Raw genomic sequence first — 53,042 nt, 5'->3', positions numbered from 1 at the left:
CGAGACAGTTCAAGCTTGATGGGAAACGGGATAGGGCCTATCCACGTGCGTTAAAAATGAGTAAAAACAAGTATCCCATTAAGTCTAAGAAAAATGCCGTTCACACTAAGTGAACGGCATTACGCCTAAGCGGGTTTTTTTGCCGATAAACAATTAGAGCGTAATGTTATTAATGCGAGCTTTTTCTTTAATATAAGAAATATAGCTCTTAGCACTACGTTCTGTCTTTTTATCTTTAGCGGCTAACAACGCATTTTGATACGCAGGCTTGTATTGCTTCAAGTTTAAATAAGCCAACGCCAATTCAAACTGTGCTTCACCTGGGTTTTTAATGCCAGTATCAAGTGCCTTTTTGAACGCTGCAATTGCAGGCTTATACTCTTGTTCAAGTGACAATAATCGTCCTTGACGCAAGTATAATTCACCATCATTACCCGCCTCTGCAGCTAAGCCATAATACTTAGCAGCATCCGACGACTCTTTGGCATTTTGATAAAAAGTCGCAAGTAACTTATATGACTTTTCATTCTTAGGGATCATGCCATTATCGAGGTTTTTCTGATAAATCTGAGCCGCACGATACGGAGACTCCTTTTGATTTAACAGTTGCGCCAAACGAGTAATGTTTGCTTCGGTTTCCAAAAAGCCATTTTTATAGGCCAAATCATAGGTTGCCAAGGCTTTATCATAACTTTCAGTCACTACGTAAAATTGAGCCAACTGGACCCATAGGCGTTTTTCAGTTTGCCAAATAGGGATCATTGTCTCCAGTACAGATACAGCATTTTTGTACTGTTTTTTGTTGTAGTAAGCGGTAAGTTTCATTTGATAAAGGGTTTGATCGGGCTTATCGGCCAATTCAATACCCTTGTTCGCCACTTCAAGTACCTTATCCCATTGTTCAAGCTCAGTGTAAGCCACACCAATACGCTTATAAACCGTGGCATCATTGGTCTTACAAGTAAAATCAATCCACTTATAATAATAAGGAATGGCCTCTTTAAACTGTTTCTCTTGTAACAAGATATCAGCATAAAGACGTAAGGTACCCGCATGATCCGTACCGCTTAGCACATCGGCATCTACCGCTTGCTTTAAGTATTTTCTCGACGCTGACATGTCGCCTTTTTCAGCGTAGAAATTACCCAGCATACGAGCAACATAAGCTTTATCAAAAGTATCACTAGGATTCACTTCTAACAAAATACCAATCGCTTCATCAAGGCTACCGTTGGTGTAAGCTTCGTAAGAACGTTGTACCTTCTTACCACTACGCTCACCGACCGCTTGCGATTTGCGATTGTCAATCGGACAGTCACCTTTAGCTAATGCCAAAGGAGACAAGACTAAACTGCCACCACACAGAGAAAATAATAATGCGGTTGCATAGCTACTAACTTTACGCATGCTTATCTCCCTTGCTTATCGAGTGTAAAGTCCAGTTGAACTGTCATGCCAGGTTGCTTCATTGGCTTACCATCAACAATTTTTGGCTTGTACTTCCACTTTGACAATGCGCGCTTGGCTTCACGATCAAAGAGTCGTTTTGGCTCGGCATTGATCACTTCAATGTCTTCAACGCCACCAAGCTCGTTAATAGTAAAGCTCAGTTGAACAAAACCTTCTTTACCATCACGCAGTGCTTGCACCGGCCATTGAGGGTCGATACGAACCACCGGGGTTGCATCGCCATCACGAGTCATCATATCGCCTAATTTAAAGCCAGTACTTAAACCGCCGGCCGCAACACCACCCATATTGAACGACATATTGCTATCAATGTCTGAAGACGTATCAGGCGGAGTCGGATCCAACTGAGGTGGCTTCTCTGGTGGTGGTGGTGGCTTAGGAACTACCCTTGGCTTCTTCTGTGCTGTCGCATCCTGTTTATCCATCGTAATTTCAATAACAGGTGCATCTTCACTGGTTTCGGCGCGCTTAGCGCCGCCACCAATCAAAAACGCCATAAATACGAACAGAGCAAAAGTAATAGCAGCACCAACGATGATTGATACTATTGCTCTTAGCATATTATTCGTTCCCCGCTGATACTGATATTTTAGAAATACCGGCTGACTTCACTTGATCGAGCACCTTAACCACTAAGCCATGCTGTGCTTCTTTATCTGCTTGAATTAACACTGCAGCTTCAGGAGCTTCTGCCAACATGCGCTCAACGTTTGCGGTTACACGCTCAATGTCAACCTGACGGTTTTCCATCATAATCACGCCAGTCTTACTCACACCAATAAAGATGTTCGCAGAAGGCTTTTTAGTCGCCTGGGACGCTTCAGGCTTGTTATAGTCAAGACCGGAAGGTTTGATAAACGACGTCGTCACAATAAAGAAGATCAGCATGATAAACACGATGTCGAGCATCGGTGTCATATCAATTTGCGCTTCCTCATCCATACCGGAATGCTTTTTACGTGCCATGTTTAATCTCTCTTCTAGTGGTGTGACAGGCTGTCTTTCAGCTTTTCAAGACTGATTTTCATCTTGGCATCTAACCGAGCACTAAAGAATACGCCTGAAAGTGCTGCTACCATTCCCGCCATTGTCGGCATGGTCGCCATTGAAATACCAGCTGCCATCATACGAGCATTACTCGTCCCATGAACTGCCATTACATCGAATACTGAAATCATCCCCGTTACTGTGCCTAACAGACCAATCATTGGACACACTGCAACTAAGGTTTTAATAATCAGCATACGTGCAGTTAAATCTTGCTTAGCTTGGGATACCCAAGCTTCACGGATGCGGTGTGCATACCAGGACGTGGTGTCCGTCCGTTGTTCCCATGCAGCGATAATGGCTTTATGTTGTTTTGGTGACACCCAATTGAGGTACCAATAACGTTCAAGCATTAACACCCACATTAAAAATAACACTACCGCAACCAGCCAGAGGACATCGCCTCCGGAGGCCATGAAGCCCCTGACGGAATCCCAAATATCCATCAGGTATAGCATCATTAGTCAGCCCTCTTCTCAGCGTGCGCGGCGATAATACCAGCGCTCTGCTCTTCAAGAATTTGTACAATTGACTTGCTACGTGCAACCACAATCGCATGCAGTAACATCAGTGGCAGTGCCGCAATCAAGCCTTGTACTGTGGTGACCAGTGCCATCGAAATACCACCCGCCATCAGCTTAGGATCACCAGTACCGAACAGCTGAATGCTTTGGAAGGTTGCAATCATACCGGTTACTGTACCGAGCAGACCCATCATAGGCGCGATAGCAGCGAGTACCTTGATGATAGAAATACGCGCTTCTAACGCTGGTGTTTCTTTCAAGATAGCTTCGTCAAGTTTCAACTCAAGAGTTTCAACATCGACATTCTTGTTCTCTTGATAGACTTTCAAGATACGACCCAGCGGGTTATTACCTGGATTATCCAAGTTCTTACGCTGACTCTTAACCTTAGCACCCACAATATACAGAGTGATCAGTCGCTCAAGGGCAATCAATGCACCTAAGGCCAACAAAGCAATAATGATGTAACCAATTGGGCCACCAGCTTCAATACGGTCTTCAATGGTGGCTTTTTGGGTAAAGATACTTAACAGTACACCTTTGACAGGGTCAATATAGAGGGTTTCAGTCCCGGCATTGGCAGATTGGAACGGTGCCACGGTGCTGACCACATAACCGTCTGGTTGTTGTGATAACTCCTGGATGATGTCAAGTTCGTTGTTGAATACGACGTATTCACCATCGGCTAACAGGTTGAATGGTCCCACACGGGTAATGGTCGTATCGCGAACGTTACCTTCGATATCGGTAACTTTACCTTGGAAGTTAACGACTTTGCCGCTTTCAACCATTTCAAATAACTGCTCTTCCCAAAAACGTTGTAACTCTTCAATTTTTGGTAATTGCTTACGGGCACCAAGGTCGGCAATAAACACTTCACGACCAGGGTATTGCGCACTGATATTTGAACCGATCAGCTTACCAGCAAAATCACCGGCCTCGCCTTTAACCACACCAAACATCTCACCCAAGTCACCTTGAGCTGTTTTTAAATCTTCTTCTAACTGAGCAATTTTACGCTCATTATCAAGGAAAGCTTGGTTAAGATCTTTACCACGTTGACGCTCAGCAGCTAACGCATCTTTCTCACGCTTGAGCATGGCCGCTTTGTCGCCAGTTTCGGCTCTGAACTCAGCCTCACGCTTGCTGTTTGTTTTAGAGGCATTTGCGCGGTCAACCTGAACTTGTTTAAGCAATTGCTCAATGTTCTTCGGCTGATCAGCAGCAACTGCCATACCAGATAAAGCAAAAGTTGCTGCAACCACAGCTGAAATCATTAACTTTTTCATTATTGTGCAGCCTCCGCAGCTGGAACTGGTAATGCGAACATATCAGGTGCGCCTTGCTTACGAGCAATGCGAATACCTTTCGTCAGTTCACGCATATAGCTATCATCCAGCACATCCCATGACTGAGTTTCCGGGTTGTAGATCCAGCCTGAACGCTGATCTAGACTTTGGGCGTATAAGGCAACGCGCCCCAAGTTAAAGAAATCAACCAAAATCTCTTTGCCATCGATATTAATTTGACCGGTTTTCACAGCCACAAAGTTACCGTATTCACGTTCGATGCTGTAAGCATCCAAAATCAAACGGTACTTTTCTGCCAGTGACACTTCGGCCGTATTCAGTAAATTTCTCAAGTTCTGAACACGCTCAGCACGAACTTCAGTATTGAAAGGTAAATCTAATTGAACAAACTGTTCTAAAGAGTCAACCATGCTGAACATTAATGGCACCACGCCTTGGCGTAGTTTATCAATACCATTGATGTCGTTTTGAATGGCTCCCATGGTGTTTTCTTGATCTGCAACTAAGGTTGCAACGTAATCATTGTAGGCTTTCAGTGATTCACGCTCATCGGCAACAGTGCTGTATTCAAACAACATGTCTTGCGCTTGATCATAGTATTTATCAATTTTTTTCTGTGACGCAGCGGCTTCAGCGTGGACTTTGCTATCTGCTTTTTGCACGTCGGTAAGTGGATCTGCAACCACTAGGTTGCTGCTGGCTAACGCCAGAGCGCCAACAAGTGCAGTAGCGATTTTTGTTCTATTGCTTACCTTGGACATAGTTCCCAACCAATTTGAAGTGAATAAAAAGTTAACTTGCAGGTAATGAATGGGTTCGCAACACCTTGGGGGTGGAACTTACATACTTTACCGCTAAGTATGTCTTTCTCTTGTGATTGTTAGTCTTTTCTTTACTTCTCTACACCAAAGAATGGTATAGACCCGCTCGCATCATTTCACAAAATGTTGACCTATGTCAACAATCGGACACCAGCTAAAATAACAAAAATATACGTTTCATTAGGCTTAACTATATAAAATCAAATTTATGTAAATTTTGGTGCAAACGTGAGTACGCAAGCTATGTGTCCCATGCTAGTTTTGTGTTAAGTATATTGATTGGGTATGACAAGTATCTTATTGATATAAAACGATTACATATGGTAATCATTTAACCATGCCGAGCATGTTTGGCCAAGCGCTGTTCTAGAGATTGGCTGTGCAAGAAAAGCATTTATCACCCGAGTCATCTTACAAGAGCCATCCACCCCAAGTGCCGACTCATGCTTAGCCGAGACAGACTGATACGGGTTTTGGCGGCTATATTCAAACTTAGTCTACTTGCGAGTAGAAATCTTGGGTTATCTTATTGCTCGCATCAAGGAGTGGGCGTCATGGGCAGAAGCCAAGGTTTATCTACTTATGCACAGGCTAAAGTAACCACGGCGTGTTCATAAGCTTGGGGTTGATACAAAGCGCAATTATGACCTTTTTAGATCATTAGGCTTAATCAAACTGCCTCGCACTTCGATGACAGCTGCCCCAAAGGCATGCGCGTGCTTTTTACTCGAAATTTTATAGAATTAGCAGCCATTTCGATATGTTAACTTAGGCGGAGCACGCGGGAATATTGCGATAGACTGCGGACGGCGGGGTAGACTTGCCAGCATAAAAAAACCGAGTGCAAATGCACTCGGTTTTTACTTTATCATCAAATGTTGAGCCTGTTTAATCCGGTCCCCCATTAAAACAGGACCAACATTGACGACATGATGTTATGCCTAGTTAATGATATTAGAACTTAACAGTCACTGTCGCGTGTAAGTAACGACCTAAAGTATCGTAGTAACCTGCTACAGCATTCGCATTGCTTGATAATGTGTTACCTACCATTGGCGGCTCTTTATCAAACAGGTTGTTAACACCGGCTCTGATCTCTACGTTTTCAGTGACAAAGAAGTTACCCACTAAATCAAAATAATTTTGAGAAGAAATACCATTTTCAACCAAGGTATCTACACGAGTTGCAGATGTGTAATCTACAGCACCGTAGTAGCGCCAGCGCACTGTTGCTTGCCACCATGTATCCATATTATAACTGGCAGAAAGGATGTGACGCCACTTCGGTTGTGCGAAACAATCGACACTAACATTACCAGAACATTCGTACGTCAATTCATCCAAACCAGTCACTGGCTCATATTCTTTCTTGATGTTATAGCTACCCGCAAGGGTAGTATTTAAGCTACCACCAAATAAATCAAAGTCAGCGGCGGCATTTAAATCCACACCTTGCCAATGGCGTCCACCTAAGTTATCGGTAAGGTTAGTTACGAAGCCACTTTCACCAATCCATAAGCTACCAGAATTACTACGAGAAACTGAATCACAGAATTGATTTTGATATACACACGAATTGAGTATGAGTTGAGCGCCAGCAGTTGAAATAACGTCTTCAACCTGAATGTCCCAATAATCAACAGTAAAGTTAAAGTTATCAAACGGCTGAGCAACCAGTCCTAAGGTGAATGTATCGGCTGATTCTGGCTGAAGCTCAGTATTACCACCACCAAATTGGTTGTACTGACCAGCAGGAGATGCTGATATATTACCGTATTGAGCTGCAGTTACCCCGGTGCGAGCACATTCAGCAGCAGATGCCGTTGGAGTTGCACCACTACACGGGTCCGAACCACTGAACAAGCCAATGCTTTGGGCGGCAAATAATTCACCGACATTGGGTGCTCTTGTAGCGCGATTATAGCTTGCTCGTAACTTCCAATCTTCGACTGGAGAATAATCTAAAGCGACTTTATAAGTAGTATCACCGCCAGTGGTATTATAATCAGAGTATCTGCCACCTAAATCTAAAATCAATGCATCGACGCCAGGAGCATCATTTACAAGTGGTACGCTCAATTCAGCAAACACTTCATTGACATTATAGCCACCAATCAAGCTTTCAGTGGGGCCCCCCTGACCTAGCAAAAGACCTTTTGCAAATACTTCATCTGCAATTCTTTCAAACGCAACTTCACGGCGCTCAGCACCTAATACAGCGGCAATTGAAGAGGACGCTGATGGCAGTGCGTAATCAAAATCACCAGAGACAAAACCCTGATAAATTGTTTGAGTCGTCACACCGTTAAGGATTGCTGTTCCAGTAAGATTTTTTGCAGCTTCAGCAGTTACACCTTGGTATGTAAACACTTCATAAGGAATACAGTCTCCAGTACATGCATCCGCGCCAATGGCACCAATTGCCTGACCAATACGAGGGCCAAAGAAATCATTGATATAACCGGCACTTGAGCTTGTTTGGCCAAATTGATAACTAGTTTCATAACTCCAGCTATCATTGATGTCACCTCGAATACCAGTCACAATACGAAACGAATTGTGTTCTAGCAATGAAGCACGTGGCCCACCTTCTACATTTCGCTTACCAATGTATGCAACGAACTCATCATTAGCACCTAAGCCAAATTCATTTTGGAGCTGTTGCTTCTGCGCGGCACTTAATAATGGGTTATTAAAATCCAAACGATACTCTTCATTGAAGAAAGTACCCGATTCAGCAATTTGAGCATCAGTATTATCATTCATGTAGGAGATTTCCATGAATGGTCTTGCATGCTCATTGATTTCATAATCAATAAATGCACCAAGCGTGTAACGCTCATCTGGTCTCATGAAATGATTGATCGGAGCATAGTTATATAAATTGGTTCCATCGTAAGGGCTAAACGTACCGTCAGACGTTAAACTCCAAAACGCTTCCTGCGTATAATCTACTTCACCATTTACTACAGGGTAAAAGAAAAAGTTTGGCACTACAGCGTTTGCTGAACCACCACAACTAGTACCGGCATCATTCAGCGCGCAAGAAGAATAATCTCGCTCACCTTGAAGTAAGGCGTCAGATTTTTTCCATGTTGCATATGCCGTTGCATGACCTTTACCATTAGCGAATGCACCACCTAACGCAAGGCTTATGCTTGTGCTTTTTCCGTCTAGGCCAGAGTTACCGGAAGGATAGTCAAAGCCTTTTTCATCCATTAACCCTTGAATATATTTGTTGTCATTATCGTGCTGAAATCCTGAACCACCAACTTTAAGCTCAAAACCTTCAAACTTATCATCCATGACAAAGTTAACAACACCAGCAACAGCATCCGCACCATAAGTAGATGAACCACCACCGGTTAACACCTCAACTCGCTTAATTAAAGCAGTTGGTATTTGGTTAACATCAGGCGCTTGGGAGTACACCCCACCAGGCTGTAAACGACGACCATTCATGAGCACTAAAGTTCGGTTAGAACCTAAACCACGTAAATCCAATGTTGCCACACCAGATGCACCATTAGATTGCAGCTGCGTTGATGCAGCTTCTAATTGAGGCAGCTGATTTAACACCTCCTCAATGTTTGTGTAACCAATCGATTGAATTTCTTCTGCAGTTGTTATTTGAACTGGGCTTGAAGTCTCCATGTCGGTTCGTTTAATTCGCGAACCGGTTACTTGAATTTTTTCAATATTATTGTCTACAGCCTCTTCAGCTGCTAATGCAACTGGTATTGTGAAAGAGGCAGCCGCAGAACCAATCAATGCTAAACGCACTGAATTAGCAAGTAAGCTATTTGGACGCATCGTTCATATCTCCCTGGTTTTATCTTGTTTTATCTTGTTATAAATCAACCCCGATTTAGGCTGATGATAAGCAAACAGCGTTCAATGAGAACGCATTGGTAACATCAAAACACATAAAACACCATTTCGCAACATGGCAGCAACAACTGTTTCAGTGCAACTCGTTTATTTCTTGAGGGTTTGTTGCATAAAAATACAAATATATTGCACAAAACATTGTGCTTCGGCATGTAAAACACAGCGCAAAAAAAACATAACACCATGATCCACAAGTCTAATGTTATTTTGTGTTGTTTTTTATAGCGAATGATTTGTGAATACGCTGATTAAGCCTCTGAGGATGACGTCAGCAGTCATAAGGAATTTTGATGTGACAATACGCTGACCGCTCATTTGGTCGTTAGTACAATAATGACGCGAAAAAAAGGCCTCGAATGAGGCCTTTGGATGTTGACTTACTAACTATTTTTAGAAGCTTACGTCATACTGCAGGTAAACAAAACGACCGATGTTGTCGTATGAACCTTGGTCATAGAATGGCCAGCTGTACGGATCGCTAAATGATGGCTGACGGTCTAACAGGTTACGAATACCCATGGTCACTTTATTGTGATTATCGATATTGTAGACACTCGTCAGGTCAAACTGCACATAACTGCCAACATGCTGAGCACGACCTGGTTCGGTTAAGTCACCGTTTGCATCAACATCAGAACCGACATCATACCAGCCCACTAATTGACAAGAATTGTTACCGGTATTGCGCTTTTGATACTGATCATAGCCTTGTAACCAACGCGCATTCAGGGTCGTAGCCACATCACCCACTGTGTAAGTAACGTTACCATTTAAGCGCCACTTCTCCATCGCATCATCTTCGGCCCAATCACACAAAGGCTGAACTGCTGAAGACTGGGTCTTATACGATAAATACTGCTCAGCACGTAATACCGCGCTTAAACCGCCGAACGAGAAATCGCCAGAATATTGCAGGTCATACGTCAGACCTTTAGCACTTTGCTCAGTGAGGTTTTGTAAGTTAGTTCTGACATAACCAGTACGAGCAGAATCATCTAAACGGCCTTGAGCGTTACGCACCACTAACTCAGTCAGTTCACCTACCGCTTCGGCATCCAGAATTTCTTGAATACTTAAGCTACCTACGATGTTATCAACCGTTAACGACCAATAATCGATAGAGAATGATAAGTCATCGGTGATTTGATACACAGCACCTAAGTTATAAGACTCTGAGGTTTCAGATTCTAGGTTGACGTTACCCCCTGATTTAGAATTGAGCTCTAAACGCTTACAATCTGCACTGGCAGGATTATTGCCGGCAGCGTTACACAGCTTAGTATCGATGGCAAATTGAACGCCTGATGACTCATTTAAATATAAGCTATCTAAACTTGGGGCTTTAAAGCCGGTGCCATAGCTGGCGCGCAGCAGTAACTCATCGATTGGCGTGTAAGCCACTTTGGCTGAGTAGGTTGTTTTACTGTCATCATTCACTTCCCAGTCTGCCATATCGTGACGAGCGGCTAAGTTAACCTCTAGGTTATCGAGGACTGGCAAAGAGACTTCAACAAAACCCGCATAGTTAGTCGCACTGCCACCACCATTTGAGCCAGCGCCACCAATCACTTGACCGGCAACAGAGGCTGGATCCGAGCGATCTGAGTACTCTTCTTTACGATAATCAAGACCGGTTGCCAAGCCAATATCACCACCCCATAATTCGATAGGAGCCATGCCTGACAGCACTAAGGACGAAAACGTCATCTTGTATTCACCGGTACGGTGAATAGACGCTTGTAAGTCTTTACATGTCTGCGATAATTCTGGCGATGAACAGTCATTAATCACAAATGGATTTAAGTCGCCATTGGCAAAAGCATCTTCAACACCTTCAATTAAGAGTTGACCTGCAGCGCCGATCTGACGGTTAGTCAGACGAGAGAAGCCAAGGTCATAATCTAAGTTCCAGTTATCGTCGATGTTGTAATTTAATCCAACCACTGACTCAAATGTCTCATTGGTATTATCTTTTTGACGATTTGGGAAGTCTAAATAACGGCGACCGACATACACATAAGCATCACCGGCTTTAAGCTCATCAATGACTTGCTGACCTGTGACTTGATCATCTTTATAGCGATCGTTCAATAAGAAATCATACAAGTAGGGGCTGTTAGTGACTTCAACGGCACCCGGTGATGGTGCGTTTGAAGTACGGGTATAAGCCCGAGAATAACGGAACTGACCGTCCATGGTTAAATCATCGCTAAACTCATGGTTAATAGCGGTAAAGATAGACTGACGATCTGATGCCGGTTGGATTTGGTATAACGGCGCAAAATCATAGGCGCAGCGACCGTTACTTAAAATATCATCGGCCGGACAATCTGACCATGGCGCAGTCCCTTGAGTAGAAGAAACTGTGCCTTTCTGACCACCAATCAGAGTGAAACCTGGGATACCCCAAGTCGACTGACCATTACCGCCTTCATGACCTTCGATATTAGCCGTGCTACCAAATTTACGGTCAACCGCTTCAATTGGCTTGCGCTCAAAATATTCAGCGGCAAATAAGATATTGGTTGTGTCATTCGAAGCGCCAGCCACCAGCGAGAAGTTGGCTTCATCGGCATCCATATGCTCAATGGCAGCCCCGTAACGCGCCGAGAAATCCAAACCGTCAAAATCGGTCTTGGTAATAATGTTAATTACACCGGCAACCGCATCAGAACCATAAATGGCTGAAGCACCATCAGGTAACACTTCAATGCGAGCAACCGCGGCGATGGGGAGTTGGTTAACGTCGGTGAAAATACCACCGGCCGAGTTCTTTGGTAAACGGCGGCCGTTTAACAAAATCAAAGTGTAATCAGGCGAAAAACCACGCAAGCCAACCGACGAAGCACCCGCGGCCTGACTCAAGGTTGATGATTCATTAAAACCGCCAGAAGCTGCGGTAGTACGCAAGAATTCCGATACGGTAGAGAAACCCGTTTTATCGATATCTTCAGCACTGAAAATAGTCACAGGCGTTGCCGTTTCCATATCGGTACGTTGGATACGTGAACCGGTGACTTCAATACGTTCAACTTTATCGGCGCCAGCTTCTGCTGCCAAGGTGGGGGTACTGAATGCGGCTGTCGCGACGCCGCTTATTAAAGCGAAACGAATCGCCTTATTAATTTTATTTTTATCCATTATAAACAACTCCCTGGATTTCTAATTATGTTTAGTACAAGCAAAGGTCACTAAATAAATATGAAACTTATTAATGCGTCATACTTAACATAATAAAACCACAGGAAATAACAAATGTCAATAAAAATAAACAAACAATCACAAATAAAAGATAACAACTTAACATAGGTGCAACATGTTAAATTTATTAACATTTATTGACGACAACCTTACTAGACGAAAATACTAAAACGATCAAACGTTGCAGCAGAAAAAATCGCAATTACTGAAACTTTAATTAGTAAATAAACTATATTTTACTAAACGAAAAATGGCTGAATAAAATAAATCATTCAGCCATTTTTTAATTAACAACTATTCAACAAATGTATCGTTAGAAGCTATACATTACACCAAAAGCAACAGCATTACCTTCGCCAGCGTCAGCTAATTTAGCTAAGTCACCTGATACGGTAAAGTCACTGAAATCTACCCGGCCTTCGGCATATAAAGTCACTTGCTTAGTCCATAAATAATGAACACCAGCAGTCACAAACTGACGGTCGAACTCATCATTGCTGCCATAGGTATCAGCATATGAGTCACTGGCCTTCAAGCGGTTGTAGCTTAAGAAAGGACGCAGATTATTATCAAACTTATAGCTAACTAAGGTTTCAATACCCACTGATTCAGGCAGTAAACGACCGGCATTATCGGTGTCATGGTTTTGGTTTTTGTTAACGTTTGCCGCCACATATAAACCATCATTCCAATCACCATAGCTCATGCCTACGCCATAGATATAGTCAGTTTCGCTAAAGCTTACGCCTTTAGAAGTGATTGCATCGAACTCACCCATGTTACCGCCAACCATCAGGTTAAGCTTATCGCTCATGGCGTAAGTAGCAGAGAAACCATAGGTATTCTTGTACTCAACGGTTGTCATTGGGTTGGCAGCAATCGCCGAACCATTGGCAAAGTTCTGTGGTGGGAATGGGTTAACATTCAGAATTTCGTCAACTTGAAAATCATCTTGCTGCAATTGCAGCTGCACGCCAAAGCTGAAATCACCGAAAGCATTGCGATATTGAATGGCTTTATCAGCACGACCGGTACCGTTGAAAGAACCATCAGCCTTGTTGTAAGTGTAAGTACCTGAAGCATTACCATCGAAGGCAAATGGCTGGTTAGTGGCACCCACTACGTCGTACCATACACTCCACTGCTTACCAAAGCTAACCTGACCAAATTTGTCATGGCTCAGGCCAACATAACCTAAACGGTTGTTCAGGAAGTTGCTGGTAGAGTTAGAGAATTCATTGTTATCGTTAACATTAACTGTGGTGTTACCGAAAGGGTTGACGCCCCACTCAAATTTACTGAATGCACTCCAACCATTGGTCAGCTGGTGCTCAGAAGTGAAATAGATACGTGACCAACCATTGGCCATATCAGTTTCGCCATCGGCGCTAACAACGCGAGCATCAACAATGCCGCCCATGCTTACAGAATTGGTGTCGTCTTTATATAGTTCTACTGCATTGACTGCTGGCGCTGCAATGATAGCGGCCAAAGCGCTTGCTACGAGTGTCTTTTTCATTTGAGTGAACCTAACCTTAGTGGTTTTAATTGTCATCCCCAATCCGTTGCTTTACTACCTTCCTAGTGGCAACGAGATTAGCAAAACATTAGCGTTCACTCAAAGACGAACTATCCAGAAATATGCGCCAGTTATCATTTTTATGCTGCGATTACGCGCAGTTAACGAGCAATAAACCAAACGTTAACCAAACTAACAACATATAGATCATTAGTTGCAACTAAATTAACCTTAGTTGATCTGAACTAATTTCATCGAATGTTAATTTCATTACGGTAAGAACGGGATCAGAAATTGGCTTCAACTGTTTGTCGATATAGTACTGATAATCGAGTTGAGCCTGCTGATAGTCCACAGGTTCTGCGCCGGCAATTGTCATCACATAACGGATTTGACTGCCGACGCGGCTATAACTCGGATCGCCACTGCGGCTAACTGCCAGCGCAGCAGCTTTGACATGAGGACTGGCCGTGGCGGAATATTGCGCCAACGGCCGGCGCAAACGTTTGGTCAAAATCAATTTGTGGTCAAGCTGACCGGCGTTAAGAGCGCAAATCACCTGTTTAAGGTAATCCTCAACATCTAGCCCTTGAAATAAGCGGAGATACAATTGATATTGCACATCTTTAGCCAAAGGTGTCCAATCACTCCGTACCTGCTCCATGCCTTTAAAGGTTAAACGCCATTGCCCTTGATGCTGGCTGGCGCCAACGTAGCGTTTTTTACTGCCAACGTCGGAATCTCTTAAGGTCGGCATAAAGAACGACTGATAATGAGCATCAAATTCAAGTTCAAGAAAACTTTCCAGTTGAAACTCTTGCCAGATCTTGTCTTGCCACGCCTGATTTATCTCATTAATAAGCTGCATCGCGGTGGCTTTTATATCCCGTGAGCCTGCCAAATGAACAAAGGTAGAGTCGGTATCACCATAGATCACCTTAAAACCGCGTTGCTCAATCCATTGCCGCGTGGTTTGCATGATGTCGTGCCCACGTAATGTAATTGAGCTGGCAAGTTTGGGATCATGAAATACACAGCCCTGACTACCCAGTACCCCATACAGTGAGTTCATGATAATTTTAATCGCTTGCGACAAGGCTTGATTATGACTTTGCTTAGCCATTTCTCGGGCTTCACTTAACTGAGTCACTAACGCCGGTAATATCGGTTTTTCTCGGCTAAACCAAGCCCCAATAAAACCTGGGACTAAACTAGCGGCTGATTGATTGTGTGCGTATTGTCTAGTGCCTTCTACCAAGCCTTTGGGATCAATCAGAAAAGTTCTAATAATCGATGGATAAAGACTCTTAAAATCCAAGACGACGATATCTTGATAAATACCGGGGATTGACTCCATCACATAGCCGCCAGGACTCTCGGCAGGACTAACTTCATTGCCTATCGGCGCCACATAACCATGGCGATGTAAATGCGGCAAATACAAATGCATGAATGCAGCCACCGACGCTCCCACTCGCCCTAGTGCTAGGCCTGTCATGGCAGCACGCTCAACCGCAAATTCAAGCAGCTGCTTATGCTCAAAGATTTGCCACACCAATTGACAGTCTTGCAGATTGTATTGTGCCAATGCTGCCTTATCTTCACGAAATAACCGATTAATCTCACTGACTTTATTCTGATCAGACGCGATAAGCTTGCCATTACCAAACAATTGTTGCGACACGAACTCAAGGGAATAACGCTCAAACTGATAAAAAGCGGCTTTTAACCATTCGATACCATCGAGAACCACCCGGCCGGGTAATGATAGGGTATCACTGCGATGCACCTCGTTAACTTTCCAACTCAATGCTTGGCCAGCACGGCCAATTGTTAAAGTGAGCTGATGGAATTGTGCCCGTCGATACAGCAACGACAAATCAAAATTCACTACCGACCAACCGATGATAATATCAGGGTCAAACTCGGCGAACCAAGCACATAACGCCTTGAGCAAACTGACTTCATCGCTGACATATTGCAGCTGAAATTCTGCATGCCCCGCTGGCACGGCTAAGGTTAGCGATGGTTGCGGCTGTGAACAGGCATTATCAATCATCAACACTCGTTTATCAGAGTCACTATATAAACCGATGGAGTGCAGCGCGCCATCGGGGCCACATTCGATGTCCAAGGATACAAGGGATAAAGGCAAGGTCAGCTTACATGCTCGCGCATTAACAATTTCAAACACAGCAACGCCCTGCTCTTGCGCCAGCCAGCGCCCGCGGCATTGCATATCTAAATGAATAAACCGCTCCATCAAAAAGCGTTGCTCAGGTCGAAACTGGGTTTCATAGACAGCCACCCCGACATCCATAGCTTGTTTATACAGTTGCCCCATAGCCGCCATGGAAGGCAGTTCCAATAAGGTTAACGGCTGCGCGGCAAAATTCGTCAGGGACAAAGGCCTGCTGGCGCGGAGATCGTGACGAAGTTGCCTGACTCTTGCTTCATCTTGTTGCAAACAAAAACAGGTAGGCCATTGCGCAAAAGCGCGGGCTATCACTACCCCATTGGCAGTCGCAAGATAATATTCGGCGCAGCCCTCGCCGTTAAGCACGCGCCAATGCCGGCTAAGAATTCGACCACTCATGGTAATCATATTTGACTGACTCACTACACCATCCCACTACCACTGGATAACTATCAGCCCGAAGGCATAATAACGATGACACACCTTAGCCTAACTAAAGGTTAGTTTCACCCTCCGCTGAATACTGATATTATGTACAGCCATTTTGCTAACGATTGCGGCCATGCTTCCCGATACCGTCAAAACCCAAATTCGTACCATTTATAAAGCTGTCGCGACGGCCATGCCGAATTTTTGCCCCCGCCGCGAGCAAAATTATATGGTGGCTGAAATTGCCAAAACCTTAGTGGGTGAATACGATAAAAACCGGCCTATTATCGTGGTTGAAGCCGGCACTGGGATCGGTAAGTCTTTATCGTATATTTTAGGCACCATACCTCTGGCACTCGCCACCAAGAAAAAAGTCTGCATTGCCACCGCCACGGTCGCGCTGCAAGAGCAGTTAATGAATAAAGACTTGCCTTTTTTCAAGGAGGTATCCCAACTCGACTTTCGTTACGGCTTAGCCAAAGGTCGTCAGCGTTATGTTTGCTTAGCAAAATTAGAGTTACTGTGTGGTGACGCTAATGTCGATCAAATGGCTTTATGGCAAACCAAGCCAGATAATAGCCAAGTGGAGTTATTGCAATCCTTGCTTAAGGATTACCATGACAAGCGCTGGAATGGCGAACTCGATACCTTGCCTCACCCTTTGCCGGATCATTTGTGGCAACAAATCGCCTGTGATAAACACTCATGCCAACGTGGTCACCCCAGTCACCGCCAATGCCCGTTTCATTTGGCGCGTGAAGATATGGATGAATGGGATGTCATTATCGTTAACCACAACTTATTGTTTGCCGATCTTGAGCTCGGGGGCGGGATCATTTTACCGGATCCGAGTGAACTCTATTATGTGATAGACGAAGCACACCATTTACCAGGTGTCGCTCGGGACTTTTCCAGCGCGCAAGCGACCCTCAGAGGCAGTGTCGATTGGTTAGAAAAGGCCCTAAAGACCAGTAAAAAATTGCAAGACTTGATTAAATCAACCCAAGTCATCGCCCCCGTACAACAATTCCAAGACGATGCAGGTGAATTAGCGCGGCTGCTAACTCTATTAGCAGGCAGTTTAGATGCCAATCCGACGATGTTCACCAACATCGACAATCGGTGGCGTTTCGAGCACGGAAAACTACCGCAACAGCTCACTACCATCGCCCATGATTTGGCCAAAGCCAGTGCCACGACCTTAAAACAATTTACGCGGCTACAAAGCTTACTCAATGAAGCCATTAAAGATGGTGACGTAGCGAAAGCTCAAGCTGATAGCTTACAAACCGATGTCGGCTTTACGTTGCAACGCTTAGAAAACATCAGCAAATTGTGGAAAATGATGGCCAAAGAAGACAATCCTAAAGGCGCGCCCATGGCGCGTTGGATTGAAGTCATCAGCAACCGCCAAAATGATTTTTTAGTCTGTGCTTCACCTATCGAGGTTGGATACATGCTCGATAGCATGTTGTGGGAAAAAGCCGCGGGGGTGGTACTGTGCTCCGCCACCTTACGGGCATTAAATAAGTTTGATCATTTTGCCCATCAAGTCGGCTTAAGTCTGACTGATGGCAGCCGCTATTTGGCATTAGATTCTCCATTTGATTTTAAAAACAATGCCACCTTATTTTTACCCAAAATGCGCACTGAACCGACGGAAGACAGCTACACCGAGGAATTGGCTAAACTCATACTTGGATTAGTGGAAGACGAAACCGCAACCTTAGTGTTATTTACGTCTTATTGGCAAATGGAGAAAGTCACTGAACTGGTTAAATCAAAACTCGGCCAGTACTTATTGATCCAAGGTAGCGATTCCCGTCAGGCGTTGTTAGACAAACATAAGCAACAATGCGATGCCGGCAAAGTGTCTATCTTGTTTGGGACTGGCAGTTTTTCAGAGGGTCTGGATTTACCAGGGGATTATCTGACTAACTTAATTATCACCAAATTACCGTTTTCGGTACCCACCTCGCCGGTTGAGCAAGCCCATGCCGAGTACATAAAGCTGCGCGGGGGAAATCCATTTATGCAATTGACTATTCCTGATGCCTCACGCAAGCTCATTCAAAGTTGCGGACGCTTACTTCGTAAAGAACAAGACTATGGCCGCATCACGATACTCGATCGCCGCTTAGTGACTAAGCGTTATGGCCAGTCTTTACTTGACTCCCTTCCCCCTTACCGTCGTGTGATTGAATAGGCGTACCTATGGCAAATGATCCACTGACTCAACTTCGGTTGCAATTACAACAACTCGAGCAAGAAGTACTGCAACACGATAGATTATTGTCGGCAACTGCGTGTCGATTAATTCAGGACAGCGAACGCTTTAATAACGAACTTTTTGTTCAACATGGCGCGGCGTTAGCGCCTTGCATACAACAAATACGCACAGCCATTGAACAGCTTGATAAACAATTGAAAATGAAATTAAGTGCACAATTGATTGCGTTAAGCTGCCAACGCATTCAAGATAAATTTGTGGCGGTTAAAAAAGCATTAACATCGACTAAAATCAATCTCAAGGCAGCACAACAAACCCAGCGGACTCGCAAAACCTTGTGGGCTAAACGCCAGCAAAATCAGCACCAACAAACCGGCTTTGAGTGGATTGCATCGTCTATCATGCAAAACAGTCATCAGTTATATCAAGAATTGAATAAACATTTGAATTGGGCTGAAAAATTCACACAAAAAATTGCTGAGTTAGATATGCGCCTTGCAAACTGTCACAGTAATGACAAAATCAAGCTACAAAATGAAATCCTGTCTATGCACAAGCGGTTAGGTAAATGCCGACAAGCCATTACTTATATCGAAGATAGGATCCAGGCGCTTGAGCGACCAAATTTTAGAAATAGATAAGGAGTTTCAATGAAATATTTAATGCCAACTACGGCCTTAGCCAGCTTATTTTTTGCTGCTAATGCAATGGCCTCTAGCCTTGAGATCCCACTGAACTTTGAATATCTCGCCCTTGATGGTAAAGAAATTTCCACCAATTCATTCAAGCATCAAGCGCAGCTTGAGCTGGATGCTGGCACCCGTAAAATTGCCATTCGTTTTCATGACATGGTGCAAGATCAGTTCAGTGACAGTCAAAGCTTCGTGAAGTCGTCACCATTTATCATTACCTTAGATGTCCTGCAAGATACCAATTACCAACTTGCCCCCGCGACAGCATTGGCACAAAAAGATCCGCAACAATACGCACAGTCACCCGCAATCACCATCACCAGTAACAATCATTCAGCGGTAGATTACCAATATGTCTTGACCTCGTTTGAGGAGCCGAGCTTTTTTAATCGCTTATTTTCCGGTGGCCAAAGCAGCAATACCGCCAATGACATTGCCGCTGCCACCTCAATAACGACCTCGGCTGCCATAGAAGCGAGTGAGCCTCAAGTTTCGACCTATCAAACCACTGTGGCTGCACAAACCACAGCCGCTAGTGCCGCATCAAAGCCCGCGCCTGCTGAGAGTGCCCGCGCCGAGCAGATGTTACAGTATTGGTGGTTACAAGCCGACGAGCAGACTCGCAAAGAGTTTATGAGTTGGGCTATCAAGCAGTTGTGATCAGTCATGCCGTTATCGAGCGTTGCGCTTTCATCAGCGCTCGATGTTTTTACCATCTTAAGTCATAAATACCCTTGTTCAGCCGTATTCTGGGCCCAGCCACAGCAGCGATGGTTGATCAAACTAAAGGATACGTTTACTCGCACATAAAGTTATGACGCTTAATACAATAGCCGCGTTGCGTAAGCGGTTAATAAAACTGAGGTAGGTTGAAATACCAAGATAAATGAGGCTAGCAAGGGAGAGATTGGAGGTTCCCTAGAGCCACACCCCGGCACACGAGTCGCCTGCTGCGGTTGCTCCCTTCCGGGCCTGGCCGAGTTCACAGGTTATCATTGCGGGGGGACCCTAGGTCACCATTGATTTATCAGGATTTCTCGCTGACAACGCCGGCATTATGTCCTAGCACGCCCAGATATTCAAGCACTAAAAAGCCACTAAACACTTTAGTGGCTTCAACTGCGCAGGCTTTAATCAAATTTGGCACTAGCGACTACAAACTCAGCAGATTTCGATTGCTGTCGATAATTTTAGGGCCTATGCCTTTCACTTTAAGTAAATCATCAATCGATGTAAATTGGCCATGTTGTTTACGGTAGTCAACAATGGCTTGAGCTTTGGACGCACCAACACCTTTAAGCATGGCCAACTCTTTAGCGCTGGCACTGTTGATATTAATTCGCATCGATTGACCAGCCGTTTTATTGTCGGCTCTGAGCGCTTTGTTGTCAGCCTTGGCCTCGGCTTTATCAGACTTAAGCTTGGCTTTACTTTCAGCTTTCAGGGCTTTCATTTCTGCTTTGTTCGCTTGACTTTCAGCTTTGAGAGCTGCTTTAGCCTCCCCAGTTGTGGCTTTAGTCTTGGTGTTATCAGTATCAGCCGCCAAAACACTCGATGACTGCAATAACAGAACAAATAACAGGGTAAAAATAGAGAGAATATTTTTCATTTTTTACTCCAATAATGGCCTAAGATTGACCCTAAGGCTCCATGGTCAAGTTCAATCCTAGTCGAGATCAAACCAACTGCAAGCTTAGCCCCGCCAAGTCAGTGACACAGATCACGAAGGTGCAATCTACTTTTATTACCCAAATCACCTTTTGTGGCCATTAAAAACCGAATTAAGCCCAGGTATGTTGAAAAGTAACGAAATTAGACAGTCCCATAGCATTATTCTTGCCAACTAAGTCGCTGTTTTTGACAAAAAGCAACAAAAGAGCCGTCACCAAAAGAAGTTTGTGGATAAGCAACTATCCCATAAAGTAGCAAAAAATCTGCGACCTCAGGGAACATTATGTCAGCAAGCCATACCGCCAACCAACCGCCCAAGAATCTGCTGATACTCGGGCTCAATATTGTCTTACTATTTTTGCTAAAAGAGTTTCTGCCCTTTGATGATCAAGTCAATATCGGTGTAGCTATCTTAATCTTTGCTGCCATTTTATGGCTCACCGAAGCGATACATATAAGTGTCACTGCCATATTGATCCCCATTTTGGCCGTTGCCTTTGGGGTGTTTAATATAAAAACGGCAATGACCAATTTTGCAAACCCAATTATCTATCTATTTTTTGGTGGATTTGTCTTAGCAGCGGCATTGAATCATCAGGGCATAGACAGATTAATTGCCAATAAAGTATTAAGTGCCTCCAAAGGGCGATTAAGTCTGGCGTGTATTCTATTGTTTGCAGTCACCGCATTATTATCGATGTGGATCAGTAACACCGCCACCGCCGCCATGATGCTGCCCTTAGCCTTAGGGATCTTAAAGCAATTCGATTACAACGAGCATAAAAGCACCTACCTATTTTTACTGTTAGGCATCGCTTATTCCGCCAACATTGGCGGCATTGGTACCTTGGTTGGCAGTCCTCCTAATGCGATTGCCGCCGCGCAAGTCGGCTTAACGTTTGCTGATTGGCTTGAATTTGGCTTGATCACCGTCGCCTTGATGCTCCCCACCATGTTGATTGCGTTATACCTATTCTTTAAGCCTAATCTTAGTGTCAACTGTAAGATTGACGAGCAAAAACAACAGCTGTCCACCAGCGCTAAAGTCACCCTAGCTATTTTCCTCCTCACAGTGTTTGGCTGGATATTCAGTAAGCCGATTTCAACTGCGCTTGGCGGGATTGCTCAATTTGATACCGTGGTTGCCCTTGGCGCGGTAGTATTATTAGCCGGCCTTGGACTGGTTGAGTGGAAAAAAATTGAGCGCACCACAGATTGGGGGGTGTTGATCTTATTTGGCGGCGGCTTAACCTTAAGTGCCATCCTTAAAACCACAGGTACCAGCGTATTTTTAGCCCATTGGGTCACTGACATCTTTGGCAGTACCCATTTGGCACTCTTCACCTTTGCCGTCATTTTCTTTGTGGTGATGTTGACTGAATTTGCGAGTAACACCGCGAGCGCCGCATTGTTAGTGCCCGTATTTGCTGCGATTGCCGAAGCCTTAGGGGTGTCAGTGGTGATGATTTCGGTGTTAATCGGTATTGCCGCGTCTTGCGCCTTCATGCTGCCTGTAGCGACCCCGCCCAATGCCATTGTTTATGGTTCAGGTTTTATCAAGCAGTCCGAGATGGTCAAAGCCGGTATGGTGATCAATCTGTTAAGCATGGTGGTGCTATATATTGTGGCTCATACCTTTTGGAAGATATAAACCACCCAGTAACATCAGCTGATGTTCATACTTAACGGGATTCGCAGGTATCATGAGATACCTGCTAATCCTTGACTCAGATCCGCGATAATATCGTCCACGTGTTCCAGCCCCACCGAAATTCGCAACAAATTATCAGAGATACCCGCTTGCATGCGCGCTTCGGCGCTATAAGGCGAATGTGTCATGGAGGCCGGATGTTGGATTAATGATTCCGCATCGCCCAAACTCACGGCAATGGCAAATAATTGTAAACGGTTAGCAAACGCTTTGGCTTGTTCAAGATCGGCTGCTAATTCAAAGGCGATAACCCCACCAGCGGCGCGCATCTGCTGTCCAATCAACCGATAATTTTTATGCGTTTCAAGCCCAGGGTAATACACTCGACTAATCGCCGGATGTTGTTGCAGAAATTGTGCAACCCTAAGAGCATTGTCGCAATGACGCTGCATTCTCACATCTAAGGTTTTCAGCCCCCTGACAATTAACCAAGCATCATGGGGTGATAACACCGCACCAAAATCTTTGAGAATAGTGGCTTTTAAATGACCGATAACATCTTGACTACCGCACACTAAGCCAGCAATGACATCGCCATGGCCATTAAGGTACTTAGTGGCGCTATGGATCACAATGTCGGCCCCCAATAATAAAGGCTTTTGTAGCAATGGCGTCATAAAGGTATTATCGACTATCGACATTATCCCATGTTGACGACATAACTGCGCTACCCGACTAATATCATAGACCTCTAGGTGCGGATTCACGGGCGTTTCAAAGAACACCAACTTAGTTGTTGGTTTAATGGCCTCAGCCACGGCCTCGAGACTGGCAAAGTCGACCAGAGTAAACTCAATGCCTAATTTAGGCAGTTGTTCGGTGATCAACGAGAAACTACAGCCATAAATGGCATGACTGGCGATGATATGATCGCCCTGTTCAAGATTAGCCAGTAAGGCAGCACTTACCGCAGCCATACCCGAGGCAGTCGCAGCCGCGGCTTCGGCGCCTTCTAAGGCCGCGATTCTTTCTTCAAGCTCGCGGACTGATGGGTTACCTAAGCGAGTATAAATATCACCGACTTGCTCACCACTAAAGCAGCGGCCGCCATGCTCCACACTATCAAACACAAATGTCGCGCTTTGGACGAGTGGGCTGACCAATGGCCTAGCGCCATGACTTGGCTTAGCACCATGAATCACTAACGTGGATCCGTGCCAACTATCCTGTGTATTTTTCATAAAAAACGTCCCCGATGATCACTGCTGCCACTGTATCGACTAGCGCATCACACAGACAGCCTTGCTCACAAAATAACCCAGGGCGTAATGTAATAAATACGTTACACAACAGCCGTTAACCCCAGCTACGGTGTGGTTGAACGGCTTTTATGAGGCGTTGTCGAATCCGGTTGTTGAGTGCCAATTTCGGCGTTTTTGACTGGTTCCAGCACCGAACTGGCTGACATTTTAGCGCGGAATATCTGTTTCAACTCCACCAGTAAGTCTTTATGTATTCGTGACAACTTAGGCCGTTTATCCGCACTAAAGGCTAAGGGGCGACAAAGGGCCATGGCTTGATAGCCAAGACGCGCGGTCAGTAAGCCACCACCAACCCCTTGCGCTAGGCGCGCAGACAGTTTGCCGGTCATTTCCATTGACAACAATTGGCTACCTAAGTCAGTGACGACCTCTGTGGTACCCGCATAAATCACGTTGGTAACAATGGTCTTAAGTAAACGCACTCGACTCCAATACCCCAGTTCAATGCCATAACATTCTGCAATATCATTGAGTAATTTTTGATTGCGCCACAACACAATCGCCATATCCATCATGGCTAATGGGCTCGCCGCCAATAATGTGGCCGCTTCGAGGGCATAGCGACTCACAATACTTTGGGCTTTTTTATCTAACGTATAGAGGACTTCAGTCTCAAATAATTGAATTTGCTCAGCATCATTATGATCTTTAGTCACTTTGGCAAAATATTGACTTAAGGCCAATTGCTGCATTGCACTGATTTGCGGTGATAGATGTCCAGAATTCTGACCTAAGCCTTGGCTCAAATTAGCAATAAAGGGGGTGGCTTCGCCCGACTGCATACTCAACCTTAATCTATCGCCGGTCTGTTGCCAATCCTGAGTGTGGCGTAAGCGTCTAAGCTTAGTTAATTCCGACCAAAGCCCACGACAGGCCAGCAATAACACCGAACAAAGGGTAACGAGATAAAGGCTAAATATCCAGATAGACTGCTGATAACTGGCAAGCAATGTCAGCACGGCTTCCACCCCAACCACCAAGCTCAATAAGCCCATGACCCAAATCACTAATGCCGATCGTTTTTTGCCATCAGCCCTCGAATTAAACGCAGCCGCTAAGGTTTGCTGTTCAAGTTCAGTCGGTTCACTGTCACGGTCGATAAATGCCTGAGGATCAAATTGCGATCGCGCCTCAGGGGGACGGGGCTCATCATGGGCCAGTCCTTCATCAAGCGCTTGCGGATTAAATTCAGTTCTAGCCTTGATTACAGGCTCTGACGGCTGGGAGCTCATAACAACTTATCTCCTAGGATAAATTCCAATAAATGATCCATGCGGATCTGACCAAATAACTGATTGGTGGCGATGGGCGGAGCAAAGGATGGAAAATCAAATCCCTGCCCTTGCCAAAAGCTGGTATCGGGTAAGTGAGTAGGCACTTCGCCGGGGAAAATCGTCACCGGCCGACCACTATCAAGCACACGCCCTTGCACCACTTCACAGGGGCCGCTGGCGGTATTCACCGTGCCATGCCGGCTTGCTTTAATCGCACTAATGGCCATAGTTTCAACCACACAGCCATCGAAACGGGCATGTTGTTGGCCAGCTTTGAGCATGTTGCCCAGCAACTGCAACAAATTGGCTTGCTGATCCCGACTGATGTGATCCACCTTGCTGGCAGCAAACAATAATTTATCAATCTTGGGTGAAAATAATCGCTTCAATAAATTATTTTGGCCGAACTGAAAACTTTCGAGGATGTGCTCGAGCGCGGAGGTCATATCCATAAATTGATCTTTGCCGCGATTGAGTCCACCCAAGCAATCAACCAGCACCACTTGCCTGTCGAAATGGCAAAAGTGATCACGATAAAAGGGTTTGACAACCTGTTGCACATACTCTTGATATCTGTGTTGCAATACTTTGAAATAGCTATTTTTATCGGCTTTACTTGCCTCAATAATTTGTTGCTCTGATACAGTCATTAACGGGAAAAAACTTAAGATGGGCGCGCCATCAAGTTCACCGGGCAATAGCATGCGCCCTGGCTGAGCTTGATAAAAGCCATGTTGATGAACCAAATCTAATAGCAAGGCTTGGTAGCGTTTACTGATGTCAGCCAATACTTGCTCATCGGCCACATCAGTTAATCTCAACTGATTGACTGAATTGATAAAGTCATCATATTTATCGCTGGATTGATACTTAGTCGCGGCGGCGTTAACTTGAGTGGACCATTGGACAAAGTCCAGCTGTAACATGGGCAAATCGAGTAACCACTCCCCTGGGTAATCAATGATATCTAAATAAAGGGTCGCTGAATCAACCAACTTGGCTCTCAAGCCTTTTGTTGGCAAGTAGCGCAAGGCCAATCTCAATTCACTAATGTTGCGGGTCGACGATGGCCACTTGGGCGGTTCCGCCGTTAATTGGGCAATGCCCCCTTGGTAATCAAAACTGGCGATATTGAGATCTGGCTGCATCACCCGCTTGACCCCAATTAAGCGCTGCTCTCTGGCAACACTAAATAGCGGTAGTTTGTCGTAGCCTAAGGTTAATTGGTTGACTAAGGCAGTCACAAACGCGGTTTTGCCGGCACCGGATAAGCCAGTCACCGCTAGACGAATATGACGATCTCCTGCGCGCAAAGCCACTTGTTGAGCGTGATGCTGTAACCGTGACCACGACTGACGCACATTAACCATAAATTATCCTCAATAAAAAAGGTGGCAGTTGCCACCTAGTATAACTAACTCTCTTGACTGTATTGCCACCTCAAACACCTTTTGCTGTTACAGATCATTAATTTGGCGTTTTAAATCAAATTGTTCTGAGGTGACGTGCCGCTCCATCTGTTGTAAGCGTAAGTCGATGGCACGAAAGCGACCATTTAAATCCATCAAGGCTTGCTTGGCGGGTTCGCCGGCTTGCCATACCTTCTTTTTTAATCCCGCCTCTTTATGGTGCGCGTCCATGCTTAATGGCTTTGGTGATTCATCCAGAATGATCCATAAGGCGATGTATAAAATAAAGATAACCCCTGAACCACCCAGTAAAAATATCGATACGGCCACTACGCGCACTAACCAGGTTTCAAAATTAAAGTAATCGGCTATGCCTGCACATACGCCGGCGATTTTACCTTGAGCGCGATTGCGATATAAGGTGCCTCTACTCATGACGACTCCTCCATTCAGGGCTATCAGTATCGAGAATGGCTTCTAAGCTGGCAATTCGTTGGCTCATCTTATCGGCCTTAATAATCAACTCATTAAGCTGGGCAAATTCTTCCTCGGTTAAGCCCTGGTTAACCTGGCGCTTACTGCGGTAGTGGAGCACCAACCAGATGGGCGCCACGACCAGCAGAAAAATGATAATCGGAGCAATTAGTAGATCCAAATCCATAGGTTACTCCTTACTATTTTTTAGTTTTAGCCGACGTTTTGCTTTGCATCTTAGCTTTCATTGCGGCGAGTTCTGCCGATACTTCATCTTCTGCCTGTAACGCCGCAAACTCGTCGGCTAAGCTGCCTTTATTAGGGCCTTTGGCCAAATCATAGGCTTCGACTTGCGCTTCAATCCCTTCAACTCGGCGCTCGTATTGCTCAAACTTAAGCATGGCATTATCAATTTTGCTCGAATCAAGACGGCGCTTCACTTCAAGACGCGTTGAGGCCGTCTGATTACGCATGATAATGGTCTTCTGGCGCGCTTTAGCATCGGCCAGTTTTTCTTGTAATTGGCCAATCTCATCCTTTAAGCGACTGATTTGCTCATCAATGATTAGCATTTCATCGTTGAGAGACTTTAAGGTGTCATTGGCTTTTTGTTTTTCAACCAAAGCCGCTTTCGCTAAATCTTCGCGATCTTTCGATAACGCGAGTTCTGCTTTAGCGTGCCAATCTTCAACTTGCTCTTCGATGCGAACAATCCGACGTTGCACTTCTTTCTTTTCGGCCAACACCCGCGCCGAAGTGGAGCGAACTTCTACTAAGGTGTCTTCCATTTCTTGAATGATAAGACGAACCATTTTTTCTGGATCTTCTGCTTTATCCAACAAAGCACTCAGGTTTGAATTAATGATGTCTGCAAAGCGTGAAAATATTCCCATAATCTTATCCTCAAGGTTATCTGTTACGATTTATACCTATCATATTCCATGCCAACATTGGCATAACCCATAAAATCAGTAACTTAGATATATTATTAAGTTTATCTTTATTTTAACTTGATTGACACATATTATAAATTTCACCACTTGTTAGCGACATAGACCAATTATTACAGTGCCTAAACAATTCCAACAAGACAATCTCATCGGCCAATCCAATGCCCTCTTGGAAGTGCTCGAACATGTGTCGCAAATCGCGCCACTGTCAAAACCGGTATTGATTATCGGTGAACGCGGTACGGGCAAAGAACTGATTGCCGAGCGTATTCATTACCTTTCTAGCCGTTGGGATCAAAGCTTTATTAAGCTCAATTGTTCCTCATTAAGTGAAAGCTTATTAGAGAGTGAATTATTTGGTCACGAAACCGGGGCATTTACTGGGGCGAAAGGCCGCCATGAGGGCCGCTTTGAGCGCGCCGATGGTGGCACCTTATTTCTTGATGAGTTAGCCAATACCTCAGGCTTGATTCAAGAAAAGTTACTGCGGGTGATAGAATACGGCGAGTTCGAGCGTGTCGGCGGTAATCGCCCACTCAAAACTGATGTACGTCTAATCTGTGCCGCTAACGAGGATTTGCCAAGCTTAGCCGAGGCGGGGGAATTTCGAGCCGATTTACTCGATAGACTGGCGTTTGATGTCATTACCTTACCGCCACTTAGGTATCGCCAAGAAGATATTATGCCGTTGGCTGAATATTTTGCCATTGGCATGGCCCGCCAACTGCAACTTGAATACTTTGCCGGCTTTAGCACCCAAGCCAAGCAACTGTTATTGGATCATCCATGGCCTGGCAATATTCGAGAACTTAAAAACGTAGTGGAACGCGCGGTCTATCGTAATCAACATCGCGATAATGCCATTGACGATATCACCCTAGATCCATTTAGTTCCCCCTATCGACCTAAACAACGGGTGCGAACGCAAGATCGCCAGCAAAGTGCAACCACCAATGAACCAAGCCAGAGCGTTACGCCAAACGCCACAGCGCCAATTAGTAAGCCCACCACTAGTGACATCACATTCCCTCTCGATTTTAAAGAGCATTGCGAACAACAAGAAATCGCCTTACTCGAACAAGCGCTGAGGGCCGGTCAGTTTAATCAAAAGAAAACCGCTGAATTACTGTCATTAAGCTATCATCAGTTGAGAGGAATTCTCAAAAAATACAACTTATTGGATAAAGATTGAGCAAGGTTTGCTCCAAGCTAACAGGCACTGGTAAAATGCGCTTCTTGTTATCAACTATTATCGATCTTGATATGAAGCCGTCCTTACATGGCATGTTCTACTTATGGGTGTTATTAGCCAGTACCCTGCTAATCGCAGGCTGTGGTCCCCAAACACTACCGGCGGGATTGGTCTATTGCTCTGAAGGCAATCCAGAGACCTTTAACCCCCAGTTAGTGACGTCTGGCACCACCATAGATGCAACCTCTCAACAGCTATTCAGTCGTTTAGTTGATTACAGTCATGAACATGAAACCATTATTCCAGCCATCGCCAAACACTGGGACGTCAGTGATGATGGCTTAAGCTATCGGTTTATCTTACGCGATAATGTCCATTTTCATCACAATCGCCAATTTACGCCATCACGGACGTTAACCGCTGATGATGTGATGTTCTCGTTCGATCGAATTATCAATCCCAACAACCCTTATCATTTTGTCTCAAAAACCGGCTACCCATTTTTTGAAAGCATAGATTTTGCTCAACAAATTATGCAAATAGAAAAGATTAACGACCACGAATTGGTATTTCATCTCACTTCCCCGAATAGCTCATTTCTGTCGAACCTTGCTACCGATTTTGCGGTTATTCATTCTAGTGAATACGCCCAACAATTATTATTAGACGGTATGCCAGAGCGTTTAGATATTGAGGTCATTGGGACTGGGCCTTACCAATTTCAACAATACGTTAAAAATGAGTTCATTCGTTACCGACGGCATCAACAGTACTGGGGCGAGCAAGGGCAACTGCCAATGTTGGTGTTTGATATCACCCCCAAGAGTGCCACGCGTTTAGTGAAACTGATCACGGGTGACTGCAGTGTATCGGCACTGCCGAAAGCGGGTGAGCTTGATGTACTGGATCTCCACCCACAATTACGGCTTGAAAGTCACCCAGGATTAAACGTTTCTTTTTGGGCGTTTAATACCCAAAAAAGCCCATTTGATCAGCTGGCCGTTCGACAAGCCTTAAGCCTAGCGATTAATAAAGACAATATTCTTAATGCGGTGTATCGCGATAAAGGCGTGGTGGCTAATGGGTTACTCCCCCCTGCGTCTTGGGCATTTGAAGAAAACCAACCCCAGTCCAGCTATGATCCAGAGCGAGCCATCGCCCTGCTGAATGACGCCGGCATTGGCGACTTAACTCTGGATATCTGGACGACCCCAGTGGGCAGAAGTTATAACCCCAATCCCAATAAAACTGCCGAGTTGATTCAGGCCGATTTGGCCAATATCGGGGTAAAAGCTAATATCGTCAGTTATGGATGGAGCGTATTTACCAATAAGCTCAATCAAGCGGATTACGATACCGTTCTGATTGGCTGGAATGCCGATAACAGTGACCCTGATAACTTTTTCACGCCGCTGTTAAGCTGCAAGTCAGTGTTAGCAACGACTAACCGTTCCCGCTTCTGTTATGTGCCCTTTGAAGCATTATTAAATAAGGCGCGAGCCACCCCGTCACAACGTGAACGTGCACAGCTATATTCGCAAGCAGAGCAAATGCTGCGACAACAAGTCCCACTGATCAGTCTGGCCCACGCGCAGCGCATGATTTTAGTCAACGAAAAGGTTAAACACATGCCGTTGCCAGCCTTCGGCGGCATTGCGTTTGATAAAGTGCAACACGCAGTGGAGGTACAGCCATGAGTTATTACCTGCTGCGCCGCCTGAACTTGTTTTTAGCCACCAGTTTGATATTAATCTTGGTGTTATTTATTGCCACCCACTTATTTCCAGTCAATAGCAGTTTTGCTTTGAGCGGCATTGAAAATCCTAGCCAAGCGCAAACACAAAAAATCATCAGTGATTATCGTCTCGATGAAGGCAGTGTTAGTCAATTTATGGCCTACCTCGAACAACGCTTAAGTGGCAATCTTGGCATGTCTGTCACCTCGAAACAAAGTGTGGCCTCCGAGCTGATTAATGTGTTGCCCGCCTCATTTGAACTAATCATAGTGACGGCCATATTGGCCTTAAGCTTTGGGATCCCAATCGGAGTAATGGCCTCGTTAAGTCAGGATAAAATCACCCAAAATAGTATTATTGCCATGACATTGACCGGGTATTCCATCCCGGTCTTTTGGCTCGGGCTATCTTTATCACTGTGGTTTGGGGTTAAATTGGGGTGGCTGCCCATCTCGGGACAAATTAACCTCTTATACGAAATTGAACCTGTCACCGGATTCATGTTGATAGATACCCTGCTATCAGAACATAGCTACCGCTATAGCGCGTTTATCGATGCGTTACAGCATATGATTTTACCGGCGTTTACTTTGGCCGTATTCCCCTTCACAGTGGTCGTGCGCTTGACCCGCAGTGCCATGATGAATGTGATGCAACAAACCTATATTCGTGCGGCTGAAGCGCGCGGTTTACACACCAGTCAAATCGTCCTCAAACACGCCCTGCCCAATGCGTTAATCCCCGTATTAAAAAATCTTGGCATTATGCTTGGTCCGTTTGCGAGTTATGCCATCGTGGTTGAGGTGATTTTTGCTTGGCCCGGTGTCGGTGCTTGGTTAGTTCAGGGCATTTATCAGCGGGATTATACCGTCATCCAAGGGGGGATCTTAGCCGTGGCGTTGCTGATTATCTTCTTCAGCATTGTTATCGATATCATCCATACGGCGGCCAATCCCAAGACCAGGAAAGAAATCTATGCCTCCCATTAGTATTTACCAAGAAGAGCGCATCCCATCGCCACGTAAGCGAGTATGGTTAGCATTTACGGCCAATCCGTTTTCGGTGATTGGGTTATGGGCAGTGGCGATTTTGCTGCTGATTGCCGCGTTTGGGCCCTTAATCGCCCCCTACGAGCCCCAGTTACAAAATACCCAATCTATTTTATTGCCCCCCTCTTGGGACCCTGCCGGGACGGTGGAGCACTTTTTAGGGACAGATGCGCTCGGACGTGACATTTTTAGCCGAATTTTATATGGGGCGCAGCTGACCTTAGGTTTATCACTGTTAGTGGTGTTCACCGCGCTGGTGTTTGGTTTTATCATAGGTTCGTTATCGGGCATGATGAGTGGCATTAAGTCCTCAATTTTGTCGCATTTATTAGATGCGCTGCTGTCTATCCCCTCGCTGTTAATGGCGATTTTATTAGTGGCAGTGACCGGACCTGGCTTGCAGAATGTCTTTTGGGCAGTGGGGCTTGCGCTCACGCCGCAATTTGTACGCACCATTCATCAAGCGGTCCATGAAGAATCCCAAAAAGAGTATGTCACCGCCGCCAAACTTGATGGTGCCAATTCACTGCAAATCTACTGGTATGTAATTATGCCCAATATTTGGGACACCCTAATCATACAAACAACCTTGGCAATCTCTGCCGCGATTTTAGATATCGCGGCGCTTGGCTTTATGGGGTTAGGCGCGCAATCGCCCAGTCCGGAATGGGGAGCTATGGTTTCTCAAGGGGTGGATTATTTGCTGGTCGCCCCTTGGAATGTCACCATTCCAGGTCTGGCCTTGCTATTTACCGTGTTATCGATAAATTTAGTCGGTGATGGTTTACGTTCAGCCATGTCACCGGGAAGTAAATAATATGCCATTGCTCGATATCCGTAATTTAACCATCGAATTGGATACGCCTTACGGGCGAGTCAAAGCACTTGAAAAAGTCAGCCTTACGCTAAATGCTGGTGAGGTTCATGGATTGCTTGGCGAGTCCGGCTCTGGTCGCACGCTCCTGGCCCGTGCCATCATGGGGATCCCAGAAGCGAACTGGAGTGTGACCGTCGATCGCATGATGTGGGACGGTAAAAATTTATTGGAGATGACCGCCAAACAACGGCGCCAAATCATGGGGTCTGAGATCGCCATGATTTTCCAAGATCCATCGGCCAGCCTCGATCCTGCCATTACCATTGGTTCGCAACTGTTAGAGGCCATGCCGAGCAATAAACAACTGCCCTTTTGGCGCAGACGCGGCAGTCGTAAGTTAGAAATGCAAAAGTGGTTACATAAGGTCGGGGTAAAAGATCCCGAGCGCTTAATTCATAGTTATGCTTGGGAACTCTCAGAGGGCGAATGTCAAAAAGTGATGATTGCCATGGCGCTGGCCAATAAACCAAAGCTATTGATCGCAGATGAGCCCACCAACTTAATGGAAGTGAGCACTCAAGCACAAATTTATCGCTTACTCTCCAAGCTCAATCAAATTCAAAATGTCTCTATTTTGCTTATCAGTCATGAAATAGAAACCCTGTCACAGTGGTGTGGCCGCTTAACCGTATTCTATTCCGGCCAAGTGATGGAGTCTGGCACCACTGACGAGTTGCTCAGTAAACCGTTACATCCCTACACCAAAGCGATGCTAGAATGTTTACCCGATTACGATAATCCCCAAAGCCATAAAACCATTATGCCGACGCTAGCGGGCTCAGCGCCGCCATTGCAGCACCTTCCCATCGGTTGCCGCTTAGGCCCTCGCTGCCCGCAAGCGCAGAAACAGTGCGTTAATCAACCCAATTTGCACCATTTACGCGACAGGTACTATGCCTGTCATTTTCCTTATAATATCGAGCCTGAAAATGACGACAGCGCTGCTTAAAGTCAACCAGTTAAATAAACGCTACTTCAATGGCTATCGAGGCTTGCGTAAACAATACTCGCAAGCCTTGTCGGACGTGAGCTTTGAATTAAATGCCGGCGAAACCTTAGCCATCGTTGGTGAGGCTGGTTCAGGAAAAAGCACCCTCGCTCGTATTTTGGTGGGGGCCGAACCTCGCTCTCAAGGGGAAATATTGTTTGAAGGCGTACCGCTCGATAGTCATGATGTCGCCAAGCGCTGCAAATTGATTCGTATGATTTTTCAAGATCCTAATACCTCGTTAAATCCAAGGCTCAGTATCGGCGATTTACTGGCTGAGCCTTTACGCTTTAACACCACCATGGATAAACAGCAAATCCGCCAACAAGTATTCGACACCTTAAGAAAGGTCGGCCTATTACCGGAGCACGCCGAATTTTATCCGCATATGATTTCCGAAGGGCAAAAACAGCGGGTCGCGGTAGCACGGGCATTGATGCTTGACCCTAAAATTATCATCGCAGATGAAGCTTTAACCGCCTTAGACTTCAGCGTGCGTTCGCAAATATTGAACCTGCTGTTAACACTGCAGCAAGAGCTAGGATTGTCCTACATTTTTGTGTCGCATAATTTAGGCATTATTCGCCAATTTAGCGATAAAATTATGGTCATGCATCAAGGCAAGGTCGTTGAAAAAGCCCGAACTGAGTTACTGTTTAGCCAGCCACAGCATGAATATACCCAAAGGTTAATTGCCGAGCAGGGATTGTTATTTAACCGTAAATAGCTCAGCGTGTCACCGTGACTGCTCCAACCACTGGCAAATTACCTGCCTTGGGCAAAAAAGCAGTGCCATTTACCATCTGAAATCATTATTCTATTTAGCAAAGTTGACTCTAGAAGCGATCTTATGATTATTAAACCTAAAATTCGTGGATTTATTTGTACCACCACTCACCCCCTTGGCTGTGAAGCCAACGTGTTAGAGCAGATCAATATCACTAAAGCCCAAGGCACCATCACCCATGGGCCTAAGCGAGTATTAGTGGTCGGATCTTCCAGTGGCTATGGCTTATCTTCTCGAATTGCAGCGGCGTTTGGCTCAGGTGCCGCCACCATTGGTGTCTTTTTCGAAAAGCCTGCCACGGAAAGCAAGCCAGGTACTGCCGGTTGGTACAACTCAGCAGCATTTGATAAATTTGCTAAAGCCGACGGCTTATATTCAAAGTCAGTCAATGGCGATGCCTTCAGTCATGAAGCTAAAGAAAAAGTCATTGAGCTAATCAAGGCTGATCTTGGTCAAATTGACATGGTCGTCTACTCTCTGGCATCACCGGTGCGTAAATTGCCTGATTCAGGTGAACTGGTGCGTTCATCATTAAAGCCGATTGGCGACACTTATAGCGCCACCGCCGTCGATACTAACAAGGATTGCATTATCCAAGCCTCTGTGGAACCGGCCAGTGAGCAAGAAATTGCGGACACTGTGACGGTTATGGGTGGCCAAGACTGGGAACTATGGATTAATGCCCTCAATGAAGCCGGTGTACTCGCCGACGGTTGTAAAACAGTGGCATATTCCTATATTGGCACCGAAATCACTTGGCCTATTTATTGGCATGGTGCGTTAGGCAAAGCCAAAATGGATTTAGACAGAGCGGCCCATGAGCTTAACGATAAACTCAGCAGTCACGGTGGCAGTGCCAACGTTGCGGTACTAAAAAGTGTGGTGACTCAAGCCAGTTCGGCGATCCCTGTGATGCCCTTATACATTGCCATGGTCTTTAAGAAGATGCGTGAGCAAGGTTTACACGAAGGCTGCATGGAACAAATTTTGCGCCTATTTCGCGATCGTTTATACCCAGATGATGGCACACTTGCAGAAACGGATTCAGAAAACCGCTTACGCTTAGATGATTGGGAACTGCGCGATGACATTCAGCAGCATTGCCAGCAATTATGGCCGCAAGTCACGACTGACAATTTAGCCGAATTGACTGACTATCGTGAATATAAAGCCGAATTCCTCAAGTTGTTCGGTTTTGGCATTGATGGCATCGATTATGACGCTGATGTCGATACTCTAGTAGAGTTTGACGTTATCAATCTCTAATAGATCACACTCTTAATTAAAAAGGCTATCCATGTGATAGCCTTTTATTTATGATGCGCTCGAAACAAATCATTGAATTAACTAAGGAATTATCAATGAAGATTAGCGCACGTAACAGCTTAAAAGGCACTGTAATTTCTATTTCTGAAGGTTCAGTCAACAATGAAGTGACGATTGAAGTCGCACCAAATGTTGTGATCACTTCTATCGTGACTAAGACTGCATGTGATGCATTAGGCTTAAAAGTCGGTGTTGAAGCATATGCCGTGGTTAAAGCCAGCAGTGTTATGGTTGCTGTTGATTAATCCGTTGATTTAATCAAAAAAAAGGTCAGCAATTGCTGACCTTTTTTATCGACTCAATCAATGACTCAGTTATTCTGCCACTGGATAGGTAATTTCTGCACCCTGCTTGAGGGTATCAACCAAACCAATGTAATCACTTTGACTCAGTGCCGAGGTTAAGCCTTCGCTTAAGCGCGCCAATAAATCTTCAGTAATGCCGGTCGCAGGATTAATCCCATCGAGAACCACGACAGCATAACCTTGAGCTAAGGCCACTGAATCCACCACGACGGCACCACTTGGGGCAGCCATTTGGAACGCTTTGGTCACAATCGTTGGATTAATATCTTGGGCAAAGCGGCCTAATTGCTCACGCGAGATAAGCTCAGCGTCGCTGTCACCATTTTTGATATTGGTCATTAAGGTTTGAGCACTTAACTTAGCCTGCTCAACCGCTTGTTCTTGCTGTAAACGCGCAATGATATCGGCTTTAACATCGCTAAACGGTGTCGTGCCTGCATTTTGGTGCTTGTTAATGCGTAATACAATCACATGGTTAGGCGCGATTTCAATCACATCTGAATTCAAACCTGACAGTAACACCTGCTCAGAGAATGCCGCCTTAACCACTTCAGGAGCATCTAAACCGGCCGGTGGATTCTGACGGCTAAATAGCGCGGTGTGTTGCACTTGACCATTAATGGCACTGGCTGCCTCAGTTAAGGTGTCTGGCACTTCATAAGACACGTCAGCAAGTTTTTGCTGTAATTGATAGAACTCATCCGTGGCTGCATCTTGTTGCAACTTCGCGACGATTTCAGCTTTAACTGCATCAAATGGTTCAACCTGGCCTGGTTGGATATCTAACAATTTAACGATCTGGTAGCCAAAGTTAGACTTAACCACTGGCGAAATCCCGCCTGTATCGCTAATCGCAAACAAGGCCGTATCAAACTCAGGATCCATTACCCCTTGTTCAAACCAATCTAATTGACCACCATTGGCCGCACTAAATTGATCATCTGACGCTTGCTTAGCAACATCAGCAAAATCAGCAAAATCAGCACCCGCCACTAACTCTTGATAAATGTCATTGGCTTTTTGCTCGGCATTGTCTTGATTCGCATCAATTAAGATATGCGCTGCCAAACGCTTCTCAGCCGTTTGATAGTCGTTATTATGCTCATCATAGTAGGTTTGCGCTTGGGCATCTGTCACCGGGATGGTTTGCGCCATATCCGACAAATCTAAATCAACATAATCCAAGCTTACGAGCTCAGGGCTGATAAATTGTGATTGGTTAGCATCATAGTAGCTCTTCGCTTGCTCATCGCTAATGGTTACATCAGCAATGAATGGCGTCGCATCGATGATTTGATAGCGAATATTACGGGTTTGACCTTGTAACTTAGCTAATTGCTCAGTTTCACCAGCCAGCACGAACTCACTGCCGACAACGGCGCGAACCAACTGGTTACGAGTCATGTCTTGACGCATCATGTCGCTAAACTGCACCGGTTGATAACCTAACTGACGCAAAATCGCTTGATAACGCTCATTGTCAAATTGACCGTTGGTTTGGAAAGCCGTTTCAGCCACGATAGCCTGCTTGATTTGCTCATCAGACACGCGTAAACCGAGCTTATCAGCCGCTTGATTCAATAACACGTCGCCGATCAGACGGTCTAATACCGACTGTTTTAAGCTGTTCATATAGTTGTCATCGGCAGACAAGGCCGCAAACATGTCACCCAGCTGTTGTTCCATGCGTGATTTTTCACTTTGGAAGGCTTGTTCTAGTTGTGCTTGGGTAATTTCTTGGCCATTTACTGTCGCAGCTGGCTCTTCAGTTGAAGTACCTAAATAGCTGCTGACTCCTGCAAATGCGAAAGACAGTATCACAAGTACCAAAATAGTTTTGGCAATGACCCCTTGTGAACCTTCGCGAATTTTTTCTAACATTATTGAACTCGCTTATTGGCGATAAAAAATAAAAAGGCGCATCCATTGCTGGTGCGCCTTTAATGTCTTTGCAACCTTGACCTTAGCCATGTCGCCGGCGCCGACTCGGTAGAATCACCACCTTTTAATTCGTAAAAAGCACTGCGATGCAGTGCTTCATTTTACGAGCCCTTAAAGGCCGTGCGCAATATTAGTTAACTGCGTCTTTCAGCGCTTTACCGGCTTTGAAAGCTGGAATGTTAGCCGCTGCAATCTTAATTTCTTGACCAGTTTGTGGGTTACGACCAGTGCGCTCAGCACGCTGGCGTACTTCAAAAGTACCAAAACCAACTAGAGAAATTTTATCGCCTTCTTTCAAACCTTCAGAAACTGCTTCAATGAAAGAATCCAGTGCACGGCCAGCAGCCGCCTTAGAAATATCAGCACCAGTAGCAATTTTCTCGATTAGTTCAGATTTGTTCATGTCATCCCCTTGAATGTAATTTTTTGCGCCGCATCCAAATCCCTCTCAAGAGCGGACTGCGGAGGCTTTTATAACAAGCTTATTCACAAAGTGCAAGCCCAATCAGAAAACCAAAAAATATTTGGAAGTTGCTAGAAGCCAGTCACCCCAAGGGCTAGGGGCAACCGACCCTCCACAAACTTAGGCTACCACAGGAATCGTGATTGTTAATCCCTTTTTTTCATTTTTTTAGTGCGTTAGCGCAATTTATTGCGTTTGGGCTACTTTTTTACCACTTCAAAGCCTTCAACTGGCCGTTCCAGCGCCAATTTTAGTACTTCGTCGACCCATCTGACCGGATGTATGCTCAAGTCAGCAATGACATTTTCTGGAATTTCTTCCAAATCACGTTCATTTTCTTTAGGGATCAACACGTGTTTAATGCCACCACGATGAGCCGCTAACAACTTTTCTTTTAAGCCACCGATAGGTAACACCTCACCACGTAAGGTAATTTCACCGGTCATGGCGACATCTGCCCGCACAGGATTACCGGTTAAGCTCGACACTAAAGCCGTACACATGGCAGCACCGGCTGACGGGCCGTCTTTAGGGGTCGCGCCTTCTGGCACATGGACGTGAATATCGCGTTTTTCATAAAAATCGCTATTGATACCCAGTTGTTCAGCACGGGCTCTGACCACTGTCATCGCTGCCTGAATCGATTCTTGCATCACATCGCCCAATGAGCCAGTAAAGAGCAATTTACCCTTACCTGCCACTGAGGTCGCCTCGATGGTTAACAAATCGCCTCCCACCTGTGTCCAGGCTAAGCCCGTGACTTGACCGATTTGATTTTTGCTTTCAGCTTTACCGTAATCGAAGCGCTGTACCCCTAAAAACTCTTTGAGGTTACCGCTGGTGACCGTCACTTGCTTAATGGCTTTATCCAGCAATATTTGTTTAACGACCTTACGGCAAATCTTCGACAGTTCGCGCTCAAGCGCACGGACACCCGCTTCACGGCTGTAATAGCGGATAACGTCCAGTAAGGCACTGTCATCAACCGTGATCTCATTGGGCTTTAGGCCATTGCGTTCAATTTGCTTAGGTAACAAGTGCTGTTTGGCAATATTAAGCTTTTCGTCCTCGGTGTAGCCAGACAAGCGGATCACTTCCATCCGATCGAGTAACGGGCCAGGAATATCCATCGAGTTAGAGGTCGCGACAAACATCACATCCGACAGGTCATAATCCACTTCAAGATAATGATCACTGAAAGTCGAGTTTTGCTCAGGATCTAACACTTCCAATAACGCAGAAGCGGGATCGCCGCGCATATCAGAACTCATTTTATCGATTTCATCCAGCAAGAATAATGGGTTTTTAACCCCGACTTTCGCCATCTTTTGAATGATCTTGCCCGGCATTGAACCAATATAGGTACGGCGATGACCACGAATTTCCGCTTCATCACGCACGCCACCTAAGGCAACGCGCACGTATTCGCGCCCTGTTGCCTTGGCGATAGACTGTCCAAGCGAGGTTTTACCCACACCCGGTGGGCCCACTAAACATAAGATAGGGCCTTTAAGCTGCTTCACTCGGCTTTGCACTGCTAAGTATTCTAGGATGCGTTCTTTGACTTTTTCTAAACCAAAGTGATCGGTATCGAGAATCGTTTGGGCCTTGCCTAAGTCTTTCTTGATGCGTGAACGTTGTTTCCAAGGGACTGACGTCATCCAATCCACATATGAGCGCACCACAGTGGCTTCGGCCGACATCGGTGACATCATTCTGAGTTTATTTAACTCAGCATGCGCCTTGTCTTTGGCATCTTTTGGCATGCCCGCGTCATCAATTTTCTTGGTGAGAACATCAAATTCGTCCCCCCCCTCGTCCAGATCGCCTAATTCTTTTTGAATGGCTTTCATCTGTTCGTTGAGGTAGTACTCACGCTGGCTCTTTTCCATCTGTTTTTTGACCCGAGAGCGGATTCGTTTCTCGACCTGTAACAAGTCGATTTCCGCTTCCATCATGGCCATCAAATACTCTAAGCGCTCAGCAATATTGATCATTTCCAGAACCGACTGCTTATCTGCCAGCTTCAGTGGCATGTGCGCTGCCATGGTATCAGCCAAGCGTGCTGCTTCATCAATGCCAGATAAGGAGGTCAGGACTTCTGGAGGGATTTTTTTATTCAGCTTGATATAGCCTTCAAATTGACCCAAGGCGCTACGGACTAAGACTTCTTCTTCTTTATCCTGCATTTGGTCAGATTCAAGGTATTCGGCCTTGGCGACAAAAAACTCATCTTCTTGAGTGAAGCGAGTGATACGAGCACGACGCCCGCCTTCGACTAATACTTTAACGGTTCCATCCGGCAATTTCAGTAATTGCAAAATTGAAGCAACCGTACCTACATCGTAAATATCTTCTACGCTTGGCTCGTCTAGATCGGCATCGCGCTGGGCTACCAGAATAATTTGTTTATCCTGCTCCATGGCCGTTTCCAGGCAGCGGATAGATTTCTCTCTGCCGACAAATAACGGAATTACCATATGAGGATAAACCACTACATCACGTAGGGGCAGCACGGGGAGTTCGATTTGCGTTTCACGCTCTATTGTCATAGCTCGATTCCGTTTTTTTAGTTGCATTATTACCGAGTATATTGGGGCAATCGGCACTGTTTCAATGGACAATACGAAAAAAAGGAGCCCTAAGGCTCCTTTATTTTTCGATTTGATTACAAGTGCTTAATTATTGCTCACCAGAAGCAGCTTGTGATTCCGTATTTTCATACATCAAAATCGGGGCTGATTCACCCTTAACCACAGACTCATCAACCACGGCTTTAACTACCCCTTCAGCTGATGGCAAGTCATACATGGTATCGAGCAAGATGCTTTCAACAATCGAGCGCAAACCACGAGCACCGGTCTTACGAGTCATGGCTTTATGAGCAATGGCACGCAGTGCATCTTCGCGGAATTCAAGTTCGACATTTTCCATCTCGAACAAAGCACCATACTGTTTGGTCAGCGCATTTTTAGGTTCAGACAAAATCTGCACTAATGCACTTTCATCGAGCTCTTCAAGCGTAGCTAACACTGGCAGACGACCAATGAACTCAGGAATTAACCCAAACTTCACTAAATCTTCAGGCTCCACCTGGCTCAGCATTTGCGACATGGTCGCTTTATCGCTTTCACCTTTAACTTCCGCACCAAAACCTATGCCAGAGCCTTTATGTGAGCGCTGCTCAATCACTTTCTCAAGGCCGGCAAACGCACCACCACACACGAACAAGATCTTAGAGGTATCTACCTGCAAGAACTCTTGTTGCGGGTGTTTACGCCCCCCTTGAGGCGGCACGGCGGCCACGGTGCCTTCAATCAGTTTTAACAATGCCTGCTGCACACCCTCACCGGAAACATCACGAGTAATGGAAGGGTTGTCAGACTTTCGACTGATTTTATCAATTTCGTCGATATAAACGATGCCACGCTGTGCTTTTTCCACATCGTAGTCGCACTTTTGTAGCAATTTCTGAATGATGTTTTCAACATCTTCACCCACATAACCGGCTTCGGTTAAGGTGGTGGCATCGGCCATAGTGAATGGCACATTCAAGAAACGCGCTAAGGTTTCGGCCAGTAAGGTTTTACCGCTACCCGTAGGGCCAATCAGCAAAATATTACTCTTACCTAACTCAACTCCGTCTTTCGGGCTGGCATTTTTCAACCGCTTATAGTGGTTGTATACCGCCACTGACAACACCTTTTTGGCTTTATCTTGGCCGATGACATAATCATCTAAATGTGCCCGTAACTCGTGGGGAGTGGGTAATTTTTCTTGATCTCGCTTTGGAGATATCTCTTTTATTTCTTCACGAATAATGTCGTTGCATAACTCAACACACTCATCGCAAACATAGACGGAAGGACCAGCAATTAATTTACGTACTTCATGCTGACTTTTTCCACAAAAAGAGCAATACAGCAGTTTGCCGCCGTCACCGTTACTCTTATTATCGCCCATTCTACTACCTCATCTGCAGCTTGCTCTACTGCCTAGATTCACCATTGCTTCACTCTGAGCATAGCCCAGATAGGCAAAGATCAGCCACGTTTAGTTAACACGGAATCAACCAGACCATACTCCATTGCCTGAGTTGCACTCATGAAGTTGTCACGATCCGTGTCACGCTCAATCACTTCCAGAGGTTGACCGGTATGATCAGCCAGCATTTGATTGAGCTTATTCTTGATCCCCAAAATTTCCTGAGCGTGAATAGCGATATCCGACGCTTGTCCTTGGAAACCGCCCAGCGGTTGATGGATCATTACCCGTGAATTTGGTAAACAATGGCGCTTGCCAGGAGCACCACCTGCTAATAAAAATGCGCCCATACTGGCCGCTTGGCCAATACATACTGTGCTGACATTAGGCTTAATGAATTGCATGGTGTCATAAATCGCCATACCTGCCGTCACAGATCCCCCTGGCGAGTTGATATACAAGTGAATATCTTTCTCAGGATTTTCTGATTCAAGGAACAGTAATTGAGCCACAATCAAATTTGCCATGTGCTCTTCGACTTGGCCGACAAGAAAAATCACACGCTCTTTCAATAAGCGAGAATAAATATCATAAGAGCGTTCACCTTTAGCCGTTTGCTCAACAACCATAGGTACGAGTGCATTTTGTACTGATCCCAGCTCATTAACCATTATTTGTTTCCCTAAAATAAAAAATGGCTCGCATGAGGAGCCCCATACGAACCATTATAAATGGCTAAGTGCCAAACAAGTCAAGTTTCGCTTATGCGCGAGCACCGGCCTTGTTCATAAATTCTTCGAATTCAACTGCTTTTTCAGTAACTTTAGCGCCAGCCAGCAAGGTTTCTACTGCTTGTTCTTCTAAAGCAACATTGCGCATGTTTTGCATCAGCTCTTGATTGTTATTGTAATAAGCAATCACTTCGCTTGGATCTTCATAGGCAGAAGCCATTGATTCGATCAACGCTAATACGCGAGTCTCGTCAGCTTTCAGTTCGTTAGTTTTGATCACTTCACCTAACAGCAGGCCAACTTTAACGCGACGCTCAGCTTGCTCAGTGAACAAATCCGCTGGTAATTCTGGCATGTTAGCCGCTTGGCCACCGAAACGCTGCATGGCTTGCTGACGCAATACGTCAACTTCACCGTCAACTAACGCTTTTGGCAGGCTCAGTTCGTTGTTAGCCAACAAACCTTCAATCACTTGCTGCTTAACGTTAGCTTTCAGCGCTTGTTCCAGTTCACGGACCATGTTCTTGCGGATTTCAGCATCTAACGCTGCTACGCCGCCTTCAGTGATACCAAACAGACCAGCGAACTCATCAGTCACCTCTGGCAGAGACGCAGAGCGAACTTCTTTCAGAGTGATAGCGAACTTAGCCGCTTTACCTTTCAAGTTTTCAGCGTGGTAATCTTCTGGGAAAGTCACTTCGATATCGAATTGCTCACCCGCTTTATGGCCTAATACACCGGCTTCGAAACCTGGGATCATGCGGTTGCTGCCTAATTCCAGCTCGAAAGCTTCAGCTTTGCCGCCATCAAATTCTTCGCCATCGATGCTACCAACGAAATCGATAATCGCTTTGTCGCCATCAGTCGCTTCGCGCTCTACTGCGTCAAATGTCGCGTGTTGCTTACGCAGAGTTTCGATCATGGTCGCTACGTTAGCGTCAGTCACTTCAGCCGTTGGCTTTTCAACTTCAATGGCATCTAAACCAGTCAAAGTCACTTCTGGGTATACTTCAAAAGTGGCAACGAATTCAAACTTTTCAGCATCGGATTGACCTGGTACGAAAGTCGGGGCACCGGCTGGGTTCAACTTCTCAGCAATGATGGCTTCGATGAAGTTGCGTTGCATGATTTCACCAGTCACTTCCTGGCGGATCGCAGCGCCATAACGCTTGTTGATCACGCTAGCAGGTACTTTACCTGGACGGAAGCCTGGCAGACGTGCGCGCTTGGCTTCACGTTGCAGGTTATCTTTAACCAGCTTTTCAATTTGTTCAGCCGGTACACTAATAGTCAGGCGACGCTCTAAGCCTTGAGTTGTTTCAACAGAAACTTGCATTGTATTACCTCGAAATATGTCTAACGTCCTTTGTAATAGTCGAGAAATCAACTATTCAGGTATTCGTTTCTTGATTTAATTAACGCTTGAATGCCTATCGTATTTGATTTTTGGCACTGGTCGCTCGGAGTTGATACTGATCAAGACGCGACATTATAGCCAGCGTTTTTTAATGAGTCGAGGGGCAATTCCCTGCAATTGGCCATAAAAAAAGCGACCAGAGGTCGCTTTTTTTAATTTTATAATGGGGTGACTGATGGGGCTCGAACCCACGACAACCGGAATCACAATCCGGGACTCTACCAACTGAGCTACAATCACCATAATTTTGGTACGCCCGGCAGGATTCGAACCTGCGACCATCCGCTTAGAAGGCGGATGCTCTATCCAACTGAGCTACGGGCGCATGGTTAACAGTAAAAACTGTTTCCTAACGGGTTTGACTTAATGCGTTAGCATCACGTCTAAAGTGGTCGGTGATAGAGGATTCGAACCTCTGACCCTCTGCTCCCAAAGCAGATGCGCTACCGGGCTGCGCTAATCACCGATTTTCTCAAGAAATCATCTAAAGAGCCTAACTCTTTCATCGTTAGCTTGCGTATAATTACGCCTTCTAACTATCGATTTATTTCTTTAGTGGCTGACTCACCACTGGAGAACGGAGCGCATATTAACGATTGCCCCAGATGGCGTCAACCCCTTTTTTATTGCAACTATCTTGCATGCTGAAATATAAACCAATCGGTGTGTTTTTGCAGCATTTCCTATCAATACATTGATTTAAAGTTAAAACACAGCGTTCATTAGTCTTTTATGACACAGGTAACACAGGCTGCTAGAATAGCGGCGAATATCACTGTCACGCCATGAGGACATGCACCACCATGACAGCCCAAATCATCGATGGGAAAGTTATTTCACAATCTATACGTCATCGGCTCGCCCTTGCTGTTGAGGCTCGAGTTGCTCAAGGTAAACGCCCGCCGGGGCTCGCGGTGATCTTAGTGGGTGCCGATCCGGCCTCGCAAGTGTATGTTGGCAGTAAGCGTAAAGCGTGTGAGGAAGTGGGATTTGCTTCTTATTCCTATGATCTGCCGGCCGAGACCACCGAAGACGCATTGCTGGCCTTGATTGACCAGTGTAATGCCGACCCTAAGATCGATGGTATTTTGGTGCAACTCCCCTTACCCGCCCATATCAGTGATGCTTTGGTGATCGAGCGTATCCAGCCGGATAAAGATGTCGATGGCTTTCACCCATACAATGTTGGCCGCTTAGCGCAGCGCATTCCCGTGCTGCGCCCATGCACCCCAAAAGGGATTATGACCTTAATTGAATCGACAGGGGTCGATACCTATGGTCTCGATGCGGTGATTGTTGGCGCATCGAATATTGTGGGTAGACCAATGACGCTTGAGCTATTACTGGCCGGTTGCACCACCACCACTTGTCATCGTTTCACTAAAGATCTCGAACAAAAAGTCCGCCAAGCGGATTTAGTGGTGGTTGCTGTAGGAAAACCGCATTTTATTCCCGGTGATTGGATTAAGCCTGGCGCCATTGTGATTGATGTCGGTATTAATCGCCTAGAGTCAGGTAAATTAGTTGGCGATGTCGACTTTGAGGTGGCCGCTTCACATGCGCAGTTTATTACCCCAGTGCCTGGCGGCGTGGGGCCGATGACCATTGCTAGTCTGTTGGAAAACACCTTATATGCTGCCGAGCAGTATCACGACAATGAGCCGCAGTAGTCTGCGCTGTCGTGCTAAAAAAAACGCCAGCAATCGCTGGCGTTTTTAATGGCTTAACGTCTACATGGATTACTTTTTGCGCCAAGTGGTGCCGTTAGGACCATCTTCAAGCACAACACCTAAGGCATTTAAACGATCGCGTGCGACATCGGCAGCCGCCCAGTCTTTTTCGGTACGGGCGCGGTTACGCTCTACGATTAACGCTTCGATTTCAGCGACTTCATCATCAGAGCCTTCGCCTTTGAAGAAACTGCTCGCATCTTGACTCATAATACCTAGCACATCGGCCAGTTGCTTCATGGCAACACCCAGCGCCGACGCCTTAGCGATATCTTCGAGCTTAAGACGGTTAATCTCACGCACCATATCAAACAGCACTGAATAGGCTTCAGGGGTATTAAAGTCATCGTCCATGGCCGCGGTAAAGCGGGCAACATAGTCAGTCGCCGGCGCGGCCGCGACTGTCATGTCTAACTCATTTAGAGAGGTATACAGACGTTCTAACGCGGCTCTGGCTTGTTTTAAATTATCTTCCGAGTAATTTAATTGGCTACGATAATGACCTGACAATAAGAAATAACGCACCGTTTGCGCATCATAATGTGACAAGACATCACGGATAGTGAAGAAGTTGCCTAAGGATTTAGACATTTTTTCTCTATCCACCATCACCATGCCGGTATGCATCCAGTAATTAACATACGGCGTGTCATGAGCACAGCAAGATTGGGCAATTTCATTTTCATGATGCGGGAATTGCAAATCGCTACCGCCGCCATGGATATCAAAATGTAAGCCTAAGTGCTTGCTGTTCATCGCTGAACATTCGATGTGCCAACCAGGACGTCCCGGCCCCCAAGGTGATTCCCAAGTCGGCTCACCCGGCTTGGACATTTTCCACAGCACAAAGTCCATTGGGTTATGTTTATGCTCATCAACTTCAACCCGGGCACCCGCTTGTAATTGTTCTAGATCCTGCCCCGATAAACGACCGTATTCAGGGAACGACGGTACGCTAAACAGTACATCTCCATTGTCAGCAACATAAGCATGTTTGCGGGCAATGAGGCGCTCGACCATGTCGATGATTTCGGCAATATGCAAGGTGGCCCGAGGTTCAAAATCAGGACGGATCATGTTTAATGAATCAAAATCTTGATGCATTTCACCGATTAAGCGCTCGGTTAATGATTCGCAACTTTCATTATTTTCGTTGGCGCGTTTGATAATTTTGTCATCGACATCGGTAATATTACGCTGAAAATTAACTTCATAGCCTTTGTAGCGTAGATAGCGAACTATCATATCGAATGAAACAAAAGTTCGCCCATGACCGATATGACATAAATCATAAATGGTCACCCCGCACACATACATCCCAACTTTACCTGGCACTATGGGTTTAAATTCTTGTTTTTGGCGGGTAATACTGTTGTATATCTGCAACATCGGCATTCTCTTCAAAGATATGATTAAAATATAAAATCGACATTTGAGTTTACCATGGTAACGATAAGATTGAACACTGCACTTTATGCACTCTGGCTTATAAGTTAGAATCCGCCCACATTTACATAAAGGTCTTAAGAAGATGATTACATTACATACAAACCATGGCGACATCAGTATCAAACTGGATTTTGACAATGCTCCAGTCACGGCTGAGAATTTTGCTCAGTATGCCAAAGACGGCTTTTATGATGGCACTATTTTTCATCGCGTCATCGATGGTTTCATGATCCAAGGCGGTGGTTTTGATGCCAGCATGCAGCAAAAAACCACCCGCGCGGCCATCAAAAACGAAGCGAACAATGGCTTATCCAATAAAGTTGGCACCTTAGCCATGGCGCGTACCTCTGATCCTCATTCAGCTACCGGTCAGTTCTTTATTAATATCAACAACAACACCTTCTTGGATTTCACTAAAGAAACCACTCAAGGTTGGGGTTACTGTGTATTTGGTGAAGTGGTTGACGGGATGGACGTTGTCAATGCTATTAAAGGCGTTAGCACCGGTAACAAGGGCATGCACCAAGATGTGCCGTTAGAGCCTGTGGTTATTGAAAGCGTGACCATCAGCGAATAAGCCGAGCTGATGCGCACACTTTTTATAGGCGATCTGCACTTAAGTGCAGATCGGCCTGATATTACCCACGCCTTTAGCCAATTTCTGCTGGCCATTCCCACAGATACCGACGCCTTATATATCATTGGTGATTTGTTTGAAGTGTGGGTTGGCGATGACATTGCCGAACCATTTGCACTGGACTTAGCCGAACAATTGCTGCAGCTCTCACAGCGACTGCCCATTTATTATATCCATGGCAATCGCGATTTTATGCTCGGTAAAGCGTTTGCCAAGCGTGCCGGTTTAACCTTATTGCCCCAACATTACGCCACCACCATTTATGGCAAAACTTGCTTGATCTTACATGGTGACAGTTTGTGTACCCTCGACCTTGCTTACCAACGCTTTAGACGGTTTCGTAACATCCGCTTGTTTCGCTGGCTATATGGCCAATTACCCCGAAGCAAACGCTTAGCCATTGCCGCCAACATTCGCGCCAAAAGCCAGCAAGGCAATAGCAAAAAAAGCATGCAAATCATGGATGTAGAACCAGCATCGGTCGACAGCTTAATGGCACAATACCAGAGTGAATGGATGATCCATGGTCATACTCATCGACCTGCAATTCATTCATTAGCCCATGGTAAACAGCGCTTAGTCGTTGGTGACTGGTATCATCAAACCAGCGTGCTAACCCTCACCCCACAAGGTGCGAGCTTAAGCCAACTGCCCTTATCGTCACAGCCAGTAATTGATTGATTAATTGAGAGAACTGCTTGCCTAGAGGGATTCAATCATGGCGCTGATTGCTCAACTAGGCATGCCACTGTGAAATTTAAAATCGTCGTCGTAAGAGAGTATTAACTGCGCCTCTTTTTCACCAAAATATCGCACCCGCTCGCTAATATCATACGGGGCAATGGCCTCGGCCAAGCTTAAGTAGTCTTGATAATGACGCGCCTCAGAACGCAACAGCGAGACATAAAATTCTCCAAGGCGGGGATCGACATGGGGTGCTAGCGTGGCAAAGCGCTCGCACGATCGCGCCTCGATATACGCGCCGCAAATCAGCTTATCGACTAAGGTATGAGGTTCGTGGGTGATCACCTGAGTCAATAAGCCTTTAGCATAACGGCCCGAGCTGATATTTTCATAAGGCACATTAAATTCATACATTATTTCAAGCACTTGATAAAAATGGTGTAGTTCCTCTTTGATGAGCAATACCATTTTATTAATCAACTCTTGGCCATAAGGCGTACCGGACTTTGGGATCATGCCTTTCGAAATATGATTGGCCGCCGCCAACGCGCGCCAATCCCCTTGTTGGCGATAGGCAAAGTCTTCATAGGGTTTCAGCCAAGCCAGCAAGGCATCGCCACTGGCCTTATCGACCGCATACTTACGGATAAGATACATGGCACTTTGAGCCGCTTTGAGCTCGCAAATAAGATGATCGAGTAAAATAACCTTTAAATGCTCAGGCCTGCGCGCCTCATCAAGCCAAGCCTTGGGGGTTTGGCAGTGTAAAAAACCCAGAATCGGGGCCAGTAACGTATCCATATCACTTAGAAACTTACCTCTGAATGCTCTACATATTATCACAACCACGACGACAGAGATCACACGACTCTGCCTTTAGACGCAAACAGAATATCTACCACGAAATAACGGCATATACAGGGTTAAGTATCAGAAATTAGCGCTAAATATGATAGAGCTCTTGACCTTATCACTGAGATGCGCAATAAATAATCAGAAGGTAGTATCACTTTCGTCAGTTGTTCGGCGAATGCTTTGGGGCAACATGAGGGCGTTTGAATATGATATTAGATCACTTAAAAGGACTCTACACTCATCCAAAAGAAGAGTGGCACAACATTGATGATCGGCATGACTCCATCGTCGGCAGTTTAGGCCATATCTTTTTAGTCGCGCTCATTCCCGCCATTTGCTCCTACTTTGCCAATGCTCATATTGGCTGGGATCTTGGCGTGGGCGACAAATTATTCTTAACCAATGAAAGCGCCATCTTTATGTCTATTGCCACCTATTTTGGCTTAATTGGTGGGGTGTTTGGCTTGGCCTATTTGATTTTTTGGATGGCAAAAACATTCGATTCAACGCCGACTTATACTCAATCGTTTGAGTTAGCTGTGTATACCGCCACGCCGTTATTTATGGTCGGGTTTGGTGCGCTCTACCCGGTGATTTGGGTGATGATGCTGGTCGGCCTAGTCGGCTTAACCTACTCGGTTTACTTACTGTATACCGGCGTGCCTATCATGATGCACATCCCTGAAGAAAAAGGGTTTATTTATGCCAGTTCCGTGGTGACTGCTGGGCTAGTGTTATTGGTTGCTCTGATGGCTGGCAGCGTCATTATTTGGAGTTTTGGTTTCGGCCCTGCGTATGTGTAATGCCAAAGCTGAATAGGTTCTATCAAGTATAAAAAAAGGCCACATCGTGTGGCCTTTTTCATCTAACTAACGTTAGCGGTCAGCTCAAGCAAAGGTATCGCGCAGCGCAACAGTCAAGTTGAACACTAAGTGCTCTGGGCTTGAATCTTTATTATCGGCGCAGAAATACCCTTCACGTTCAAACTGATAGGCTTGCTCCGGTGCGGCTGACGCTAAAGGTGCTTCGACCATGCCGTGACGCACAACCAGCGACTCTGGGTTGAGTACTTCATCTACCGTTTCAGCAGCAGCTGGGTTAGCATCGTTAAATAATCGGCTATATAAACGGAACTCCGCAGGTACAGCGGTGCTCGCCTCAACCCAATGGATCACCCCTTTTACTTTACGGCCATCACTTGGGTTTTTACCTAAGGTTTCTGGGTCATAACTACAGTAAATGGTGGTAACATTGCCAGCTTCGTCTTTGTCGCAACGCTCAGCCTTAATCACGTAGGCATTGCGTAAACGCACTTCTTTACCCAGAACCAGTCGCTTAAATTGCTTATTGGCTTCTTCACGGAAATCTTCAGCATCGATGAAAATTTCACGCCCGAAAGCTAATGTACGCTCCCCCATCTCTGGCACGTTAGGGTGCATTGGCGCTTTAATCAGCTCATTATCGCCATGATAGTTTTCAATAATGACTTTGACAGGTTTGATGACCGCCATGGCACGCGGGGCATGTTCGTTGAGTTCTTCACGAATACACGCATCGAGCATACCGACTTCAATCAGGTTCTCTTGCTTAGTCACACCAATGCGCTTACAGAACTCACGAATAGACGCTGGGGTATAGCCACGACGGCGCAAACCGGCAATGGTTGGCATCCTTGGATCATCCCAGCCCGTCACTATTTCGCGTACCACTAAATCGTTAAGCTTGCGCTTAGACATTAAGGTGTACTCGAGATTAAGGCGCGAAAACTCATACTGACGGGTACGATTTGGCAGCTGAAAATCATTGAGATTATCGAGCACCCAATCATACAAACGACGGTTGTCTTGGAATTCAAGCGTACATAGTGAATGGCTGATATTTTCCAGCGCATCCGAAATACAGTGGGTAAAATCGTACATTGGGTAAATGCACCATTTATCACCGGTTTGGTGATGGTGAGCAAATTTCACCCGATAAATCACTGGATCGCGCATACACATGAATGGCGAGGCCATATCAATCTTGGCACGCAGTACACACTCACCTTCTTGGCATTCACCCTTGCGCATTTTGGCAAACAGGGCCAAGTTTTTTGCAATCGTGGTATCACGATAAGGGCTATCTTTACCCGGCTCTTTTAAGGAGCCACGATACTCACGGGTCTGCTCTGGGCTCATAAAACAAACATAAGCCAAGCCTTTTTCGATTAATTCTACCGCGTAATCATGCAGCTTATCGAAATAATCAGACGAGTAATGAATGTCACCAGACCATTGAAAACCAAGCCATTGCACGTCCTGCTGGATAGAGTTGACATAATCAATATTCTCTTTCTCAGGATTGGTATCATCAAAGCGCAGATTACATTCACCCTGATAATCTTGAGCAATACCAAAGTTCAGGCAAATAGACTTTGCATGACCGATATGCAGATAACCATTAGGCTCTGGCGGAAAGCGAGTATGAACCTGGGTGTGTTTGCCGCTCTTTAAATCTTCATCGATGATATTACGAATGAAGTTACTTGGGCGCGCTTCGTTGTCCACGTGACTCATGGAATTCCTCTTTACAGCAGTGGCAATTTATCTAATGACAGTAATGATCCTACAGATCAAGCTTCAGCACAATGCCCAGACAAAAAAACTCTGGCGAACTCAGAACAAAAACAAAAAAGCAGCCCTGCGGCTAATGCCGATCAGTTAAGACAGATCGCTTGACGATCTCACTGAAAGGATCAAAATCCGATGACCCCTTGTCATCGGATTTTTTTATGCAACTTTCAGAAGCTTTGGCGCGTACTCATATCAAT

At 45.5% G+C, this 53,042-nt stretch carries 42 protein-coding genes, 3 tRNA genes and 1 other RNA gene; 16 read left to right on the top strand and 30 right to left on the bottom strand.

The genetic code is table 11. The annotated features are described in order from the left end of the window. Nucleotides 1-153: 153 nt before the first annotated feature. The 10 genes from KU855_RS09860 to KU855_RS09815 form a co-directional block, all read right to left on the bottom strand. Nucleotides 154-1,407, bottom strand: a complete 1,254-nt coding sequence (locus KU855_RS09860) for a lipopolysaccharide assembly protein LapB (protein ID WP_218530119.1) — start codon at nucleotides 1,405-1,407, stop codon at nucleotides 154-156. Between the two features lie 2 nt (nucleotides 1,408-1,409). Further along, nucleotides 1,410-2,030, bottom strand: a complete 621-nt coding sequence (locus KU855_RS09855) for an energy transducer TonB (protein WP_218530118.1) — start codon at nucleotides 2,028-2,030, stop codon at nucleotides 1,410-1,412. Nucleotide 2,031: 1 nt separating this feature from the next. After that, entirely contained in the window at nucleotides 2,032-2,436 is a 405-nt protein-coding gene (locus KU855_RS09850; RefSeq protein ID WP_218530117.1) for a biopolymer transporter ExbD, read from the bottom strand. A gap of 14 nt (nucleotides 2,437-2,450) precedes the next feature. Then, nucleotides 2,451-2,978, bottom strand: a complete 528-nt coding sequence (locus KU855_RS09845; protein ID WP_218530116.1) for a MotA/TolQ/ExbB proton channel family protein — start codon at nucleotides 2,976-2,978, stop codon at nucleotides 2,451-2,453. Then, nucleotides 2,978-4,330: a MotA/TolQ/ExbB proton channel family protein gene (locus tag KU855_RS09840; protein ID WP_218530115.1), complete on the bottom strand. Its 1,353-nt coding sequence runs from the start codon at nucleotides 4,328-4,330 to the stop codon at nucleotides 2,978-2,980. The genes KU855_RS09845 and KU855_RS09840 overlap by 1 nt, the downstream gene beginning before the upstream one ends. Beyond that, nucleotides 4,330-5,112, bottom strand: a complete 783-nt coding sequence (locus KU855_RS09835) for a DUF3450 domain-containing protein (protein WP_218530114.1) — start codon at nucleotides 5,110-5,112, stop codon at nucleotides 4,330-4,332. Before KU855_RS09835 ends, KU855_RS09840 begins: the two co-directional genes overlap by 1 nt. A gap of 1,014 nt (nucleotides 5,113-6,126) precedes the next feature. Further along, on the bottom strand, nucleotides 6,127-8,985 hold the full coding sequence (locus tag KU855_RS09830) for a TonB-dependent receptor domain-containing protein (protein WP_218530113.1): 2,859 nt from the start codon (nucleotides 8,983-8,985) through the stop codon (nucleotides 6,127-6,129). Between the two features lie 468 nt (nucleotides 8,986-9,453). Further along, on the bottom strand, nucleotides 9,454-12,204 hold the full coding sequence (locus tag KU855_RS09825; RefSeq protein ID WP_256260964.1) for a TonB-dependent siderophore receptor: 2,751 nt from the start codon (nucleotides 12,202-12,204) through the stop codon (nucleotides 9,454-9,456). A gap of 373 nt (nucleotides 12,205-12,577) precedes the next feature. Then, a complete protein-coding gene (locus tag KU855_RS09820) occupies nucleotides 12,578-13,783 on the bottom strand; it encodes a porin (protein ID WP_218530112.1) in 1,206 nt (401 codons plus the stop codon). 220 nt (nucleotides 13,784-14,003) lie between these two features. After that, nucleotides 14,004-16,403: a DNA polymerase II gene (locus KU855_RS09815; RefSeq protein WP_371316346.1), complete on the bottom strand. Its 2,400-nt coding sequence runs from the start codon at nucleotides 16,401-16,403 to the stop codon at nucleotides 14,004-14,006. A gap of 139 nt (nucleotides 16,404-16,542) precedes the next feature. Here KU855_RS09815 and dinG point away from each other — a divergent pair, with 139 nt between their 5' ends. Genes dinG through KU855_RS09800 form a run of 3 tightly spaced genes read left to right on the top strand, consistent with a single transcriptional unit; the run spans nucleotide 16,543 to nucleotide 19,991 of the window. After that, complete coding sequence (gene dinG, locus KU855_RS09810; protein ID WP_218530120.1) at nucleotides 16,543-18,615, top strand: ATP-dependent DNA helicase DinG; 2,073 nt, start codon at nucleotides 16,543-16,545, stop codon at nucleotides 18,613-18,615. A gap of 8 nt (nucleotides 18,616-18,623) precedes the next feature. Then, the gene (locus tag KU855_RS09805) at nucleotides 18,624-19,280 is read left to right on the top strand and encodes a primosomal replication protein (RefSeq protein WP_218530111.1); all 657 of its coding nucleotides are present in this window, start codon (nucleotides 18,624-18,626) and stop codon (nucleotides 19,278-19,280) included. Nucleotides 19,281-19,289: 9 nt separating this feature from the next. Beyond that, entirely contained in the window at nucleotides 19,290-19,991 is a 702-nt protein-coding gene (locus KU855_RS09800; protein ID WP_218530110.1) for a DUF2057 domain-containing protein, read from the top strand. Between the two features lie 255 nt (nucleotides 19,992-20,246). Here the strand turns inward: KU855_RS09800 and ffs are convergent. Further along, an RNA gene (ffs, locus tag KU855_RS09795) (signal recognition particle sRNA small type) lies at nucleotides 20,247-20,343 on the bottom strand. A 141-nt stretch (nucleotides 20,344-20,484) separates the two neighbouring features. Beyond that, nucleotides 20,485-20,940 (bottom strand): helix-hairpin-helix domain-containing protein, encoded by a 456-nt coding sequence (locus KU855_RS09790; RefSeq protein ID WP_218530109.1) that lies wholly within the window; start codon nucleotides 20,938-20,940, stop codon nucleotides 20,485-20,487. Between the two features lie 345 nt (nucleotides 20,941-21,285). On the opposite strand from KU855_RS09790, the gene KU855_RS09785 reads away from it, so the two are divergent. Beyond that, nucleotides 21,286-22,653, top strand: coding sequence for a DASS family sodium-coupled anion symporter (locus KU855_RS09785; protein WP_218530108.1), 1,368 nt, complete (start codon nucleotides 21,286-21,288; stop codon nucleotides 22,651-22,653). A 50-nt stretch (nucleotides 22,654-22,703) separates the two neighbouring features. Here KU855_RS09785 and KU855_RS09780 read toward each other — a convergent pair whose 3' ends face one another. The 6 genes from KU855_RS09780 to pspA form a co-directional block, all read right to left on the bottom strand. Further along, nucleotides 22,704-23,894: a PLP-dependent aspartate aminotransferase family protein gene (locus KU855_RS09780; protein ID WP_218530107.1), complete on the bottom strand. Its 1,191-nt coding sequence runs from the start codon at nucleotides 23,892-23,894 to the stop codon at nucleotides 22,704-22,706. Between the two features lie 125 nt (nucleotides 23,895-24,019). Next, the gene (locus KU855_RS09775; protein ID WP_218530106.1) at nucleotides 24,020-25,207 is read right to left on the bottom strand and encodes a YcjF family protein; all 1,188 of its coding nucleotides are present in this window, start codon (nucleotides 25,205-25,207) and stop codon (nucleotides 24,020-24,022) included. Continuing rightward, complete coding sequence (locus KU855_RS09770) at nucleotides 25,204-26,619, bottom strand: YcjX family protein (protein ID WP_218530105.1); 1,416 nt, start codon at nucleotides 26,617-26,619, stop codon at nucleotides 25,204-25,206. The genes KU855_RS09775 and KU855_RS09770 overlap by 4 nt, the downstream gene beginning before the upstream one ends. 87 nt (nucleotides 26,620-26,706) lie before the next feature. Beyond that, on the bottom strand, nucleotides 26,707-27,093 hold the full coding sequence (pspC, locus tag KU855_RS09765) for an envelope stress response membrane protein PspC (RefSeq protein ID WP_218530104.1): 387 nt from the start codon (nucleotides 27,091-27,093) through the stop codon (nucleotides 26,707-26,709). Then, entirely contained in the window at nucleotides 27,086-27,319 is a 234-nt protein-coding gene (gene pspB / locus KU855_RS09760; protein WP_218530103.1) for an envelope stress response membrane protein PspB, read from the bottom strand. Before pspB ends, pspC begins: the two co-directional genes overlap by 8 nt. Before the next feature lie 13 nt (nucleotides 27,320-27,332). Next, nucleotides 27,333-28,025: a phage shock protein PspA gene (pspA, locus tag KU855_RS09755; RefSeq protein ID WP_218530102.1), complete on the bottom strand. Its 693-nt coding sequence runs from the start codon at nucleotides 28,023-28,025 to the stop codon at nucleotides 27,333-27,335. Nucleotides 28,026-28,200: 175 nt separating this feature from the next. Between pspA and pspF the strand changes: the two genes are divergently transcribed. From pspF to KU855_RS09715, 8 genes are all read left to right on the top strand, one after another. Next, complete coding sequence (gene pspF, locus KU855_RS09750) at nucleotides 28,201-29,274, top strand: phage shock protein operon transcriptional activator (RefSeq protein WP_218530101.1); 1,074 nt, start codon at nucleotides 28,201-28,203, stop codon at nucleotides 29,272-29,274. A gap of 71 nt (nucleotides 29,275-29,345) precedes the next feature. Next, the gene (locus KU855_RS09745) at nucleotides 29,346-30,971 is read left to right on the top strand and encodes an ABC transporter substrate-binding protein (protein WP_218530100.1); all 1,626 of its coding nucleotides are present in this window, start codon (nucleotides 29,346-29,348) and stop codon (nucleotides 30,969-30,971) included. Beyond that, nucleotides 30,968-31,999: an ABC transporter permease gene (locus KU855_RS09740; protein WP_218530099.1), complete on the top strand. Its 1,032-nt coding sequence runs from the start codon at nucleotides 30,968-30,970 to the stop codon at nucleotides 31,997-31,999. The genes KU855_RS09745 and KU855_RS09740 overlap by 4 nt, the downstream gene beginning before the upstream one ends. After that, a complete protein-coding gene (locus KU855_RS09735) occupies nucleotides 31,986-32,876 on the top strand; it encodes an ABC transporter permease subunit (RefSeq protein WP_218530098.1) in 891 nt (296 codons plus the stop codon). Before KU855_RS09740 ends, KU855_RS09735 begins: the two co-directional genes overlap by 14 nt. A 1-nt stretch (nucleotide 32,877) precedes the next feature. After that, complete coding sequence (locus KU855_RS09730) at nucleotides 32,878-33,885, top strand: oligopeptide/dipeptide ABC transporter ATP-binding protein (protein ID WP_218530097.1); 1,008 nt, start codon at nucleotides 32,878-32,880, stop codon at nucleotides 33,883-33,885. Next, nucleotides 33,866-34,651, top strand: a complete 786-nt coding sequence (locus tag KU855_RS09725) for an ATP-binding cassette domain-containing protein (protein WP_218530096.1) — start codon at nucleotides 33,866-33,868, stop codon at nucleotides 34,649-34,651. Before KU855_RS09730 ends, KU855_RS09725 begins: the two co-directional genes overlap by 20 nt. A 123-nt stretch (nucleotides 34,652-34,774) precedes the next feature. Next, nucleotides 34,775-35,977 carry an enoyl-ACP reductase FabV gene (fabV, locus tag KU855_RS09720; protein ID WP_218530095.1) on the top strand — a complete coding sequence of 401 codons (1,203 nt, stop codon included), beginning with the start codon at nucleotides 34,775-34,777 and terminating at the stop codon, nucleotides 35,975-35,977. A gap of 95 nt (nucleotides 35,978-36,072) precedes the next feature. Then, a complete protein-coding gene (locus tag KU855_RS09715; RefSeq protein WP_218530094.1) occupies nucleotides 36,073-36,282 on the top strand; it encodes a molybdopterin-binding protein in 210 nt (69 codons plus the stop codon). A gap of 69 nt (nucleotides 36,283-36,351) precedes the next feature. Here KU855_RS09715 and KU855_RS09710 read toward each other — a convergent pair whose 3' ends face one another. The 9 genes from KU855_RS09710 to KU855_RS09670 all read right to left on the bottom strand — a co-directional run bounded on the left by KU855_RS09710 (nucleotide 36,352) and on the right by KU855_RS09670 (nucleotide 45,344). Continuing rightward, entirely contained in the window at nucleotides 36,352-38,223 is a 1,872-nt protein-coding gene (locus tag KU855_RS09710; protein ID WP_218530093.1) for a SurA N-terminal domain-containing protein, read from the bottom strand. 190 nt (nucleotides 38,224-38,413) lie between these two features. Continuing rightward, the gene (locus tag KU855_RS09705) at nucleotides 38,414-38,686 is read right to left on the bottom strand and encodes an HU family DNA-binding protein (RefSeq protein ID WP_140932190.1); all 273 of its coding nucleotides are present in this window, start codon (nucleotides 38,684-38,686) and stop codon (nucleotides 38,414-38,416) included. A 260-nt stretch (nucleotides 38,687-38,946) separates the two neighbouring features. Beyond that, the gene (gene lon, locus KU855_RS09700; RefSeq protein ID WP_218530092.1) at nucleotides 38,947-41,298 is read right to left on the bottom strand and encodes an endopeptidase La; all 2,352 of its coding nucleotides are present in this window, start codon (nucleotides 41,296-41,298) and stop codon (nucleotides 38,947-38,949) included. A 130-nt stretch (nucleotides 41,299-41,428) separates the two neighbouring features. After that, the gene (gene clpX / locus KU855_RS09695) at nucleotides 41,429-42,709 is read right to left on the bottom strand and encodes an ATP-dependent protease ATP-binding subunit ClpX (RefSeq protein WP_218530091.1); all 1,281 of its coding nucleotides are present in this window, start codon (nucleotides 42,707-42,709) and stop codon (nucleotides 41,429-41,431) included. An 80-nt stretch (nucleotides 42,710-42,789) separates the two neighbouring features. Then, nucleotides 42,790-43,401 carry an ATP-dependent Clp endopeptidase proteolytic subunit ClpP gene (gene clpP / locus KU855_RS09690; protein WP_218530090.1) on the bottom strand — a complete coding sequence of 204 codons (612 nt, stop codon included), beginning with the start codon at nucleotides 43,399-43,401 and terminating at the stop codon, nucleotides 42,790-42,792. 91 nt (nucleotides 43,402-43,492) lie between these two features. Further along, complete coding sequence (gene tig, locus KU855_RS09685) at nucleotides 43,493-44,797, bottom strand: trigger factor (RefSeq protein ID WP_218530089.1); 1,305 nt, start codon at nucleotides 44,795-44,797, stop codon at nucleotides 43,493-43,495. A 245-nt stretch (nucleotides 44,798-45,042) separates the two neighbouring features. Beyond that, a tRNA-His gene (locus tag KU855_RS09680) sits at nucleotides 45,043-45,118 on the bottom strand. Between the two features lie 8 nt (nucleotides 45,119-45,126). After that, nucleotides 45,127-45,203: transfer RNA gene (locus KU855_RS09675), tRNA-Arg, on the bottom strand. 64 nt (nucleotides 45,204-45,267) lie between these two features. Further along, a tRNA-Pro gene (locus tag KU855_RS09670) sits at nucleotides 45,268-45,344 on the bottom strand. Nucleotides 45,345-45,681: 337 nt separating this feature from the next. On the opposite strand from KU855_RS09670, the gene folD reads away from it, so the two are divergent. After that, a complete protein-coding gene (gene folD / locus KU855_RS09665; RefSeq protein ID WP_218530088.1) occupies nucleotides 45,682-46,548 on the top strand; it encodes a bifunctional methylenetetrahydrofolate dehydrogenase/methenyltetrahydrofolate cyclohydrolase FolD in 867 nt (288 codons plus the stop codon). 69 nt (nucleotides 46,549-46,617) lie between these two features. On the opposite strand, the gene cysS is transcribed toward folD, so the two are convergent. Continuing rightward, a complete protein-coding gene (gene cysS, locus KU855_RS09660; protein ID WP_218530087.1) occupies nucleotides 46,618-47,997 on the bottom strand; it encodes a cysteine--tRNA ligase in 1,380 nt (459 codons plus the stop codon). 142 nt (nucleotides 47,998-48,139) lie between these two features. On the opposite strand from cysS, the gene KU855_RS09655 reads away from it, so the two are divergent. Together KU855_RS09655 and KU855_RS09650 are read left to right on the top strand one after the other, a co-directional pair. Beyond that, nucleotides 48,140-48,634, top strand: a complete 495-nt coding sequence (locus KU855_RS09655) for a peptidylprolyl isomerase (RefSeq protein WP_218530086.1) — start codon at nucleotides 48,140-48,142, stop codon at nucleotides 48,632-48,634. A gap of 9 nt (nucleotides 48,635-48,643) precedes the next feature. Next, the gene (locus KU855_RS09650; protein ID WP_218530085.1) at nucleotides 48,644-49,375 is read left to right on the top strand and encodes a UDP-2,3-diacylglucosamine diphosphatase; all 732 of its coding nucleotides are present in this window, start codon (nucleotides 48,644-48,646) and stop codon (nucleotides 49,373-49,375) included. A gap of 51 nt (nucleotides 49,376-49,426) precedes the next feature. On the opposite strand, the gene miaE is transcribed toward KU855_RS09650, so the two are convergent. Beyond that, nucleotides 49,427-50,179, bottom strand: a complete 753-nt coding sequence (gene miaE, locus KU855_RS09645; protein WP_218530084.1) for a tRNA isopentenyl-2-thiomethyl-A-37 hydroxylase MiaE — start codon at nucleotides 50,177-50,179, stop codon at nucleotides 49,427-49,429. Between the two features lie 260 nt (nucleotides 50,180-50,439). Between miaE and KU855_RS09640 the strand changes: the two genes are divergently transcribed. Continuing rightward, nucleotides 50,440-51,036 (top strand): Yip1 family protein, encoded by a 597-nt coding sequence (locus tag KU855_RS09640; RefSeq protein ID WP_218530083.1) that lies wholly within the window; start codon nucleotides 50,440-50,442, stop codon nucleotides 51,034-51,036. Nucleotides 51,037-51,120: 84 nt separating this feature from the next. Here the strand turns inward: KU855_RS09640 and glnS are convergent, their stop codons facing one another. Next, complete coding sequence (gene glnS / locus KU855_RS09635; protein ID WP_218530082.1) at nucleotides 51,121-52,788, bottom strand: glutamine--tRNA ligase; 1,668 nt, start codon at nucleotides 52,786-52,788, stop codon at nucleotides 51,121-51,123. Between the last annotated feature and the right edge of the window lie 254 nt (nucleotides 52,789-53,042).

This window comes from Shewanella sp. NIFS-20-20 (assembly GCF_019209865.1).
Classification (GTDB): Bacteria; Pseudomonadota; Gammaproteobacteria; order Enterobacterales; family Shewanellaceae; genus Shewanella.
This window is presented reverse-complemented; position numbering and strand designations above follow the sequence as displayed.

Coding starts and splice junctions, on each gene's coding strand:
- KU855_RS09790 (WP_218530109.1), bottom strand. CDS start 20,940: ATGAAAAATATTCTCTCTATTTTTACCCTGTTATTTGTTCTGTTATTG.
- KU855_RS09825 (WP_256260964.1), bottom strand. CDS start 12,204: ATGGATAAAAATAAAATTAATAAGGCGATTCGTTTCGCTTTAATAAGC.
- KU855_RS09800 (WP_218530110.1), top strand. CDS start 19,290: ATGAAATATTTAATGCCAACTACGGCCTTAGCCAGCTTATTTTTTGCT.
- KU855_RS09730 (WP_218530097.1), top strand. CDS start 32,878: ATGCCATTGCTCGATATCCGTAATTTAACCATCGAATTGGATACGCCT.
- lon (WP_218530092.1), bottom strand. CDS start 41,298: ATGACAATAGAGCGTGAAACGCAAATCGAACTCCCCGTGCTGCCCCTA.
- miaE (WP_218530084.1), bottom strand. CDS start 50,179: ATGGATACGTTACTGGCCCCGATTCTGGGTTTTTTACACTGCCAAACC.
- KU855_RS09740 (WP_218530099.1), top strand. CDS start 30,968: ATGAGTTATTACCTGCTGCGCCGCCTGAACTTGTTTTTAGCCACCAGT.
- KU855_RS09705 (WP_140932190.1), bottom strand. CDS start 38,686: ATGAACAAATCTGAACTAATCGAGAAAATTGCTACTGGTGCTGATATT.
- clpX (WP_218530091.1), bottom strand. CDS start 42,709: ATGGGCGATAATAAGAGTAACGGTGACGGCGGCAAACTGCTGTATTGC.
- KU855_RS09775 (WP_218530106.1), bottom strand. CDS start 25,207: ATGAGCTCCCAGCCGTCAGAGCCTGTAATCAAGGCTAGAACTGAATTT.
- KU855_RS09710 (WP_218530093.1), bottom strand. CDS start 38,223: ATGTTAGAAAAAATTCGCGAAGGTTCACAAGGGGTCATTGCCAAAACT.
- cysS (WP_218530087.1), bottom strand. CDS start 47,997: ATGTTGCAGATATACAACAGTATTACCCGCCAAAAACAAGAATTTAAA.
- dinG (WP_218530120.1), top strand. CDS start 16,543: ATGCTTCCCGATACCGTCAAAACCCAAATTCGTACCATTTATAAAGCT.
- KU855_RS09845 (WP_218530116.1), bottom strand. CDS start 2,978: ATGATGCTATACCTGATGGATATTTGGGATTCCGTCAGGGGCTTCATG.
- KU855_RS09725 (WP_218530096.1), top strand. CDS start 33,866: ATGACGACAGCGCTGCTTAAAGTCAACCAGTTAAATAAACGCTACTTC.
- fabV (WP_218530095.1), top strand. CDS start 34,775: ATGATTATTAAACCTAAAATTCGTGGATTTATTTGTACCACCACTCAC.
- KU855_RS09860 (WP_218530119.1), bottom strand. CDS start 1,407: ATGCGTAAAGTTAGTAGCTATGCAACCGCATTATTATTTTCTCTGTGT.
- KU855_RS09735 (WP_218530098.1), top strand. CDS start 31,986: ATGCCTCCCATTAGTATTTACCAAGAAGAGCGCATCCCATCGCCACGT.
- glnS (WP_218530082.1), bottom strand. CDS start 52,788: ATGAGTCACGTGGACAACGAAGCGCGCCCAAGTAACTTCATTCGTAAT.
- folD (WP_218530088.1), top strand. CDS start 45,682: ATGACAGCCCAAATCATCGATGGGAAAGTTATTTCACAATCTATACGT.
- pspC (WP_218530104.1), bottom strand. CDS start 27,093: ATGAGTAGAGGCACCTTATATCGCAATCGCGCTCAAGGTAAAATCGCC.
- clpP (WP_218530090.1), bottom strand. CDS start 43,401: ATGGTTAATGAGCTGGGATCAGTACAAAATGCACTCGTACCTATGGTT.
- KU855_RS09785 (WP_218530108.1), top strand. CDS start 21,286: ATGTCAGCAAGCCATACCGCCAACCAACCGCCCAAGAATCTGCTGATA.
- pspB (WP_218530103.1), bottom strand. CDS start 27,319: ATGGATTTGGATCTACTAATTGCTCCGATTATCATTTTTCTGCTGGTC.
- KU855_RS09855 (WP_218530118.1), bottom strand. CDS start 2,030: ATGCTAAGAGCAATAGTATCAATCATCGTTGGTGCTGCTATTACTTTT.
- KU855_RS09640 (WP_218530083.1), top strand. CDS start 50,440: ATGATATTAGATCACTTAAAAGGACTCTACACTCATCCAAAAGAAGAG.
- KU855_RS09655 (WP_218530086.1), top strand. CDS start 48,140: ATGATTACATTACATACAAACCATGGCGACATCAGTATCAAACTGGAT.
- KU855_RS09745 (WP_218530100.1), top strand. CDS start 29,346: ATGAAGCCGTCCTTACATGGCATGTTCTACTTATGGGTGTTATTAGCC.
- KU855_RS09830 (WP_218530113.1), bottom strand. CDS start 8,985: ATGCGTCCAAATAGCTTACTTGCTAATTCAGTGCGTTTAGCATTGATT.
- KU855_RS09715 (WP_218530094.1), top strand. CDS start 36,073: ATGAAGATTAGCGCACGTAACAGCTTAAAAGGCACTGTAATTTCTATT.
- KU855_RS09820 (WP_218530112.1), bottom strand. CDS start 13,783: ATGAAAAAGACACTCGTAGCAAGCGCTTTGGCCGCTATCATTGCAGCG.
- KU855_RS09780 (WP_218530107.1), bottom strand. CDS start 23,894: ATGAAAAATACACAGGATAGTTGGCACGGATCCACGTTAGTGATTCAT.
- KU855_RS09850 (WP_218530117.1), bottom strand. CDS start 2,436: ATGGCACGTAAAAAGCATTCCGGTATGGATGAGGAAGCGCAAATTGAT.
- KU855_RS09770 (WP_218530105.1), bottom strand. CDS start 26,619: ATGGTTAATGTGCGTCAGTCGTGGTCACGGTTACAGCATCACGCTCAA.
- KU855_RS09835 (WP_218530114.1), bottom strand. CDS start 5,112: ATGTCCAAGGTAAGCAATAGAACAAAAATCGCTACTGCACTTGTTGGC.
- KU855_RS09805 (WP_218530111.1), top strand. CDS start 18,624: ATGGCAAATGATCCACTGACTCAACTTCGGTTGCAATTACAACAACTC.
- tig (WP_218530089.1), bottom strand. CDS start 44,797: ATGCAAGTTTCTGTTGAAACAACTCAAGGCTTAGAGCGTCGCCTGACT.
- KU855_RS09650 (WP_218530085.1), top strand. CDS start 48,644: ATGCGCACACTTTTTATAGGCGATCTGCACTTAAGTGCAGATCGGCCT.
- pspA (WP_218530102.1), bottom strand. CDS start 28,025: ATGGGAATATTTTCACGCTTTGCAGACATCATTAATTCAAACCTGAGT.
- KU855_RS09840 (WP_218530115.1), bottom strand. CDS start 4,330: ATGAAAAAGTTAATGATTTCAGCTGTGGTTGCAGCAACTTTTGCTTTA.